We start from the raw sequence: 52562 nt of genomic DNA, 5'->3' as shown, positions 1-52562 counted from the left end.
GGCACCACGTCGATGCACCACAACAGCGCCATGCGGATCGGCCGCGACGACGCCTGCGCCGAGGGCGGCGGCGCGCAGCTCGTCTCGCTGGGCGGGATGAGCTTTGCCGGCAATCTGGAGATCTACGGCAGCCAGCTGCTCGCTGCGGGTGAGATCAAGTTCGCCGCCAACGCCGATGGCATCCAGGGCGCGTCGCTGGTTGCGGGCGGGATGATCGACGGCACGAGCAACATGTCGATGGGCTTCTGCGGCACCGGCATGGATGCGAACTATCAGGCGGATTACTTCAAGCTGGTGCAGTAGCCGGGAGGCGGACCCTCGACAGCCGGATGGTCGGCGGCCGCCTCGCGCGACGGGGCGGTGCTGACGGGAAAAGGGGGCAGACGGGCTGCCCCCTTTCCATTTCGCGATGCCTCAGGCCCGGGCGAAGGCCAGCAGGTCGGGGTTGAGCACCTCCGGATGGGTGGCGAAGAGGCCGTGGGAGAGGCCGGGATAGGTCTTCAGCGTGCCGTTCCGCAGCAGCTTGATCGCCAGATGGGCGGAGTTGGCGATGGGCACCAGCTGGTCATCCTCGCCGTGCAGCACCAGGACCGGGATGGTCAGCGCCTTCAGATCCTCGGTGAAATCGGTTTCCGAGAAGGCCTTGATGCAGTCGTAATGCGCCTTGGCGCCGCCTGCCATGCCCTGCCGCCACCAGTTCTGCACCAGCCCCTCGCTCACCTTGGCGCCCTCGCGGTTGAAGCCGTAGAACGGGCCGGAGGCGATATCGAGGAAGAACTGCGCCCGGTTGGCGATCAGCGAAGCGCGGAAGCCGTCGAAGACTTCGAGCGGGATGCCCTCGGGGTTGGCTTCGGTCTTCAGCATGATCGGCGGCACCGCGCCGATCAGCACGGCCTTGGCGATGCGGCCCGGCTCGGCCCGGGCGGCGTAGCGCGCCACCTCGCCCCCGCCGGTCGAGTGGCCGATGTGGATCGCGTTTTTCAGGTCCAGCGCCAGGGCCAGTTCGACCACGTCCTGCGCATAGGTGTCCATGTCGTTGCCGCTGTCGGTCTGGTCCGAGCGGCCATGGCCGCGGCGGTCATGGGCGATGACGCGGTAGCCCTGCTCGAGGAAGTAGAGCATCTGGGTGTCCCAGTCGTCGGCCGACAGCGGCCAGCCGTGGTGGAAGACGACGGGCTGCGCATCGCGCGGGCCCCAGTCCTTGTAGAAGAGGGTCGTGCCGTCCTGGGTCTTGATCGTGGCCATGATGAGGTCTCCTTGGGTTTGAGCGTGGGAAGGGCGGTGGAGGAGCAGGAGGGCAGCGGCTGCGGCGCCGGTGCCAAGCAGGCTGCGTCTCGTCAGATCGAAGGTCATGTCGCTGTCTCTCTTGCTGTTCGGTATGGACAAGCTAACCCCCGCGCGGCAGGAAGGGGCGTGGCGGAAATGACAATGAGCGGGGGTAAACGGACAATGGCACCGCAGGTGACGCTGGTGGCCGATATCGGCCTTCTGATCTACCCGGACTGCCAACTGGCGGCGATCTACGGGCTGACCGACCTGTTCCGCATCGCGGGGGATTGCGCGGGCGAGCCGGCGCGCGCCGTCCGCGTCTCGCATTGGCAGGCGGATGCCGGCGGAGTCCGCTGCGTCTGGGACAGCCATCCGGGCGCGGAGCATCGGCTCACCCATGTCATCGCCCCGCCGAGCATCATCATGCCTGAGCGCATGGCTCCGGCCCCTGCCGCCGCCCGCTGGCTGCGCGCGCAGCATGCCGGGGGGGCGACGCTCTGCTCGGTCTGTGCCGGGGCCTTCGTGCTGGCCGAGACCGGGCTGATCGACGGGCGCCGCGCCACGACGCATTGGGCGTTCGCCCGGCAACTGGCCGAGCGCTTTCCCAAGGTGCATCTGGCCGAGGAGCACATGGTGCTGGACGAGGGCGACATCATCACGGCGGGCGGCATCCTCGCCTGGGCCGATCTGGGGCTGACGCTGGTGGGGCGGCTGCTCGGCCCGGCGACGATGCTGGCCACGGCGCGCTTCCTGCTGATCGAGCCGCCGCGCGGCAGCCAGCGGCCCTTCGCGCAATTCGTGCCGCGCTTCGACCATGGCGACGAGGCGATCCGCCAGAGCCAGCACCATATCCATGCCCAGGCGGCGAGCCTGCAGGGCGTGGCCGATCTGGCGGCGCGGGCCGGGATGACCGGGCGCACCTATCTGCGCCGTTTCAGTGCCGCGACGGGTTTCACCCCGGTCGAATACCTTCAGCAGGTCCGCATCGCCAAGGCGCGCGAGGCGCTGGAGCGCTCGCTGGTGCCGGTGGACCGGATCGCATGGGATGTCGGCTATTCCGACCCGGCCGCGTTCCGCAAGCTGTTCCAGAAGCTGACCGGCCTGCCGCCCGCCGCCTATCGCCAGCAGTTCGGCATCGCTGCGGGGTAGGGGCGGGGGACTGGGCCAAGTCGGGGCTGGACTGGTATGGTAGTATGGTATATGCAGGGCGCGGGGAGGAGAGCGCATGCAAGAACGGATCGTCAAACCTGTCACGCTGCGGCCTCAGGGCCCCAGCATCGTCGACCAGCTCTATACCGCGCTCCGCTCCGCGATCATCGACAACGCGTTGAGCCCGGGCGAGCGCCTCTCCGAAGCCGAGACGGCGCAGAAATTCGGCACCAGCCGCCAGCCGGTGCGCGAGGCCTTCATCTCGCTGGCCCATGAGGGGCTGCTCGAGGTCCGACCGCAGCGCGGCACCTTCATCGCCAAGATCTCGCTTGCCGACGTGATGGACGCGCGGTTCGTGCGCGAGGCGATCGAGGCCGATATCGTGAAGCTCCTCGCCTCGGCGCCGGATCCCGCGCTGACGGCGGAGCTGAAGCGTCAGGTGACCGCCCAGCAGGATCTGGTCGGGCGGTCGGCGCGTGATTTCATGGATGCGGACGAGGTCTTTCACCGCACGCTGGCCGAGGCGGCCGGCAAGGGCAAGGCCTGGCGCATCGTGGTGGACATGAAGGGCCAGATGGACAGGGTGCGCTTCCTGTCCAGCATGCATTTCCCTGTCGACCGGCTGATCCAGCAGCATCTCGAGGTGATCGAGGGCATCGCTGCCGGGGATGCGGAGCGCGCCGAGCAGGCGATGCGGCTGCATCTGCAGGGCATCCTGACGGATCTTCCGGTCATCCGGCAGGAAAGACCCGAGTATTTTCTGTAACTCCCGGCGTTCGCGGGAAGACCTACCATCCTGGAGGAGGATTGACATGACATTTCAGAAACTGACCCGCATTGCGGCCACCTGTGCCGTCGCGGCGCTGATGGGCGGCACGGCCCTCGCGCAGGAGGTGACGCTGAAGCTCGGCCATCTCGCGAACGAAGAGAACATCTGGCACAAGGCCTCGCTGAAGTTCGCCGAAGAGGTGAACACGCTGACCGAGGGCCGCGTGGCCGTCGAGGTCTATCCCAACGAGTCGCTCGGCAAGGAGATCGACGTCATCAACGGCATGCAGCTGGGCACCGCCGACATGACGATCACCGGCGAGAGCCTGCAGAACTGGGCGCCGACCGCCGCGCTGCTGGCGCTGCCCTATGCCTACAAGTCGCTCGAGCACATGGACGAGGTCGCCTCGGGCGAGATCGGCAAGCAGATCGAGGAAGAGATCATCGCCAAGGCCGCGATCCGTCCGCTGACCTACTTTGCCCGTGGCCCGCGCAACCTTTCGGCCAGCCGCGAGATCACCAAGCCGGAAGATCTGAACGGCTTCCGCCTGCGCGTGCCGAACGTGCCGCTGTTCGTCGCCGCCTGGCAGGCGATCGGCGCCAACCCGACGCCGATGGCCTTTTCCGAGGTCTTCACCTCGCTGCAGAACGGCACGATCGACGGGCAGGAAAACCCGCTGGCGCTGTTCAAGTCGGGCGGCTTCTACGAGGTGCAGAAGGTCATCAACAAGACCGAGCACGTGCGCTCGTGGATCTACCTGACCATCTCGGAGATGAGCTGGGAGAAGCTGTCGGAAGCCGATCAGGCAGCGCTGATGGAAGCTGCCAAGCGCACGCAGGCCTATGAGCGCGAGCTGTTTACCGCCGACGAGACCGCGCTTGTCGCCGATCTCGAGGCGCAGGGCGTAAAGTTCGTCGAGGTCGATCAGGCCGCCTTCGCCGCCAAGGCGCGCGATGCGGTGATCGGGTCGGTGGCCGAGGACATCCGTCCGCTGGTCGAGACGATCTTCAACAACTGACACCAGAGCGCCGTGCCGGAACGGGTCCGGCACGGCAACCTGCGGAGATTTGCATGACACACGCATTCAAGGGGCTCGAGGGGCTGTGCCGCCTCCTGATCCTGGCAGCCTTCCTGTTGCTTTCGGCCTCGGTGCTGCTGCAGGTCTTCGCCCGGACCTTTCTGAGCACGGCGCCGGTCTGGACCGAGGAGCTGACCCGGTTCTGCCTGCTCTACATCGCGGCCTTCGGCGCGGGACTGGCGCTGCGCAGCGGCGACATGGTCAATGTCGACCTGATCTCGGAGAACCTACCGGGGCGTGGCCCTTGGGTGCTGCGGCTGATCTGCGCGATGCTGACGGTGATTTTCTCGGGGCTGTTGTTGTCGGCGGCCTGGGATTACATGCGCATCGGCGTGCGGCAGAGCGCGCCCTCGCTCGGCTGGCGGATGGATTTCATCCATGCCTCCATGCTCGTCCTTCTGCTGACCCTCGGTCTCTGGGCACTGATGCGTGTCTTCGAGATGCTGACGGGCCGCCATGACGGCCGGCCCATTCCCACCTCGGAGGAAAACTGATGGGTCTGACCCTGCTTCTCAGCGTCTTCGTCCTCGGGCTGGCGATCGGCCTGCCGGTGGCGGTGACGCTTGGCCTCTCGTCGATGGCCTATCTGATCTTCGCCGACATCCCGCTCGTCGTCATTCCGCAGAAGATGTATGCCGGGATGGACAGCTTCGTGCTGCTCTGCATTCCGGGCTTCATCCTTGCCGGCAACCTGATGAACTCGGGCGGCATCACCGAGCGGATCATCCGCTTTGCGAACGCTCTCGTCGGCTGGATGCGCGGCGGGCTGGCGCAGGCCAACATCGCCGCCTCGATGCTGTTCGGCGGCATCTCCGGCACGGCGGTGGCGGATGTGGCGTCGGTCGGCGGCATGATGATCCCCGGCATGAAGAAGGCGGGCTATCCCGGCGCCTTCTCGGCGGCGGTCACCGCGGCCTCCTCCACCGTGGGGCCAATGATCCCGCCCAGCGTGCCGATGATCATCGTGGGCTCGCTCTCGGGTCTCTCGGTGGGCAAGCTGTTCCTCGCGGGGGCGGTGCCCGGCCTGCTGATGGGCTTTGCGATGATGGTTACCACCTATTTCATCGCCAAGAAGCGCAGCTTCCCGCGCGAGAGCTGGAAGGGGGTCTCGGAGCTCTTCTCCTCCTTCACCGGGGCGATCTGGGCCATCGCGATGACGGTGCTGATCGTCGGCGGGCTCCTGATCGGCATCACCACCCCGACCGAGACCGCGGTGGTCGCCTGTCTCTATGCGGCGCTGGTCGGGCTCTTCGTCTATCGCGAGCTTCCCCTGGCGCGGGTGCCCAAGATCATCATCGACAGCGCGGTCAGCTCCTCGGGCATTCTGGTGCTGGTCGGCACCGCCAATGTCTTCGGCTGGATCCTCGTGTCTGAGCGCATCCCGCAGATGCTGGCCGATGCGGTGCTCTCGTTCACCGACAACAAGTTCGTGGTGATCCTGCTGATCAACGTCCTGCTGCTGTTCGTCGGCATGTTCATGGAGACGATCGCCGCGCTGATCATCCTCTTCGTGCCGCTGCAGGCGCTGGCCATGGCCGTGGGGATCGACCCGCTGCACTTCGCCTGTTTCGCGGTGCTGAACCTGATGATCGGCCTGACGACGCCGCCGGTCGGGGTCTGCCTGTTCGTCGCGGCCAATATCGCGCGGCTGCCGCTCTCGCCGGTGATCCGGGCGATCACGCCCTACATCATCACCAATCTCATCGTCCTTCTGATGGTCAGCTACGTGCCGCCTCTGGCGACCTGGCTGCCCAACACCCTGATGCCCTGAGGCCTGCATGACCAACCTGTCTGTCAACCGCGTCGTCTGCCTGCACGGGCAGGACGACCTGAGGATCGAAACCCGGGAGCTGGCCATGCCCGGCCCCGGCGAGGTGAGGGTGGCGGTGTTGGCAGGCGGCATCTGCGGCTCGGACCTGCACTACTGGCAGGAGGGCGGCATCGGCACCATCCGCGTGCGCGAGCCGATCATCCTCGGCCACGAGGCGGCGGGGCGGATCGAGGCGCTGGGCGAGGGCGTGGAAGGGCTGGACGTCGGGACGCTCGTCGCGATGAACCCTTCGCATCCCTGCGGCGTCTGCGAGTTCTGCTCCGCCGGGCTGCGCCACCATTGCAGCGCCATGCGCTTCAAGGGCTCGGCCATGTACCTGCCGCATGAGCAGGGCATGTTCCGCGACCTGATGGTGATCGGCGCGGGCCAGTGCTTCGCGCTGCCCGAGGGCATCACCCCGGGTGCCGCCGCCTGTGCCGAGCCGCTGGCGGTCTGCCTGCACGCCGCGAACCGGGGCGAGGCGGTCGCGGGCAGTCTTGCGGGCAAGACGGTGCTGGTGACCGGGGCGGGGCCGATCGGCGCGCTCTGCGTCGCCGTGGCGCGGCAGCGCGGGGCGGCGACGATCATCGTCACCGACATCCAGGATGCGACGCTTGCCGTGGCGCGGCAGATGGGCGCCGACCATGCGGTGAACACTGCCCGCGAACCGGAGGCCCTGGCGCCCTGGCAGGAGGGCAAGGGCCGCGTCGATCTGGTCTTCGAATGTTCGGCGGCGGCTCCGGCGATCCGCGATGCGGTGGCCTGTCTGCGTCCGCTGGGCACGCTGGTTCAGGTCGGCGTAGCCGGGCCCACGCCGATGCCGCTCAACCTGATGGTCGGCAAGGAGATCCAGTTCCTCGGCTCGCACCGTTTCGACGCCGAATTCGCCGATGCCGTGCGGCTGATCGGCGAGGGCGCCATCGACCCGCGCCCGATGATCACCGGCACCTATCCGATGACCGAAGCCCTCGAGGCGCTGCGCGCCGCCTCGGATCGGGGGCGTTCGGTCAAGGTCCAGCTCACCTTTGCCGACGCCTGAGCGCGGCACCCAAGACGGAAAGACGACAGCATGAGACAGACATGGCGCTGGTTCGGCCCGAAGGATCTCGTATCCATCGACGACATGATGCAGGCCGGGGTGGAGGGCGTGGTGAGCGCGCTGCACCACAGGCCGACGGGATCGGTCTGGTCCCCCGAGGAGATCGCCCAGCGGCAGGCCGAGCTTGCGGTGATGAAGGACGGCGCAACCTCCGGGCTGAAATGGGAGGTGGTCGAGAGCCTGCCGGTGTCCGAGGACATCAAGCGGCAGACCGGCGACTGGAAGACCCATATCGCCAACTGGAAGACCTCGATGCGCAACCTGCGCGCGGCGGGGATCGAGGTGATCTGCTACAATTTCATGCCGATCCTCGACTGGACGCGCACCGATCTGGCCTATCGGCTGGCCAATGGCGCGACCTGCATGCGCTTCGACGCGCTCAACTTCGCGGCCTTCGATCTGTTCCTGCTGCGCCGCAAGGGCGTCGAGGATGACTACACGCCCGAGCAGACCGAAGCCGCCAAGGCGCGCTTTGCCGAAATGAGCGACGAGCGCAAGGCCGAGCTTGCCGGCAACGTGGTCTTCGGTCTGCCGGGGGCTGCCGAACGCATGTCGATGGACGACGTGAAGACCCATCTCGCGCATTACGACAGCATCTCGCCCGACCGGCTGCGCGGCCATCTGGTCGATTTCCTTGCCGAGGTCAGCCCTCTGGCGCAGGAGATCGGCATGCGGCTCTGCTGCCATCCCGACGATCCGCCGTTCCCGCTGCTGGGCCTGCCGCGCATCATGTCGACCGAGGCCGACTACAGCGCGGTGATGCAGGCGGTTGATATCCCGGCCAACGGCATCACGCTCTGCACCGGATCGTTGGGCGCGCGGGCGGACAACGATCTGCCGGGGATGATGCGACGGCTGGGCGAGCGGGTGCATTTCCTGCACCTGCGCAACGTCGCGCTGGAAGAGCGCCATCTGGGCGGGTCGTTCCACGAGGCGGCGCATCTGGAGGGCAACACCGACATGGTGGCAATGATCGGCGCTATCCTTGCCGAGGAAGCCCGCCGCAAGGCAGAAGGGCGCGCCGATTGGCAGATCCCGATGCGCCCCGACCACGGGCAGGACATCCTCGACGACCTGACGCGCAAGGCGCAGCCGGGCTATCCGGCCATCGGGCGGCTGAAGGGGCTGGCGGAACTGCGCGGCATCATGACGGCGCTGTCGCATCCGACGGTGACGGTCGCGGGCTGATCCTGCCTGCAGGAACGTCGTCCGAGGGCCGCTCCCCGCCGGGGGCGGCCCTCTGCGCATCCTCGGGGCGCGGGTTGTTTGGGGGCCTCTGCCCGTGTTAGTCGGGGGTGGACTGACCCGATTGCAGAGACCTCCCATGCCCGATCCGTACCGCAGGCTGATTTTCCACATCGGGCATCACAAGACGGGCACGACGGCGATCCAGGATGCACTGGCCACCGGCCTGATCGAGGTGGACGGGCGCGCGCCGCTCTATCCCACGGCGCTGAACCACAATTACCTGACCCGCCACGTGAAGACCTATGGCGAGACGGGGGCGCTCCTGCCCGCCGACCGGCAGATGCCGAACCTCGAACAGATCGGCAAGGCGCTGGCCAAGGGCGACCACCGCCATGCGGTGATCTCGGGCGAGAGTTTTTCGGGCGTAGCCCCGGCGGTGACGGCCAAGGCGATGCAGGACTTCTTCCTGCCGCATGTCGAGGATCACGCAGTGATCTGCTATGTCCGACCCCATGCGGCGCGGACGCTGTCGGGTTTCGTCGAGCAAAGCAAGGTCGGTTACTTCGACGGCCCTTCGGTCGCGGCCTTCCACCGCGCGGGGCCCGCAGCCGGGCGCTTCCGCTTCACGCCGGGTCTCAGGGCCTGCGCCGAGAGTTTCGGCCCGCAGTTCGTGGCGCGGCCCTTCCACCGCGAGTTTCTGGTGAACGGCTCGGTCATCGACGATTTCGCCGCGCATGCCTTCCCGGAAGGCAGGATTCGCATCCATGAGCAGCAGTCGTCGAACGAGTCCAGCAGTCTGGAAGACCTCGTGCTGCTCCGCATGGTGCAGGCGCAGCTGAAGGACCGGCCCTCGGGCCTGCGGTTGCAGCTGGGCTGGGCGCTGGCGCTGGCGATGGACAGCGAGGAGCCGGGCGAGCGTGACGCGATGATGCGGGTGATCCACGGGCTGATCGCGCTCGCCCGCTCGCTGCGCGGGGGCGCGCGCACCAAGGTCGCGTTGGACCGGCAGACGGCGGAGGAGATCCGCGAGACCTATGTGAAGGACGCGCGTGTGCTGGACCGGACGGTCTTCGCCGCGACGCCGCTGATGCTGCGCGAGCTTGACCGGGCGGTGGATGCGGCGGTCGAGAGCCCGCAATCCTTCGAGCCGTCGGATCACTACTCCCCCGAGGCGCTGCGCCAGATCGGCGAGGCGATTGCCGAGCTGGGCGCGCTGCTCGGCCCGGAAGGCAAGGGCTGGACCCGGTATTTCCTGCGCCGCCGGATGGAGACGGTGGAGAGGCGACGCGAAGCCCGGCTGAAGGCAGGGCGCTGAGGCCTATTGCTCGCGGAAGGCGCGGTTCATGCTGTCGATGATCGGCCGGGCGAGATATTGCGCGAAGGTCCGCTCGGCGGTCTGGATCATGATCTCGGCGGGCATGCCGGGCGTGGGGGTGAAGCCTGGCACGCGCTGGAGCTCGGCGGCAGTGATCGTCACGCGCGCCACATAGACCTCGCGCATGGTGCCGTCGGAGGTATCGGCCACGCTGTCGGCCGAGACGTAATCGACCACGCCATCCAGCACGGGGGTGGTGCGCTGGTTCAGCGCGATCAGCCGCACCGTCGCCGGCTGGCCGGTCTTCACGCTGTCGATGTCCTTGCTCGGCACCAGCACCTCGATGATCAGCGGCGCGTCGGCGGGCAGGATTTCGGCGATGGGCTTGCCCGTCTCGATGACGCCGCCGGTGGTGTGGTAGTGCAGGCGGATCACCGTGCCGGTGACAGGGGCCAGCACATCGGTGCGCAGCAGCACGTTCTCGGCCTTGCGCGACTGTTCGCGGATGCTTTCCAGCTCGCCCTGGATCGCCTGCAGCTCGCTCAGCGCGGCGCGGCGGAACTCGTCCTCGATCTTGCCGATCTGGGTCTGGAACTTCGCCTTCATCTCGCGTGCCTCGTTGACCTCGGCCTCCAACCGGGCGGTCTGGCCCTTGGCCTCGAGCAGGGCGCGGCGCAGGGCCGAAATCTCGGTCTGGCGGATCAGCCCGGTTTCGAGCAGCGTGGATTTCGTCTCCAGCTCCTCGTCGAGCAGCACCGACTGGTCGCGCATCGCCCCGAGCTGCACCGAATAGCCCGCGCTGCGCATGTCGAGCGCGTCCATGCTGCGCTCGATCAGCGCGATCTCGTTGGCGAGCTGCGACTTGGTGGTGGCGAAGGCGAGCCGCTGGCTGTTGAGGATGGCGGCGATCTCCGGATCACCCTGCTGCGCCATCAGCCGCGATGGGAAGACCAGCGTGCCGAGCCCGCGATGCGCCGCCAGAAGCCGCGCCTCGGTCGCCTCCAGCCGGATGCGGCGCAGCAGCAACTCGCGCCGTGTGGCCTTGGCCAGCGTCTCGTCCAGATGCAGGATCACCTGACCCTCCTGCACCAGATCGCCCTCGTTGACGAAGATATGCTGGATGATCCCGCCCTCGAGATGCTGGACGATCTTGTTCTGCCCGGTGGCGACGAAACTGCCCTGCGCGATGACGGCGGCGGCAAGCGGTGCGAGGAAGGCCCAGAGGCCGAAGCTGCCCAGAGCCACGGTCATCAGCGAGAAACCGAAGATCGCGTGGCGGGTGATCGAGCGCGGTACCTCGGCATACCATTCGGCGGGGGGAAGCGCTGCATCAGACAATGGCGGGTCCTCTCGGCTGGCGGCTCACCTGAGCCTGTGGGCCTGTCGGGTTGAGCTGGGCAAGCACCTTCTCGCGCTCGCCGAAAAGGGCGATGGAGCCGTTGTTGAGCAGCATGATCTTGTCGACCACGCTGAGGAGGGCGGGCTTCTGGGTGATGACGACGACGGTGATGCCATTGGCGCGGGCCTGTTCCACCGCGCGGGCCAGCGCCTTGTCGCCCGCCGTGTCGAGGTTGGAGTTCGGCTCGTCCAGCACCACGAAGCGCGGATTGCCGAAGAAGGCACGCGCCAGCGCCACGCGCTGCTTCTGCCCGCCCGAGAGCGGCGAGCCATCCGCGGCCACCATGGTCTCGTAGCCCTGCGGCAGCAGCGCGATCATCTCGTGCACGTCGGCCAGCGCCGCGGCGCGGTGGATCTGCTCGTCGGTGGCATCGGCGCGCATCCGGGCGATGTTGTCCTTTATGGTGCCGGGGAACAGCTGCACGTCCTGCGGCAGGTAGCCGAGGTTCTCGCCCAGCTGGCGCGGATCCCAGTTGCGCAGGTCCATCAGGTCCAGCCGCACCGAGCCGGAGGTGGGCAGGATCGAGCCGACCAGCATCTTGCCCAGCGTGGTCTTGCCCGCGCCGGAATTGCCGATCACCGCCAGCGTGTCGCCCGGGTTCAGCGAGAAGCCGATGCCGTTCAGGATCACCTGCTTGGTGTTCGGCGGCACATAGAGCAGGCGCTCCACATCGAGCCGTCCCTGCGGGCGGGGCAGCCGCAGCCGCTCGAACTGCAGCCGCGAGGAGGTAAGGAGCCGGGTGATGCGCTGATGCGCGGCGCGGGTCAGGATCACCGCGTTCCAGCCCTCGATCGCACCCTCGATCGGGGCGAGGGCCCGCCCGGCGATGATCGAGGCCGCGATCACCATGCCGCCGGTGATCTCGCCGTCGATGGCGAGATAGGCGCCCCAGCCGAGCATCATGATCTGGGTGAGCAGCCGCACCGCGCGCGACAGCGAGGCGCTGATGATGTTGCGGTCCTGCGCCCGGACCTGCGCGATCAGCGAGGCGGCGGCGTCGCGGCCCCAGATGGTCACCGCCTCGGGGATCATCGCCATGGCGTTGATGATCTGGCTGTTCCGCGCCATCGACTCCAGATGCATGTTGGCCTTGGACTGGGCAAGGTTGGCCGCGGCGAAATGCTTTTCCGTCAACTTCTGGTTCGCCAGCGCGATCACCAGGAGCAGAAGCGCCGTCACCACCACGATCATGCCGAGATGCGGATGGACGAGGAAGATCGCCAGAATGAAGAGCGGCGCGAAGGGCACGTCGAGGAAGGAGATCAGCGTGCCCGAGACGAGAAAGCTGCGCAGCTGCTGCAGATCGCCCAGCGTCTGATACTCGCGCCCCGACCCGTTGAGCGAGGCATGGGCGGCCGAGCTCAGGACCGGCCCGCCGAGCCGTGCCGCCACCTCGACCGCAGTGCGCATCAGCATGAAGCGGCGCACGGCATCGAGCGCCGCCTGCAGCAGGATCGCGCCGACGATGACCACCGTCAGCATCACCAGCGTGTCGAGCGAGCGGCTGGTCAGCACCCGGTCGGAGATCTGGAACAGGTAGACCGGGATGGCGAGGATCAGGATGTTGGTGGCGCAGGTCAGCACCATCACATAGCCGAGATTTCGCCGCACCGCCGCCGTGCCCTGCTTCAGGCTTTCGCCGAAGTTCTCGGGACCGACGCGGCGGTGAAAACCCGGGCCCTTGCCGCCGTCGCCGCCGCCATCGCCGCCGGTCGGCGGCGGCGGATCGCGGCGCGGCATCGGCTCGCCCGCCTTGGCCTCGATGGTGACGGCACTCGGCCGCTCCACCGAAGTGTCGCGCAGCTCGGCGCGCGGCGGTTCGGTGGGCGCGGGTGCCTCGGCCCCGGGCGGGGTGTGGATCCGCGCTTCCGGCATGAGGTGCAGGGGCTGGCGGGCGGGGTCCGAGAAGGCCCCCATGGCAGCTTCAGGCGACAGCGCGGTATCGGGTTGGTCGGTCAGGTCCTTCACGGTCTTCTCTCCGCTGTCGGGGGGTCAGGCCAGCGCCGTCTGCATCACGTCGGCATAGCCGGGATGGTCGGGCAGGGCGGGGCTCGGCGCGAATTCGGGCTCGTCGAAGCTGTCGATCATCCCCTCGGCCAGAAAGGCCACCGCCTCGTTCACCATGGCGGACATGGCCACCCCGTCGGGCGGGGCGTCGAGATCGATCAGCCCGGCCTGGTGGATCAGCGCGTCGCTGTAGGCCTCGCCCATCGCCATCACCACGCTGTCGATGCCGTCATCGACCACCTGCGCCGAATTCAGCTGCGCATTGGCGCCGGTGGTGACGCTGACGAGGGCGCCCTCCAGCGCCGCTACGTCGTCGAGCGCCATATGCACCTGATCGGAATCGCCGATGACGTTCACCTGATCGATGACGTTCATCTTGATCAGGTCGCCGGTGATGTAGAGCACGTTGATCGTGTCGAGCCCGGCGAAATGGGGATCGGCGAGGATCTCCGGCGGCAGGCCGAAGCCTCCCGTCTCCAGCGCCTGCATCGTGGCCTGAAGCTCGTCGGTCATCTCCTCCACTTTGTCGATCCCGACGGTGGAGATTTCGGCCTTGTTGAGCTGGACATTCTCCTGCCCCTGCACGGTCCCCACCGGGGCGCCGGTGACCACATCGGCGTCGAGCAGCACGTTGGTCTGGGTGATCGTGTTCAGCGTCAGCATATCTCCACCGACCACGATCAGATCGTAGTGATAGCCGAGCTCGGTCAGCGAGGTCAGGTTGGAGACGACGTTCTCGCCCATGCCGATGTAGGTGGCGGCGCCGGTGAAGATCACCTCGGCGCAGTCCATGTCGGTCAGGAAGACATATTGCTGGATCCAGTTCACCGCCGTCAGATCGCCCTCGATGGTGACGACGTTCCAGCCCTCGGGCTGATCCTGCGACACGGGCGCGGCAGTCCCCGTCTGCGACGAGACGGTGCCGATCGAGGCGGCGTTCATCGCGACCGAGGGGGCCAGCGTGGCGCCGGGCAGGGCGGTGCTGACCATCACATTGGTCTGGCTGATCGACGACAGATCCATCACCGAGCCGCCGACCGCGATCACCGGCGCATCGACCCAGCGCAACGTGATCAGCGCTTCGTTGATCGCGAGATTGCCGCCGGTCACGACCTCATGGCCCGGGTCCACCCCGAAGGGATCGGGGGCATCGGGGCTGGGGTCGAGGCGTGGGTCGAGCGCCTCTTCCTCAGGGGCCTCCTCAGGTTTCAGCAGTGCCGGCAGCAGGTCGATGAACAGCGGCATGTCGGATGCCGCCTCGCCGTCGATCACCAGCGTCTCGGCCTCGGGGCCGTGCAGCACGGTCTCGGTGACACCCGGCGCTGCGGGGTGCTGGCCGGTGGCCAGCATCTCCCCGGCCATCGTTTCGGCCTGCGCCAGGGTGGGTGTGGCGGAGGGCAGCAGCGTCTCGCCCACGCCTGCGCCGAGCGCCGTCGCGGTGGCGACAAGCGTGGTCAGCTGCGCGAGCTGCAGCTCGGGCGCGATGAAGGCGTTCGGCGCGCCGAAGTCGAGCACGTCGCTGTCGGAGACCAACGCGATCTGCGTCGTCACCGTGAGAATGGAATTCGGCGGCGGGGGGATCATCAGTGTCACGCCGGAGCCGCCGACGGGAGCGTCGACAAGCGCGAGCTGATCCGGTGCCGGGCCTTCCTCGACGAGCGCGGGCTCGAGCGGCACGGGCTCCTCCGGTCCATGCTCGACGAGCGGCACCTCCTGCGGGGGCGTCGCATCGGCGGGGGCGACATAGGTAAGCCCCGGCTCGAAGCCCTTCATCTCGTAGGGCGGGGAGCGCGTGGGCTTGTGTTCGGTCTCGGGGGGAGGTTCGGCCTCGGCATTCTGCGCCACCTTGAAGGCTTCGTAATCCGTGCGCAGACGCAGGGCGTCGATATCGAGATGAAAGGAACCAATGAAATGTGCAATTTGCTCGGTCGAATGGTCGAGTGACATGGCCAGGCTGCCTTCTTCTATGCGTCCGACGGGATCGGACGAGGCCCGGTGCGGGGCCGGTTAATGACCGGCCCCGCTGGGTCGTGGTGCCTCAGCTCAGATCGTCGTCGCCCACCGCGGTGGAGGTGAGCGAGCCGCCGACAACCGTCATGTCCACGGTGTTGCCAAGGATGTTGGCCCCCATGACGATCGACTGGTTGAAGGCCGTGACATCGATCGCCGCCGAGGCCGAGGCGAGGGATTCGCCGGTGACATAACCGTCATCGCCGTTCCCCGATCCCCAGCTGCCGACATCGCCGCCCATGCCGCCGTCGCCGTTCATGGCCGAGCCGCCCGCGCCGCCCAGCACGTCGCCGACGCTGGCGTCGCCGCCGGCCGAGGCGCCGCCCGCCGCATAGCCCCCGGCGCCGCCGGTGCCCATTCCCGCGCCGCCCGCGCCGGTGCCGCCGACGCTGGCGTCGGTCGAGGCGCTGCCGCTGGAGGTGTTGGTGGCATCGTCATCCGACTGGCCGGTCCCGCCATAGCCAGCGATCGCTTCGGCCATGCTGTCTGCAGAGCCGTCGAGATCGGCATGCGAGAAGATTTCCGACAGCCCGCCGATGCCGCCTTCCGCGGCGGAGGTGCTGCTGCCCATGCCGGCGGAGTCGGCGCTGGAGGTTGCCTCGTTGCTGCCCGCGCCGCCGGTGGAGTCGCCTCCGGTGCCCGTGCCGGTGCCGGTGCCCGCGGAGTCGGACATGGCGCTGTTGCTGCCGCCCGCGCCGCCCGCCGAGTCTGCGCTGCCGGTGCCTTCGCCGCTGCCGTCGGCATCGCCCGACATCGCGTCGCCGCTGCCGCCGTCACCGCCTGTTCCGGTGCCCGTCCCGGTGCCGGTTCCGGTGCCGGTCGCATCGCCCGAGCCGGCGCCGCTGCCCGCGTCACCGCCCGTCGCTCCGGCCAGAGCCGCTGCGAGCAGACCGAGCGCACCGGCGCCCGCACCGGCAGAACCGCCCGTGGCATCGCTGTCGGCTTCGGATTCGGCGCCGCCGAGACCCAGACCGCCGCCGAGACCCGCCGCATCGCCACCCGAGCCGCCATCGCCTTCGGCATCAGTGTCGGCATCGCCCTCACCAAGGCCCACGCCGATCGCACCGGAGTCGCCGCCATTGGCATCCTCGGCGCTGGAACCCGCGCCGGAGAGCCCGGCCCCCAGACCCGCGCCCAGCGAGGCGCTGTCGCCGCCGTCGGCATCCTGATCGCCCGCTGCCGAGCCCGAGATGCCCGAGCCGAGGCCGAGGCCGAGCGAGGCTGCGTCGCCGCCGTTGCCGCCTTCGCCATCGGCATCCTGATCACTGTCGGCGGAGCCTTCGGCGGTGCTGTCGGAATCGGAGTCGCCACCGTCACCGCCGGTGCTGTTGCTCTGGGTCTCGGCGCTGCCGAGCCCGAGGCCGAGCGACAGGCCGCTCGCATCGGCATCGCCGCCGTTGCCGCCGTCGCCGTCCCCGTCGCCGCCGTCGCCGGACTCGCCGCCCGTCGCGCCCGACATGCCGCCGAGCGCCGTGCCGCCGATGGCCCCGCCGCCGCTGCTGCTGGCGTAGCTTCCGCCCGCCGCACCATCGGCCCCGGCGCTGATGCCCTCGGCGGCGCTTGCCGTGCCCCCATATGCATCGCCGCTTTGGGTGAAGGTGCCGTCATTGCTGACGGTCGGGTTCCACAGCGAGTCGGTGTCCTCAAGCGTGGCGTTCTGCCCGGTGACCAGCGCGGAGTCGTTGCCCGCGCCGAAGGTCGCGTTGTTCAGCACACCGTCGAGATCGAGGTCGTTGCCGCCGCCGTAGATGCTGCCCGCCTCGTAATACATGTCGCCGCCGGCGGCGACGATGTCGCCCACCTCGGATTCGTCAGTCATGTCGATGTCGACCAGATCGTCATCGCGCGGGATCCACTCGCCGCCGCCGAAGTCGATGTTCACCTGGTTGGAGTTGTCGTTGCTGTCGTCGCCGCCGTTGGTATTGGCATTGTCGACGCTCTGACCCTGGCCCTGGCTCTGGCCTTGCCCCTGATCCTGACCCTGGCCCTGATCTTGACCCTGGCCCTGACCTTGGCCCTGATCCTGACCTTGGCCCTGATCCTGCCCCTGACCCTGATCGTTCTGCACGTCGGTGGACTGTTCCTGATCCTGCTGCTGCAGGTCGATGTCGGCCTCCGCGATGGAGACTTCGGCGTCGAACTCGGCGGTCACGTCATCGACGGTGATGTCATCGAAAACGATGTTGCTGTTCTGGGCATTCGATCTTTTGTCTGACATGGAAAGTGCTCCTGTCATCCCGCGGGCCCGTCAGTCATTTCCAAGACGGCGCAAGAGGATGAGTGCTGGTTGCGGTTGATTGGTCACGTCTGGCCGGTCCCTGCGGGTCCGGCTCGGTCGTCACGACGGTCAGCCTGGAGGCAGCCTCCTTCCTGCTGCGATCGGCCTGCGCCCGGGCCAAAGCCCTGCGGGGCGTCCCAAAGGGCGCCATGGGTCCGATCACCCTGCAGCTCATTGATTTTGTTAAATGCAGATCCCGCTCTCTCCCGGGACGCTTCGACCATCGCACCGGGCTGGGTTTTGCGAAAGCTGGCCGAAGGAGCGACCCCGTCAGGGGCGGGATTTAGCAGAAGGATTGGCTGAACGCCGTGTCAGCCTGCGTCATCGCGCTGCGGGCGGCCCTGTCGCAGGGCGAATCGCGCGGGGGCCTAGACCGAAGGGTTTACGGACGGGGGCGCCAGCCCTGCCGCGGAGCGGTTTTGCTGCCCGAGAGAGCGGCCTTCGGCAGATGGAACGGGGGGCGCGGAGAGGACCGGCTACGCCGAAAGGAGTGCGACCGAAGACCGTGGACCTGTTTCGAGAATCGGCGGCCCGCGTTAGAATGCGTTGCATTAAAGACTAATTTTCAAGCCTGAACGCCCATTATGTAGACAGTTCCTTGAGGAGAGGGTGATGAGTAAAGGTTTTGACGACAATCGCTTTTCAGAGAAGTCGGACCACCGACGCAAACCCCCGGTCATCCTCTTCATCGGCAGCCCGCTCGTGTTCAGCGACTGGATCCTGCGGGTGGCGGTCTCCGAAGCGGGGGGCATCGATGTCCGGCACCATCCCGATGTCGCCTCCGCCGGTCTGGCGCAGCTTGCCGGGGAGGTGACGCTGCGGATGGTGGTGGTGGAGGAGGCGCAGGCCGACGAACTGGCCGAGCGGATGGAGCTGCTGCGCGGGCTCGACGCGGCGACCTACTGGGCTGTGGCCTATCACGACCGCGACCGGGCGCGGCGCATCCTCGCCCAGCGGCGCAACGGCGGGCCGCTGCGCGACGTGCGGCTGCTGCCGATGAACGTGCCCGTCGGCGTCTGGGCTTCGGTGTTTCGGCTGACGCTCTGGGGCGACTTCTTCGTGCCCTGCGAGTTGCTGCCGATGGGCGCGGAGGCGGCCGCCGACCCGGAGGAGCGGGACGCGAGCCTTTCGGTCAGCGCCGCCGGTCTGACCCGGCGCGAGACCGAGGTGCTCGACCTCGTGGCGCAGGGTGGGCAGAACAAGGTGATCGCCGATCGGCTCGGCCTGTCGGAACATACCGTCAAGCTGCATATCCACCGGATCATCAGTAAGGTCGGGGTGCGAAACCGCACCGCCGCGGCCAACTGGTACCTCTCGGGCCGCCGGGGTGTGCGGGAATGAACCGCGCCGCGTCCGAAAGCTTCGACGACGTGCTGCTGCTGCTCGGACGGCTCAACTATGTCTGGTCGAACACGGAAAGCCTGCTGATCCACCTGATCGCCGGGATCGTCGGCACCACCAAGGACACGGCTCTGGTCATCTACCTCACGCTCAACACCACAAGGGCGCGGGCGGATCTGGTGGAGCGGCTGGTGAAGATGGAGAGCCGCGACGCGGGCGAGCGGGATCAGGTGCTGGCCGCGGTGGGCCAGCTCACCCGGCTCTCGGCGCTGCGCAACCAGTACAATCACTGCATCTATGCCTTTGACCTCGAGGGCGGCACAGCTCGGACGATCCAGATGCGGATCTCGGACCGCAAGACCGACATCCGGTTGGGGCGGGTGAATTCGATCGACGGCGAGGCCGTCGACAGCATCCGCCGCTGCATCGAGGAGCTGGTGCACCTGAACCGCAGCTTCTGGGCGCTGATCGGCGAGCGGGGTTATCCGGTCTGAGGCTGGGGGATGGTCTGTCAGCGACCTGCCTGAAGGGCCCGGGCTTTCTGCGAAAGCCCGGGAAGGCGATCCTTCTGCGAAGGATCCGGGGCGTTTTCGCAGAAAACGCGGAGACCGGGATTTTCGCAGAAAATCCGCGGCGGCTGACGCTGCGACGTCGGGCCGACTGCGCGCGCGGGCGTGACAATCGTGTTGTGCCCATGCGCCGCGCCTTCTATTTCTGCCGCATGAGCAGCGCTTCCCCTCCCACCCGGCCCTTTCCCGCGACCGGCGGCGACTGCGCGGCGCTTCTCGACGCGCTCGACTGGTCGGACCATCCGCTGGGCGAGCCGCTGCACTGGCCGGTCGAGCTGAAGACGGCGGTCCGGATCTGCCTGACCTCGAAATTCGCCTCCATGGTCCACTGGGGCCCGGAACATTACACCTTCTACAACGATGCCTATGCGCTGCGACTGGGGCGCAAGCACCCCGGGCATCTCGGCCAGCCGGCCCATGACTGGTGGTTCGAGATGTGGGACCAGCTGGAGCCTTTCTTCCAGAAGGTGCTGGCGGGCGACAGCTACTATACGGAGAATGCGCGCTACACGCCGGACCGCTATGGCGTGGCGAAGGATGCCTATTTCACGCACAGCCACAGCCCGATCTGGGACGATGCGGGCATGGTGCGCGGCATCTATCTGACGGTGGTCGAGACCACGGCGCAGATCGAGGCCGAGGCGCGGGGCGAGCTGTTGATGGACGAACTCAAGCACCGGATGAAGAACACGCTGGCGGTGGTGCAGGCGATCGTCAACCAGTCGGTTCGGCGGGCCGATAGCAAGGAAGCGGTCGCGGCGATCATCGGAGCGCAGATCGCGGCGCTCGGGCGGGCGCATGATCTCCTGACCCGCTCCGTCCATGTCGAGGCGCCGCTCGAGGATGTCATCCGCAGTTCGCTGGGCAGCGGCGGTCCCTATGCCGACCGGCTCGACACCGAGGGACCGGAGGTGATCCTCAGCTCGCGGGCCAGCATCGCCCTGACGATGGTGCTGCACGAGCTGAACACCAATGCGATGAAATACGGCGCCTTCTCCAACGAGCATGGCCGGGTGCGGGTGGATTGGCGGATCGAAGGCGAGGCGCTGACGCTGACCTGGCGGGAGACGGGCGGGCCGGCCGTCACCCCGCCGTCGCGCGAGGGGTTCGGCACCAGGCTGATGAGCGCCCTTGCCGGGGATCTGGGCGGTGAGCCGGCGATCGAGTATCCGCCGGAGGGCGCCGTCTTCCGGCTGCGGTCGACGCTCGAGAGGATCCGCTCCAAGGGCAGCGCGCAAAGCCCGGCCGCCTGAGCGGCTGACGCCTTGCCGCACCCGTTCCGCTGCCCCGCGGTCAGGTGCTCCCGCGATCCTCGCTCGGCGCCACCGTCCCCGTAGGGCGTGGCCGCAGGGGGCGCGAGGAGGCGCCCTCGATCACGTCGGCGACCGGGCAGGAGAGCCGCCATTCCAGCCCCTCCGGCGCATAGGCGACGCTCACCTTGCCCCCGGTGCTGGCCTCCACCATGCCGGTGGTCACGGTGGAGCCGAAGCCGCGGCGCTCGGGCGGGGTGACGGGCGGACCCTCCCTTTCCAGCCAGGACATGGTGAAGCGCGGGGCAGGGGCCGCCTCGGGATCGACCGACCAGGCGATCGCGATGCGCCCGGTCTCGTTGGAAAGCGCGCCGTATTTCGCGGCATTGGTCGCCAGCTCGTGCAGCGCCATGCCGAGCGCCTGCGCCGCGTCCGGCGTCAGCGAGAGGGACGGGCCGGAGAGCGAGAAGCGCTTGCCACGCAGGTCGGTGAAATGCGCCAGCTGCGATTTCACGAGGTCGGTGATCGGAATGGTCTTCCAGCCGTTGCGGATCAACAGATCCTGCGCTGCTGCCAAGGCCTGCACCCGCTCGCCGAAGCGTCCGAGGAACCCTTCGGTGCCGGAGGCGGCAGTGCGGCGGGCGATGGCCAGCACCACGCTGAGCATGTTCTTGAACCGGTGGTTCACCTCGCCCATCAGCATCCGGTCGTGTTCCTGCTGGCGCTTGCGGGCGGTGATGTCGTTGAACAGGATGGCAACGTGATTGTCGTGCTGCGCTCCGATCGGGCAGGCGCGGACATCGAACCAGCGGCCCAGAAGCTCTGAGGCCTGCTCAAAGCGCACCGGCTCGCCGGTGCGCGCGACATGGCCGTAGATCTCGTACCAATGTTCCTCGAGATCCGGGGCGGCCTTGCGCAGCCAGCGCCCGAGGATCGATTCCGGGAAGCCGGTCTGCTCGTAGAAGGAGGGGTTCGCCTCCAGCACGCGGTAGTCGGTCAGCCCGTCCGCCGCCTCGAGCTTCACCTCGACCACGCAGAAGCCCTCGTCGATGGTGTCGAACAGCATGCGGTAGCGGGTCTCGCTGGCGCGCAGCCGCTCCTCAGCCTCCTTGCGGCGGGTGGTCTCCTGCACCACGGCGGCGATGCCGACGTTGCGGTTGCCGACGCGCACCGGAAAGAAATCCTCGACCCAGGTCCGCCGCCGCCCGGGCTGCGCCGGGGTCTCACCGCTGATCTCGACTCCGCGCCAGGATTCGCCAGTCTCGAGGATATGCTGCCAGCGCAGATAGACCTCGCCCAGCTCCGCCAGATCGGGCAACAGCTCGTCCGGGCGCTTGCCCAGCTGCGTCTCGGGCGAGAGCCCGTTGATCGCGGCCAGCTCGCGGTTGATGCGCAGGAAGCGGAAATCGCTGTCCCAGACGCCGAGCCCCACCGGCGCGTTGTCGAACAGCGCCTCGAGGAGCGCGTTGGCCTCGGCCAGCTCCTGCTCGACCCTTTTGCGTTCGGTTACGTCATGCGACATGCCGAGCAGGCGCAGCGGCGCGCCGTTCTCGTCGAACTCCACCTTGCCCCGCTCGTCGAGCCAGCGCTCCACCCCGTCCGGCGCGGTGAGCCGGTATTCGGACCGGTAGCCGCCATCGGCGGAGCGCAGTGCCGCATCGACCGCGGCGCGGAAGCCGTCGCGGTCTTCGGGATGGACGGCGCGGGCCAGCTTCTCGAAATTCGGCGGGTGACCGGTTTCCTGCGGAGCCTCCGGAGTGTCGCCGACGATGCGCCAGGTCCGGTCCTCGCGGATGTCCCAGCCGAAGGCGATGGTGGGGGCGGCCTGCAGCGAGAGGCGCAGCTGATCGTCCGCGGGCCCGCCGGGCTCGCCGTCGATGCGGAGATCCTCGGTCACGTCGATGTTGATGCCGTGGATGACCCGGACGTTGCCGTTCTCGTCGCGCTCGATCGCGCCCCGGTCGAGGATGACGCGCACCACCCCGTCGGGCCGCCGGATGCGGAAGGTGTGGCTGTAGCTCGTCGCGTCCGAGCCGAGGAAGGTCGAGGTGCGGGCCTCCACGCCGACCCGGTCGTCGGGATGGACAAGCTCCATGAACCCGGGTTCCGCGCCGGGCAACTGGCTGAGGCCGTAGATCCGGCCGAGCTCCGGCGACCAGCTGAGCCGGTCCGCCGCGGGCCACCATTCATAGGTGCCGACCAGCCATTCCTGCGCGAAGGCCAGCGGCAGCCGGGAGGTGATCTGGTTGTCGGACATGTCTCGCATCTCCCGGAGGGCGTGATCGTCACGGCAAGCGTCGCGCCTCCGCAAGAGCGTCCTCGCGGCGGGGCGAGGCTATTGTGGCATGCTCAGCCCGAGAGTCCAGAAGGTCGTTCCGGATGAACAAAACTGTCATCGTCGCCTCCAGGGTTGTGGGCAGCATGGCTTGGGATGAGGCCTGTACGAAGGCGGGCGGTGGCTGGCGCAGGGCGGGGCGGCAAGGTTTGGGACTTGGAACAGTCCGACGATGCAGCGCCACTGGATACCTGCGGGGGCAGGTGCGATGGATTTCCAGCATCCGGCACCAGGCACCCTGGCGCAGACTGATGCAAGGCCGATGTATCCGTGGCGCGCGTAGACAACCGAGTTTCCGAAGGCCCGTTTCGATTGCAATCGATTCGCCAAATGCAACCCAGGGTTGTCAACAAAAATCGTCACAAATCACATACGTTTTACTTGTTGCCGCCCTTGCCGGAGGATACTTCTCAATTATGTCTACCAAATAATCGAAAGAGGTGTGCCTAGCTTCTTTTCTTATCAATTCGCCTTACGTAGCAGCATCGAATTTTCAATTGTGTCTTTCCCGCGCCTCTTCAGCCGATGTGCCCGCTCTCCGGAGCGGCGTTGATCGGCGGGGCCTCCGGGTGGAGGGGAATAAGCCGTGACGATTATCGACGACAAATGGCTGGTGTCCGATTGGGATGCCGCACAGTCCCCTTTGCTGGGATGGAATCCTGACCACGTCCGCCAAAACCCGAACGGGTCCTTCGAGGTCATTCTCGACAAGGCCGCACCAGGCGATGACCGGCCCTTCGACGGGGGCGAGTTCCAGTCGATCGCTGCTGCGACGACAGGAACCTGGACCTGGATGGCGCAGGTGCCGGATATGGTCGACGGGTCGGTGTTCGGCATGTTCCTCTACCAGGACGACTATCGCACCCAGCCATGGCGGGAGTATGACATCGAATTCGTCGGGCGGAACACCAGCCGCTTCCAGATCGCCGTGCACTTCGAGGACGAGAACGGCCACGCCGGACTGAAGCAGCGCACGACGGTCGATCTGGGCTTCGACGCTTCCGAGGGCATGCATCTCTACGGGATCACCGTCACCAAGAAACATGCGGTTTTCACCGTCGACGGCATCGAGGTCGCGACGGTGGATGCCAAGGACATCGACCGCGGCGTCTGGGATCCGGGCCCGCTGAACAGCCTGACCGATCTCTGGATCGTGCCGACCCGGATGGAGAACTGGGCGGGTGCCTGGGATTATCCCGGGCGGCCTCTGGTGGCGCATCTCGATGCCGTCAGCCTGCCCTCCGACTCGGTCCGCATCGGCGGGCCGAAGGGGGACTCGCTGAAGGGCACTGCTGCCGACGACCAGCTCTACGGCAATGGCGGCAACGACCGGCTGAACGGGCGGGGCGGGGCCGACATCGCCTTCGGCGGAATGGGGCGCGACACCTATATCGTCAATGACGCCGGGGATCAGGTCCGCGAATATGCCGGTCAGGGCCGCGACCGGGTCAACGCCAACCTGAGCTGGAAGCTGGAGGCCAATGTCGAGGTGCTGGCCCTGCAGGGCGGCGCCGATCTCGACGGGACCGGCAACGGGCTGAAGAACGTGTTGCTCGGCAACAGCGGCGACAACGGGCTGAGCGGCGGCGGCCATCAGGATGCGCTGCGCGGCATGCGGGGCGACGACCGGCTGTTCGGCGGCGGCGGGGCAGACACGCTCGCCGGCGGCAAGGGGCATGACATGCTCAAGGGCGGTCGCGGCGACGACACCTTCATCTTCCGCTCCGGCGACGGCCACGACCGGATCACCGACTTCATCGCCGGAGGCAAGCTCGATCACATCGAGATCAAGGGCCACGACAGCTACGAGGCGATCCAGACCGGAGACGACACGCTGCTGGTGCTGTCGGCCAAGGACAGCATCCTGCTGATCGACGTGACCGTCTCCGAACTGACCCACTCGGACGTGCTGTTTGTCTGAGGCTCGCAGGGGCGCTTATGGCTCCTTCGTCAGGCTAGAGGGCAGGGCAGAGCTGCCCTGGGTGCCGCGTCGGAGAGGGGCGCAGCACAGGGCTGGGGCCATAGCGCCTCGCCCTAGGCGGATATGTGAATAGAAGGGCAGCCGGGTCGTGCTTTATCAGCGCCGCCCCGCCGTCTTGCCAAAGCGGCCCCCGGGTCAGGAGAGGCATCTTCTAGACCTCGCCATTCCGCTTAATTTGTCAGCGCAAGATGTTCGATCCGGCCACTTGGCCGCACGCGCTTGCCGCGGCGACTGTGTACACGGCGGCGACTGCGATAAATCGGTACATCCGCTGCCCTTTCAGGTAGCCGAGCCACTCGGCCGGAACTCGCTCGATAAGTTAGATTTCACATCGGAGCAACGTCGCCGCCCCCGTGACAAATCCAATAACAAGGTCTCAAAACGCAGAAAACCCGCCTAGGCGAGGTCTGCGTAGCAATCTGATCTTGTTAGGATTTTTGGCTCCGGCGGTAGGGATCGAACCTACGACCAATTGATTAACAGTCAACTGCTCTACCGCTGAGCTACGCCGGAACACGGGGGCTACATAGCAAGCTGTTTCGGGGGCGTCCAGAGCCGATGTGAAGAAAAATCCGAACTCTTTTGCGGGCTCAGGCGAGGGTGAAACGGGCGTTGGCCGAGAGCTGCGGATCGGCCCTTATCCTGTTGCGTTGGGCGAGGTCGACGAGATGCGCGAGCAGGTTGCGGCGGGCAGCGGGAAGAAGGGCGACCGGAGTGTCGGCGTAGACTTCCGCCGTCAGCGCGGAGAGTTCGGCCGTGCCGCGGGCCAGGGCCTCCAGAATCATCCGCTCACGATCCTGCCGGTGCGCCGCCAGCCAGGCGATACGGGCAGCAGGCTCGGTGACGGGGTCGCCGTGGCCGGGGTAGAGGCAGCGCCAGTCTTCCTGCGCCAGCCGGGCGAGGGAGGCGAGATAGGCGGTCATGTCGCCATCGGGCGGCGAGACCAGCGACGAGGCCCAGCCCATGACGTGATCGCCGGAAAAGCAGGCCTTCCCGAAGGCGAGGCACAGATGGTCGCCCAGATGGCCGGGCGTGTGCAGCGCGGTCAACGTCCAGTCCTGGCCGCTGACGCTTTCGCCGTCGGCAAGGCAGCGGTGCGGGGTGAAGCCCCGGTCGATACCCTCACCGCCGGTCTCGCCCGCTTCGGCCAGCGCCTGCATCGCGGGGCTCCGCGGCGCCGGACCGAAGGCCAGCACCTCGGCGCCCGTCGCCTCGGCCAGCGGGTGGGCGAGGGGGCTGTGGTCGAGATGCGCATGGGTCACGAGGATATGGCTGATGCACTCGCCCGGCTCCAGCGCCGCCAGCAGCGCCGCGCGATGAGTGGGAAGGTCGGGGCCCGGGTCGATCAGCGCGACGCGGCCCGTGCCGACGAGATAGCTGTTGGTGCCCCGGAAGGTCATGGGCGAGGGGTTAGGCGCGAGCACGCGCCGCACGCCGGGGGCAAGCCGCTCGCAGATACCGGGCCGGGGTTGGTCTTGCATCGCTCTTTCCTCGCCTCGCAGGGGCGGCTAGGCTTGCCGCATGATATCGCCGTTCAAGACACTCGTTCCCCGCAGTCTCTATGGCCGCGCCGCGCTGATCCTGATCGTGCCGATCGTCACGATCCAGCTTGTCATATCCGTGGCCTTCATCCAGCGCCATTTCGAGGGCGTCACCCGGCAGATGTCGCGCGGGCTGGAGATCGACCTCAGCCACCTTCTTAAGGAAGTGGCGCAGGCACCGACGCCCGAGACGGCGGTGGTGCGCGCGGCGGAGCTCGGGCAGGCGCTGCAGTTCGACGTGGCGATCCCGGCGGCCTGGACGGCGGAGGAGGACCGGCGCGATGTCTGGGATCTCTCGGGGGCCGAGGTGGCGCGGACGCTGCGCGAGGGGCTGCCCGCGCTGAAGGCGGTCGATCTGCAATCGAACAGCGACGAGGTGCGGCTGCTGTTCGACACGCAGCCGCGCCAGATATCCGTCGCGGTGGACCGGCGGCGGGTGACGGCCTCGAACCCGCACCAGCTCCTGGTGCTGATGATCGCCACCTCGATCCTGATGACGCTGATCGCCTACCTGTTCCTCTCGAACCAGTTGCGCCCGATCAAGCGCCTCGCCGATGCGGCGGAGGCCTTCGGCAAGGGGCGGCACATTCCCTACCGTCCGCGCGGCGCGCAGGAGGTGCGGGCAGCGGGCAGTGCCTTTCTCGACATGCGGGCGCGGATCGAGCGGCAGATCGAGCAGCGGACCCTGATGCTCTCGGGGGTCAGCCACGACCTGCGCACGCCGCTGACCCGGCTGAAGCTGGGCCTGTCGATGCTGGAGGAGCAGGGCGAAGCGGAGGATCTGCTGCGCGACGTCGCGGATATGGAGCGTCTGGTCGACGAGTTCCTCGCCTTCGCGCGCGGCGATGCGGTGGATGTGGCCGAGGACGTCGATCCGGTGGCGCTGGTGCAGCGCGTGGTCGAGAACGCGCAGCGCAGCGGGCAGGCGGTGAGCCTGCGGGCGACCGAGGGGCAGGGCGTCATGCGCATGCGCCCGGCCGCGGTGACCCGGGCGCTGGAGAACCTAATCGGCAACGCGGTGCGCTACGGCACCACTGCCGAGGTCAGCATCGCGGTGACCGAACGCGCCGCGCGGATCACGGTGGAGGATGACGGGCCGGGAATTCCCAAGAGCCAGCGCGACGAGGCGATCCATCCGTTCACCCGGCTCGACCGCTCGCGCAACCAGAACAGGGGCGGCGGCGTCGGGCTCGGGCTCTCGATCGCGATGGACATTGCGCGCAGCCATGGTGGCGCCCTCAGGCTGGGTGACAGCGAGACGATGGGCGGGCTGAAAGCCGAGCTGATCCTCGCCCGCTGAGGTTGGCGGCACGGTCAGGGCGGACACGGGCAGGGCAGGCACGGGCAGGGCGACCCGTGCCTCGGGTCTCGCTCAGCGGCGCGGCGCGGCCAGAACCAGCACCCAGTAGGGGCGGTCGCCGTTGGGCTGGGTCAGGCCGACGCCCATCTCGGTCGCCGAGGCCTGCAGGATATTGGCGCGGTGATAGGTGGAATTCATCCAGAAGTTCACCACCCGGTCTGAAGAGTCGAAGCCGCGCGCGGTGTTCTCGGCCCCGAGGCGGAAGCGATAGCCGCCGCGCCGCAGCCGCTGCGACAGGTCGGACCCGTCGGAGCCGACATGGGTGTAGCGCCGCTGGGCCGCCATGTCGCAGGCATGGGCCTGTGCCACCTTGTCGAGCCTGCCCGACAGCCGGACCGGCGACAGCCCCTTGGCGCGCCGCTGCGCGTTCACATGCGCAAGCACCTGCCGCGCGGCGGAAGTGGCCTGCGCCGCCGATGTGCAGCCGCTCGGGCGATAGGCGACCCGCTCGGTATCCGCCGAGGCGGGATTCAACGGGAAGAGGAGTGCAGCCATCAAGGCTGCGGCGAGGCTTGCGCGGGTCATGGCAGTGCTCCGTGGCAAAGTCAGGTCGTCGGACAGGCGTCCTCGATGGCAGCCGATTGTGCCAAGACAGTGGCACAAGCGCGGCAAGCCAAGGACTTGGGCGGAATGATGGGGAAAAGGGTCATCAAGAGCCGACCCGTCGAAATACACGGGATGCGGCGGTGAGCTTTCTGGGAAAGGGCATAGCCGACGAAAACGGCCTTGCCAAGTCATTCAACCTAAAGGCGAGCGCCCATCGGCGAAATGATGCTGCCCCCGGCGGCGCGGGCGTCTTCGGCATCATGGGTGACGAGGATCACCGGGAGGCCACGGTCGCGGGCGCGGTCCAGCACGAAGCTGCGGATCTGCGCCCGCAGGTCGGCATCGAGCCGCGAGAATGGCTCGTCGAGCAGCAGGGCGCAGGGCTCGGCCAGCAGGGTGCGGAACAGCGCGACGCGGGCGCGCTGCCCACCCGAGAGCGTTGCCGGATCGCGATCGGCAAAGCCGGGCAGCCCCGCCTGCTCCAGCGCCGCTTCGATCCGGTCGCCCCGGGCGCGGCCCCGGACCTCGGGCGGCAGCGCGAAGGCGAGGTTGCCGCCGACCGACAGATGCGGAAACAGCACGTCATCTTGAAACAGGAGCCCGATCCGCCGCGCCCGCGTCGGCAGATGCGTCACCTCCACCCCGTCGAGCCAGAGCCGCCCCTCCAGCCGGAAACGCGGATCGAGCGTGCCGATGATCGCCGCCAGCGCGGTCGACTTGCCCGAGCCCGAGGGCCCCATCACCGTCAGCACCTCGCCCGGCGCCACGAGCACGTCGAGCGCCACCAGCGTCTCGCCGTCGCGCGTCACCTTCAGACTGTCGAGCCTCAGACCCTTCATGCTACCCTCATCCCGCGGCGGTGACGGAAGGCCAGCGCCGGTAGGCCGAGGGCGGCGGCGAAGGCGAGGGCGGGCAGGGCCATCTGCAGGATGGCATAGGTGCCGATGATCCGCCGGTTGCCGCCCGACGACAGCGCCACCGCCTCGGTGGTCAGCGTCACCACCCGGCCGCCGCCGATCAGGAGCGTCGGCAGATATTGCCCGACGCTCACCGCCAGCCCGACCGCCGCCGCCGTCAGCACGGGGCGCAGGAGCATCGGCAGCCGCAGCCGCCAGAAGATGCGGTTCTCGTCCGCCCCCAACGCCGCCCCGGCAACGCCGATCCGCGCATCCCAGGCCCGGAAGGGCGGGGCCAACGAGAGAAAGACATAGGGCAGCACGAAGACCACATGCGCCGCAGCGACCGCCAGCGGCGTGCCCTCGGCCCCGCTGATCAGCGCCAGCGCCTGAAGCCCGGGCAGGAAGGCGATCTGCGGCACGATCAACGGCAGGTAAAGCAGCCACAAGGCCCGCGTCGTCGGGCGGAAGCCATGCCGCGCCTCGGCCTCGAGACAGGCAAGCGTCAGCAGGAGCGCGACCGCAACGGCCCCCAGCGCCAGCACCAGCGTCATGGCGGAGGCCTCGGCCAGCCCCGGTGCGGCCCGCGCCCATGTCTTCAGCGTCAGCGTCCCGGGCAAGGGATCGGGAAACTGCCACAGCCCCGCCACCGACCAGACCCCGAGCCCCGCCAGCCCCAGCCCGACCGCCGCCACGGCCAGCAGAGCGAAGCCGCCCGCCAGCGGCCGCAGCGGCGCGTCGAGCCAGCCGCCGCGCCGCCCGGTCAGCGCCAGCCGCGCCAGAAGCCGCTTCGCCGCCATCTCGATCCCGCGCCAGCCCAGAAGCGCGCCGACCACCAGCGCCAGCTGCAGCAGCGCCGCCGCCGCCGCCCGGTCACGCTCGGCCAGCGCCGGGTCCATCATCCAGAGCGCGATCTGCACCGCCAGCGTCGGCGGCCGCGTCGGGCCGAGGATCATCGCCATCTCGACCGCCGTCATCGAATAGGCGAGCACCGCGTAGACCGGCAGCCGGATCTGACGGTAAAGCGCCGGCAGAACCGCGTGCACGAATCCCAGCCCCCGGCCATAGCCGAGGCTCGCCGCCACCATCATCCGGCGCGGCGCATCGGTCTGGGGCAGGGCGGCCAGCATCATCAGCAGAAGGAAGGGCACCTCCTTCACCACCAGCCCCGCCGTCAGCGCCAGCCCCGCCGGATCGTTCAGCGTCAGCAGATCGGGCGGCGCGGTCCAGCCCGCGAAGGGCGCGACCAGACGGGCAGGCCAGCCCGAGGGCGACAGAAGGAAGGCGAGCCCCAGCGCCACCGCCGCATGCGGCACCGACAGGAGCGGCGAGAGCAGCCGCAGCAGCAGCGCGAAAGCCGCGGTGCCCTGCAGCAGCGCCACGATCATCAGCGTGACTGCCAGCGCCAGCCCGGTCGCGGCAAGACCCGTCGTCAGCGACAGCCACGCGGCGTCGGGCAGTCCCGGCCAGTCGGCCAGTGCCCGAAACGCCGCCAGATCCGCCCCGCCCCGCATCAGCCCGAAAGCCGGAGCCAGCGTGCCCGCGAGCCCCGCCAGCACCGGCGTCACCATCAGGAGCAGCGTCAGCCGGGGGGCCAGCCGCAGCCAGCCGCCCCGGCGCTTCGTCACTGTGCCACCCCGTAGCGCCGCATCCAGTCTTCCGAGATCGCCTCCATCCAGCTGGCATGCGGCTCCAGCAGGGCCTTGCCGAGTTCAGCCGGCGGCAGCGTCGCCACGCCGAGATCCAGCGCCTCGAACCGAGCGCGGTCGGTCTCGGGCAGGGCCGCCACATCGAGCACGGTCTGGAAGCCAAGCACCGCCGGGTCCTGCGCGCGCGCCTGCACCTCGGGATCGAGCAGCAGGTTCGCCACCACCTTCGCCCCGGCCTCATGCGCCGCGTTGAACGGGATGGCGACGAAGCTCGCATTGCCGATGGTGCCTTCCTCCAGCACGAAGGTCCGCACCGTATCGGCCAGCTCTCCCGCCGCGATCACCGCCGAGGCGCGACCCGGGTTGAAGGCGAAGGAGATCTGCGTCTCGCCATCCGCCAGGAGCTGTCCCAGCGCCGGCTCGTTTTGCGGATAGGCCCGCCCCTCGCGCCACAGATGCGGCGTCGCCGCATCGAGCCAGGCCCAGAGCGGGGCCGTCACCGCCGCGTAGCTGGCCGGATCGACCGGCTCCTGCAGCAGGGTCGGATCCTCGATCACGCCGTAGAGGATCTGCTTGAGGAAGGTGGTGCCCAGGTAGTCCGGCGGCTGCGGATAGGTGAAGCGGCCCGGGTTGGACACGACCCAGTCGAGCAGCGCCTGCGTGCTCCGCGGCGGCTCGGCCAGCGTGGCGCTGTCATATTCGAAGACCAGCTGCGCCATGGCCCAGGGGCTTTCAAGCCCACCGGTCGGTTCGGTGAAATCGGTCACCACCGCGGGCTTGCCTGCGACATCGACCAGGGACCAGTTCGGCAGGCTCTCGGCGAAGGGCTGCGACAGCAGGCCCTGCCGCTTCATTGCCGCGAAATTCTCGCCGTTGATCCAGATGAGATCGACCGCCCCGCCGCTGTCGCGCCCCGCCTCCTTCTCGCCCAGCACCCGCGCCACGGCTTCGGTGGTATCGGCGAGCTTCACCTGCTCCAGCGTCACCCCGTGCCGCTCCATCGCCTCGGTCCCGACCCAGGCGATGAAGTCGTTGATCTTCGGGTCGCCGCCCCAGGCGTGCCAATAGACGGTCTGGCCTTCCGCCGCATCGAGCACCGCCTGCCACGCCGGATCGGGCGCCGCGGTCTGGGCACCGGCGGCACCGCCGAGACAGAACGCGGCGAGGGTTGCGAGAAGCCGTGTCTTCATCTGGTCCTCCTGATCGCGGCCCGAGCGACCGCCGCCCAAGGCTTAAGCGGCGGCGGCGGGGGGCGGCAACGGCAAAACGTCCGGCTGACCCATTGGTGAGGCGCTGAAACGATCGGCGGATCCCCTTGCAGCCCGCCCGACTTTGCGCGAGGTCTGGCCGAGGAGGCGCCCATGCTCGACGGATTGGCACGACGGCTGATCGACCCGGGACTGAACCGGGCCGGGGTCTGGCTCGCGGCGCGCGGCGCGCGGGCCGATGCGATCACGCTGGCCGGGCTGGCGCTGGGGCTGGCCTCCGCCGCCCTCGTCGCCCTCGGTGCGCCGGGCTGGCTCGCACTGCTGCCGCTCCTGGCCTCGCGCCTGGCCGACGGGCTCGACGGCGCGGTGGCGCGGGCGCGCGGCAAGACCGATTTCGGCGGCTATCTCGACATCACCTGCGACTTCCTGTTCTACGGCGCCATCCCGCTCGCCTTCGTGCTGCGCGACCCGGCCAATGGCGCGGCAGGCGCCTTCCTGCTCACCACCTTCTATGTCAATGGCGCGAGCTTCCTCGGCTACGCGATCCTCGCCGAGAAGCGCGGGTTGACCACGACCGCGCGCGGCGAGAAATCGCTCTACTTCACCGCGGGCCTGCTCGAGGGCAGCGAGACCATCGGCCTCTTCGTGCTGATGTGCCTCTTCCCGGGCGCCTTCGGCTGGTTCGCATGGATTTTCGGCATTTTATGCCTCCTCACCGCCACCAGCCGCATCCTGCTCGCCCGCCGGGTCTTCGGCTGAGGCGGAGCCGTTCGCGGGGGCATCTAACCCCCGCAAACGGCATTGCCATGGAGAGCCGCAAGCGGCGCCGCCTCTGGCCTTCTCCTTGCAGAAATCCGTCCCGTGGAGCGTCCGGCGCGCCCCCGACAGCTCCTTTCACCCGGAAAGCCGCCGCCCGGGAATTCGCGACCGGCCCGTCCCGGGCCACGGCAGGGCCGCTGGCGGGGGCTCGATGCCCCCGGCGGCGGCACCTCCGGGCGGGGGGCGAATTGGCGGGCTGCCCTTGCAGGGGGCGGGCCGGGCCACTAAGACTCGGGTAATTCCTCGGCGATTATCCTTTTTCCCGTCACAACAGGCAGGCGCACATGAGAGACCCCATCGATACCTATATGAACACGCTTGTGCCTATGGTGGTCGAACAGACCAGCCGGGGCGAACGCGCCTATGACATCTACAGCCGGATGCTGAAGGAGCGGATCATCTTCCTCTCCGGTCCGGTGCATGACGGGATGTCCTCGCTGATCTGCGCGCAGCTGCTGTTCCTCGAGGCGGAGAACCCGAGCAAAGAGATCTCGATGTACATCAACTCGCCCGGCGGCGTGGTGACCAGCGGGCTGTCGATCTACGACACGATGCAATACATCAAGCCCAAGATCTCGACTCTGGTGATCGGGCAGGCCGCTTCGATGGGCAGTTTGCTGCTGACGGCGGGCCATCCGGGCATGCGCTACTCGCTGCCCAACAGCCGCGTCATGGTCCACCAGCCCTCGGGTGGCTATCAGGGCCAGGCGACGGACATCATGATCCACGCCCGCGAGACCGAGAAGCTCAAGCGCCGCCTGAACGAGATCTACGTGCGCCACACCGGCCAAGACCTTGAAACCGTTGAAGCCGCGCTCGAGCGTGACAACTTCATGTCGGCCGAGGATGCCAAGGCCTGGGGCCTGATCGACGAGATCCTGGAAAACCGCGGCAAGCTCGACGACACGCCAAAGTGACGAACCCGCCTCCGCCGGTCGGGTCCGGCGGGGGCGATTTGACATTGTGAAGGCGCGGGCCTTGGCCTAGACTTTCGCAGACAGGCCGGACCGCAAGGCCGGCACACTGCAGAGGATTACGATGGCGAACAATTCTGGCAGCGACAGCAAGAACACCCTCTACTGCTCTTTCTGCGGCAAGAGCCAGCACGAGGTGCGCAAGCTGATTGCAGGGCCGACCGTCTTCATCTGTGACGAATGCGTCGAACTCTGCATGGACATCATCCGCGAGGAGACCAAGACCACCGGTCTGAAATCCTCGGATGGCGTGCCGACCCCGCGCGAGATCTGCAAGGTTCTGGACGATTACGTCATCGGCCAGATCCATGCCAAGCGCGTGCTCTCGGTCGCGGTGCACAACCACTACAAGCGGCTCAACCATTCGTCGAAGACCGACATCGAGCTGTCGAAGTCGAACATCCTGCTGATCGGCCCCACCGGCTGCGGCAAGACGCTTCTGGCGCAGACGCTGGCGCGCATCCTGGATGTGCCCTTCACCATGGCCGATGCCACCACGCTGACCGAGGCCGGCTATGTCGGCGAGGATGTCGAGAACATCATCCTCAAGCTGCTGCAGGCCTCGGAATACAACGTGGAGCGGGCGCAGCGCGGCATCGTCTACATCGACGAGGTCGACAAGATCACCCGCAAGTCCGACAACCCCTCGATCACCCGCGATGTCTCGGGCGAGGGCGTGCAGCAGGCGCTGCTGAAGATCATGGAGGGCACCGTGGCCTCCGTGCCGCCGCAGGGCGGGCGCAAGCATCCGCAGCAGGAGTTCCTGCAGGTCGACACGACGAACATCCTCTTCATCTGCGGCGGTGCCTTCGCCGGGCTGGAGAAGATCATCGCGCAGCGCAACAAGGGTTCCGCCATCGGCTTCGGCGCTGAGGTGAAGGGGCCGGAGGATCGCGGCGTGGGCGAGCTCTTCAAGGAACTGGAACCGGAAGACCTGCTGAAGTTCGGCCTGATCCCGGAATTCGTCGGCCGTCTGCCGGTGATCGCCACGCTGACCGATCTCGACGAGGCGGCGCTGGTCACCATCCTGACCGAGCCGAAGAACGCGCTGGTGAAGCAGTACCAGCGCCTGTTCGAGATCGAGGGCGTGAAGCTCACCTTCACCGCCGACGCTCTGGTCGCCATCGCCAAGCGGGCGATCAAGCGCAAGACCGGCGCGCGCGGCCTGCGCTCGATCATGGAGGATATCTTGCTGGATACCATGTTCGAACTGCCGGGGCTCGACGGGGTGGAAGAGGTCGTGGTGAACGAGGAGGCCGTGAACAACGGCGCCAAGCCGCTGCTGATCTACACCGACGTGAAGAAGAAGGAGCCGGCCAGCGCCAGCTGAGCCTGCACCGTTTCGGAACAGGGCGGGCCTCCACGGGCCCGCCTTTTTCTTTGCCGCGCTTGGCGCTGGACGTCCGCTGCGGCTTGGGCCATATCAGGGCAAACCATTCGGAGGCTGTCGATGTCCTTTCTCAAGCGTGCGGTCACATGGTGGCATGGCCAGACCCTCGGCACCCAGCTGTTCACCTGGCGCAAGGGAACGAAGGTCGGCGAGGATGAGCAGGGCAACCTGTTCTACCAGAATGCCGACGGCAAGAAGCGCTGGGTGATCTACAACGGCGATCTCGAGGCGAGCCGGATCGGCCCCGACTGGCACGGCTGGCTGCACCACACCTGGGACGAGCCGCCGAACAAGGTGCCGCTGACCCACCGCGTCTGGGAAAAGCCGCATCTGGAAAACCTGACCGGGACGGCGCAGGCCTATGTGCCTGCCGGGTCGCTGCGCCGGGGCGAGCCCGTCGCCCGGCGCGATTACGAGGCGTGGCAGCCCGAATAATGGCCGAGAGCACCACAGAAATCGTTGCGGGCGGTGCCGTGCTGGCGGCCGCTGTTGCCTTCCTCGTCTATGTCGGCCAGAGCGCGGGCTTCGGCGGCAATGCCTCCACCTATGACCTCAAGGCCAGCTTCCGCTCGGTCGAGGGGATCAGCGTCGGCACCGATGTGCGGCTGGCGGGCGTCAAGGTCGGCAGCGTCACCCAGCTCACGCTGAACCCCACCACCTATTTCGCCGATGCCACGGTCGCCGTGCAGAAGGACGTGGCGCTGCCGGTCGATTCGGCGATCCTCGTCTCTTCCGAAGGCCTGCTCGGCGGCAATTACGTCGAACTGATCCCCGGCGGCGCGCTGGAAAATCTCGAGCCCGGCGGCGAGATCGAGGATACGCAGGGCGCGATCAGTCTGATCTCGCTCCTGATGAAATTCGTCGGCGGTGCCGCGGGTGATGCCATCTCCGCCAATGACGCGGCGGCCGAAGGCACGCCATGATCCGGCGCCTCGCTCCCTTCGCCTGCGCTCTGGCGCTGCTCGCGGCGCCTGCCGCGGCGCAGGACGTGCCGGTGTCGGAGGCGCCGGGAGCGCTTTTGCGCTGGCTCGACAAGGTCTCGGGCGAGACGGCGGATGTGGAGCTGTCGCGCGGCCAGTCGGCGGTCAGCGGCTATATCACCATCCAGCTCGACTCCTGCCGCTTCCCCACCGGCGATCCGGCCTCCAATGCCTTCGCCCATCTGACGATCCGCGACACCCGCGTTGATGCGCCGGTCTTCTCCGGCTGGATGATCGCCTCCAGCCCCGCGCTCTCGGCGCTGGACCATCCGCGCTACGACGTCTGGGTGCTGCGCTGTATCACCCCGGGCGCGTCGGGGCAGTAGCCCGCGGGCGCAAAGCTGGCCCTGCCGCTGAGGGCCTTGCCCAGAAGGGCGTGGTACGCGTTGCGGTCGATCTCGATCCCGCCCAGCGAAGCCAGATGCTCGGTCAGGAACTGAGTGTCAAACAGCGTGAAGCCGCCCGCCCGCAGCCGGTCCACCAGAAAGGCCAGCGCCGCCTTCGACGCATCGGTGCGGCGCGAGAACATGCTTTCGCCGAAGAAGGCCCGTCCCAGCGTCACGCCATAGACCCCGCCCACCAGCGCCTCGCCCTCCCAGACCTCGAGCGAATGGGCATGGCCCATCCGGTGCAGCGCGGCGTAAAGCTCGAAGATCGTCCGGTTGATCCAGGTCTCCTCGCGGTCTGCACAGGCCGTGACCACCGCCTCGAAGGCGGTATCCACCCGCACCTGCCACGGCGCGCGGCGCAGGGTGCGGGCAAGACTGCGGGAGAGGTGGAACCCGTCGAGGGGCAGGATGCCGCGCAGCGGCGGATCGACCCAGCCGACCTCGGGATCGTCGCGCGAGCTCGCCATCGGGAAGATCCCCGCCGCATAGGCCCGCAGCAGAAGCTCCGGCGTGAGGGGCGGCAGCCGCGTCATGGCGCGGGGCGGCCCGAAGGCCGCCCGCACGGGTCCGTGCTCAGGCTCAGCCGAACTGCGCGGCCAGCCATTTTTCCAGCCAGTGGATATTGTATTCGCCGTTCTGGATATCCGGCTCGGCCAGCAGCGCGTGGAACAGCGGCACCGTGGTGTCGATCCCGTCCACGATTAGCTCGCCCAAGGCGCGGTTCAGTCGGGCCAGCGCCTCCGGCCGGTCGCGGCCATGCACGATCAGCTTGCCGATCAGGCTGTCGTAATAGGGCGGGATCGAATAGCCGCCGTAGAGCGCCGAATCCATCCGCACGCCCAGACCGCCGGGCGCATGGAACACCCGCACTTTGCCGGGGCAGGGCGAGAAGTTCGGCAGCTTTTCCGCGTTGATCCGCACCTCGATGGCGTGGCCGTTGATTTCCAGCTCTTCCTGGACGAAGGACATCTCCATCCCCGCCGCAACCCGGATCTGCTCGCGCACGAGATCGACGCCGAAGATCGCCTCGGTCACCGGATGCTCGACCTGAAGCCGGGTGTTCATCTCGATGAAGAAGAACTCGCCATCCTCGTAGAGGAACTCGATGGTCCCCGCGCCGATGTAGTTGATCCGCGCGACGGCATCGGCACAGACCTTGCCGATCCTGTTGCGCAGCGCATCGGTGATGACCGGGCCCGGCGCTTCCTCGAACACCTTCTGGTGCCGGCGCTGCAAGGAGCAGTCGCGCTCGCCCAGATGCACGGCTCGGCCCTTGCCGTCGCCGAAGACCTGGATCTCGATGTGGCGCGGCTTCTGCAGGTATTTCTCGATGTAGACTTCGTCATTGCCGAAGGCGGCCTTCGCCTCCGACCGCGCGGTGCGGAAGGCGACCTCGAGCTCGGTCGGGTTCTGCGCCACCTTCATGCCGCGCCCGCCGCCGCCGGCGGTCGCCTTGATGATCACCGGAAAGCCGATCGACCGGGCGATGCCGATCGCCGTCTCGAAATCCGGCACGCCGCCTTCGGAGCCCGGAACGCAGGGCACGCCGAGCGCCTTCATCGTCTCCTTGGCGGTGATCTTGTCGCCCATGATGCGGATATGCTCCGCCGTCGGGCCGATGAACTCGATCCCATGGTCCTGCAGCGCCTGCGCGAAGGCGGCGTTCTCCGACAGGAAGCCGTAGCCCGGATGCACCGCTTCGGCGCCGGTGATCTCGCAGGCCGAGATGATTGCGGCCTTGCTCAGGTAGCTGTCGGTGGAGGAGGCCGGGCCGATGCACACGGACTCGTCGGCCATGCGCACATGCATCGCATCGGCATCGGCGGTGGAGTGGACGGCGACCGATTTGATCCCCATCTCCTGGCAGGCGCGGATCACGCGCAGGGCGATCTCGCCCCGGTTGGCGATCAGGATCTTTTCGAACATCCCGGCCTCACTCGATGATCATCAGGGGCGCACCGTATTCGACGGCATTGCCGTCGGCGACGAGGATGCGCTTCACGGTCCCGGCGCGCGGCGCGGGAATGTGGTTCATCGTCTTCATCGCCTCGATGATCATCAGGGTCTGACCCTCGGTCACCACGCTGCCGACGCTGACGAAGGGCGACGCACCCGGCTCGGCGGCCAGATAGGCGGTGCCGACCATGGGCGAGGTCACCGCACCCGGATGCTGGGCGGGGTCTTCGTTGCTGGCGGCAGCCGGAGCGGCAGAGGCGGCGACCGGGGCGGCCTGCGCCATCATCGGAGCGGCGGCGACCGAGGTGGTCACGATATTGGCCTGCTTCACCACGCGCACGTCGAGGCTGTCGTCTTCGCCGTATTCGCGCTTCACGGACAGTTCGGTGAGCTCGTTCTTGTTCAGCAGCTCGGCAAGCGCCTGGATGAAGGCGACGTCCGCCTCTGTGGAATGTTTGCTCATGGCTGTCCTCGGTTGGCTGTTCTGCCTGATTGGCGGTCTTGCGCGCCGGTGGCGCACAGGTTGCGTGCGCTTATACGACAGCGTTCCTTGGGTGAAAAGCGCCAGTTCGTCGCGAAGCGGCAGGAGCCTGCCGCATTTTCGGGCAGCGGTGGGACGGGAAGGGGGCGAAAGCCGGCCGTCCAGAATTTACCATTTGATAAAAAATAGGAGCCGTGCCAGCGTTTTCCAAAGCAACAGCCCAAGGGGAGGGGAAGACCTTGTCCAACAGCCAGCTGACGCCCGGTGTCGTTCCGGGACGCCTGCCCGCCGAAGCCTATACCGTCAATTTCAGCGATATCGAGGCGCCGCTCGACAGGCACGAGGCACATGTGGCGGCGGATCGCTGCTACTTCTGCCACGACGCGCCCTGCATGACGGCCTGTCCCACCAGCATCGACATCCCGCTCTTCATCCGCCAGATCGCGACCGGCACGCCGGAAGCGGCTGCGAAAACGATTTTCAGCCAGAACATCCTCGGCGGCATGTGCGCCCGCGTCTGCCCGACCGAGCAGCTCTGCGAGGAGGTCTGCGTGCGCGAGGTGGCCGAGGGCAAGCCGGTGGAGATCGGCCGGCTGCAGCGCTACGCCACCGACACGCTGATGGCCAAGGGCAAGCACCCCTTCACCCGCGCCGCCGCCACCGGCAAGCGGATCGCGGTGATCGGCGCCGGGCCCGCGGGCCTCTCGGCGGCACACCGGCTCGCCATGCTCGGGCACGAGGCGGTGATCTTCGACGCCCGCCCCAAGCCCGGCGGGCTGAACGAATTCGGCATCGCCAGCTACAAGACCCCCGGCGATTTCGCCCAGGCCGAGGTGGAGTGGCTGATGCGGATCGGTGGCATCTCGCTGCGCACCGGCGAGGCCTTGGGCCGCGGACTCACGCTCGAGGCGCTGCGGGCCGAGTATGACGCGGTCTTCCTCGGCATGGGCCTCTCGGGCGTCAACGCACTCCGGGCCGAGGGCGAGGAGCGCGAGAATGTCCATGCCGCGGTCGATTTCATCGCCACGCTGCGGCAGGCGCCCGACAAATCCACCCTGCCCATCGGCCGCGACGTGGTGGTGATCGGCGGCGGCATGACGGCGGTCGATGCCGCGGTGCAGTCGAAGCTGCTGGGGGCGGAAAACGTGACCATCGTCTACCGCCGCGGGCAGGAGAAGATGAGCGCCTCGACGGTGGAGCAGGAGCACGCGACCTCGGTCGGCGTGCGGATCATCTGCAACGCGGCCCCCGTGGCGGTGCATGGCAACGGCGCCGTGCGCGAGGTGGAATTCGCCTATACCGAGGATACGCCCACGGGGCTCACGCTCGGCAAGGAGACCTTCCGCCTGAAGGCCGATCAGCTTTTCAAGGCCATCGGCCAGACCCTCTCGGGCCAGCCGGAGGGGCTGACGCTCGAGGGCGGCAAGATCGCCGTGACCGGGGCAGGGCGCACCAGTCTAGAAGGCGTCTGGGCCGGTGGAGACTGCGCCTCGGGCGGCGAGGATCTGACCGTGACCGCCGTGGCCGAGGGGCGCGATGCGGCGATGGACATCCACGCCAAGCTGATGTCCTGGGCATGAGCGGCGCGGCTTGCCCCTCCGACGGCTTTTGGCTAGGGAGGGCGCGTATCTGGCCGAGGGATAGTCATGGACGCCGCAATAGTCTCCATTCTGGCGTTCATCAGCGCGCATCGCGACTGGTCTCTCTGGATCGCCCTGCTCTTTGCCGCTGCCGAGACGACGGCCTTCCTGTCGATCGTCATCCCCTCCACCGCGATCCTGATCGGGGTGGGCGCGCTGGTCTCGACCGGCGGGCTCGACTTCATGCCGATCTGGATCGGCGCCTCGATCGGGGCGGTGATCGGCTCGTTCTTCTCCTACTGGCTGGGCTGGCGCTTCGGGCCGCGTGTGCTCGAGATGCGGATGATGCAGGGCCAGCGCCCGCTGATCCAGCGCGGCACGGATGCCTTCGCCAAATGGGGCGCCTTCGCCGTCATCATCGGGCATTTCTTCGGCCCGCTGCGCGCCGTGGTCTTCGTTCTGGCGGGCATGTCGCGCGTGCCGCTCTGGCAGTTCGTCCCGGTGAACATCGCGGGCTGCCTGCTCTGGGCCTATGCCACGCCGAAGTCCGGCGAGATCGGCGGAGACATTCTCGGCGCGCTCTGGCGGCTGATCACCGGCTGATCCACCCCCTTTCCTGTTTCTCCGCCAACGGCGGCCCGCGCGGGCCCGCCGTCAGCCTGCATTGAGGAGGATACCCATGGCCAATCTGGCATCCGATTTCATCGGCATCAAATCCCCGAACCCGTTCTGGTTGGCCTCGGCGCCGCCGACCGACAAGGAATACAACGTCCGCCGCGCCTTCGAGGCCGGCTGGGGCGGCGTGGTCTGGAAGACGCTGGGCTCCGAGGGCCCGCCCGTGGTCAACGTCAACGGCCCGCGCTACGGCGCCGTCTGGGGCGCCGACCGCCGCCTTCTGGGGCTGAACAACATCGAGCTGATCACCGACCGCCCGCTGGAGATCAACCTGCGCGAGATCAAGTCGGTGAAGCGCGACTACAAGGACCGCGCGCTGGTGATCTCGCTGATGGTGCCCTGCGACGAGGAGAGCTGGAAGGACATCCTGCACCGGATCGAGGACACCGAGGCCGACGGCGTAGAGCTGAACTTCGGCTGCCCGCATGGCATGGCCGAGCGCGGCATGGGTTCGGCGGTCGGGCAGGTGCCGGAATACATCGAGATGGTGACCCGCTGGGTCAAGCAGCACAGCCGCATGCCCTGCATCGTCAAGCTCACGCCCAACATCTCCGACATCCGCAAACCCGCCGAGGCGGCCAAGCGCGGCGGGGCGGATGCGGTCAGCCTGATCAACACTGTCAACTCGATCACCAGCGTCAACCTCGACAGCTTCAGCCCCGAGCCGATGATCGACGGCAAGGGCACCCATGGCGGCTACTGCGGCCCCGCGGTGAAACCGATCGCGCTGAACATGGTGGCCGAGATCGCCCGCAACCCCGAGACCCGCGGCCTGCCGATCTCCGGCATCGGCGGCGTCACCACCTGGCGCGACGCGGCAGAGTTCATGCTGCTCGGCGCAGGCAACGTGCAGGTCTGCACCGCGGCCATGACCTATGGCTTCAAGATCGTGCAGGAGATGATCTCGGGCCTGTCGGAATACATCGACGAGAAGGGCTTCAGCTCCACCGCCGATCTGGTGGGCCGGGCCGTGCCGAACGTCACCGACTGGCAGTATCTGAACCTGAACTACGTCACCAAGGCGCGGATCGACCAGGATCTCTGCATCAGCTGCGGCCGCTGCTTCGCCGCCTGCGAGGACACCAGCCACCAGGCCATCGCCATGTCGCCCGGGCGGGTGTTCACGGTGAAGGACGACGAATGCGTCGCCTGCAACCTCTGCGTCAACGTCTGCCCGGTCGAGAACTGCATCACCATGACCGAACTGCCCAAGGGAACGGTCGACGAGAGGACCGGGCAGGTGGTCGGCGAATACGCCAACTGGACAAAGCACCCGAACAATCCCTCGGTTCAAGCCGCGGAATAGCCGCAGCTTTCCCACCGGGACAGGGCCGCCGGCGCATCACGTCGGCGGCCCTTTGATTTTTGTTTCCATTTCGGATACGATCCCGCCAGCGCAGGCAATTATTGCCGATTCTCGCGCCGCATTTCAGAACGACCGACCTTCTATCGAAAATCCCTTTCATCGACGTCATGGAGACAGTCATGTCCGGTCCATTGGAATCCCGTCACGGCCATACCCCCCGCGAAGTCTCTCCCGCCGCCCTTCGTGCCCTGAACGGGCATGGCGATCCCGGCAAGTTCGGGCGCATGTTCCCCTTCCTCGATCCGCTGGTGGTGGGGGACGACGCGCTGCTCGATCTGGCGCGCACCATGAAGGATCCCAATCCCGGCTCGCCCGAGGGCAACAACCCCAAGATCCCGGCCGGCTTCACCTATCTCGGCCAGTTCGTCGATCACGACATCACGCTCGATCTCACCCCGCAAGAGGTGCAGGAGGCCGATCCGCTGGCGACGCGCAACTTCCGCACGCCGGGGCTCGATCTCGACGCGCTCTATGGCGCGGGGCCGGCGCTGGCGCCCTATCTCTACCAGCGCGATCCGGCGACCGGGAAGGTGACGCCGAAGCTCCTCGTCGGCAAGGCGACCGCTTCGCCCGATGCGGCGGGCGGTACGGTGCCGGATCTGCCGAACGACCTGCCGCGCAACTCGGTCGGGCGCGCCACCATCGGCGACGAGCGCAACGACGAGAACCTGCTGGTCGCCCAGACCCATCTGATGTTCCTCAAGTTCCACAACAAGGTGATCGACTGGCTCGAGGCCAACCGCCCCGGTCTTTCCGGCTCGGCGCTCTTCGACGAGGCGCGGCGGATGGTGACCTGGCATTACCAGTGGATCGTGCTCTTCGATTTCGTCGACCGCCTCACCGAGCCCGGCCTCGTGCGGCGCATCAAGGCCGAGGGGCGGCGCTTCTACCGCTTCCGCACCACGCCCTACATCCCGGTGGAGTTCTCCGCCGCCGCCTACCGGCTCGGACATTCCATGGTGCGCGAGGGCTACAACCACAACCGCGTCTTCAACTTCGGCACCCCGGCGCTCGCCCCGGCGACGCTCGCGCTTCTGTTCTTCTTCACCGGCAAATCCGGCGGCATCATGGGCGACATGGCGGCGACGGCGCCCACCGGCTCGTTCCCTCCGCTCGGGGCGCAGGCGGCGCTGCCCTCGAACTGGGTCGCGGATTTCCGCAGGCTCTACGACTTCGGCACCAACCCCGCCGGCATCACCGTCAACGCCTCGCGCAAGCTCGACCCGTTCCTCGTCCCGGCGCTGCACACCCTGCCGGGCGCGGGGTCCGAGAAATCGGGCAACCTCGCCTTCCTCAACCTGCGCCGTGGCGTGCTTCTGGGTCTTCCCTCGGGGCAGGATGTGGCGCGGGCCATGGGCATCCAGCCGCTCGACGCCGATGACATCGCGGCGGCGGGGCCGGACGGGGCGGCAGCGGCGGCGCATGGGCTGCACATCAGGACGCCGCTCTGGTATTACATCCTGAAGGAAGCGCAGATGCTGCATGACGGGCTGCGGCTCGGCCCGGTCGGCTCCACCATCGTGGCCGAGACCTTCCTCGGCCTCGTGCATGGCGACCACAAGTCCTTCATGTGGCTGCGCAGCAACTGGGTGCCGGAACTGCCCCGCGCCGACCCCGCCACCTTCACCATGGTCGATCTGCTGACCTTCGTCGACGAGATCAACCCCGTCGGCTAGACCGCCAGCAGCCTCTGGAACAGCGTCTCCAGATAGAGCCCGGCCTCCGGATAGGGGTCGGGCTCGGTTTCGCCCAGCACGGCGTGCACCTGCACGTCGAAATCGGCATAATGCTGCGTCAGTGCCCAGATCGAGAAGATCAGATGCACCGGATGCACCCGGGCGATCCGCCCCTGATCCATCCAGAGCCGCAGCACCGCCGCCTTCTCCTCCACCAGCGCCTTCAGCTCGCCCTCGATCGCCTCGCGCATCCGCGGCGCGCCCTGCAGGATCTCGTTGGCAAAGAGCCGGCTTTCGCGCGGAAAGTCCCGGCTCAGCTCCAGCTTGCGCCGGACATAGGCGATGATCTCGCGCATCGGCTCGCCCTCGGGGTCCATCCGGTGCAACGGGTCGAGCCAAGTGTGCATCAGCCCCGACAGGAGCGTGACATGGATCGCCTCTTTCGAGGGGAAATAATACAGCAGGTTAGGCTTCGACAGCCCCGCCACCTCAGCGATCTGGTCCAGCGTCGCGCCACGGAAGCCGTGCTGCGAGAACACCTCCAGCGCCGCCTCGAGGATCGCCTCGCTGTTCTTCTGCTGGATGCGGGTGCGGCGCGGCTGGGTCATCGGGGCTGGGTCATGCGGCGGATCTCCGGGGGCGCGCGGGGCACGGGAATGCTAGCGTGATCCTGACCGGATGGTCAAACCCTTACGAAGCCGCTTGCAGCCCCCGAGCCCTGCGGCAAGGATCGGGGCAAGGGAGGACAGCATGACCCACAGCATCATCATCACCGGCGGCGGCAGCGGCATCGGCCGCCAGACGGCGCGGCGCTTCATCGCCGAGGGCTGGCAGGTCGGCCTGATCGGCCGCCGCGCCGAGGCGCTGGAGGAGACGGCGGCGGGCAGCGACGCGCTGATCCTGCCCTGCGATGTCGGCGACCCGGCGGCGGTGGAGGCAGTCTTCGCCGAGGCCCACGCGGCCTGGGGGCGGCTCGACGTGCTCTTCAACAACGCCGGGCGCTCACTCGCCTCGGCCCCGATCGACGAGATCGCGGTGGAGGAGTTCCTCGCGTTGACAGCTGTCAACGTCACCGGGATGTTCCTCTGCGCCCGCGCCGCCTTCGGCCTGATGCGCCGGCAGGTGCCGCAGGGCGGGCGGATCATCAACAACGGCTCGGTCTCGGCCCATGTGCCACGGCTGGGCTCGGCGCCCTACACCATGTCTAAGCACGCGGTCACCGGGCTCACCCGCAGCCTCTCGCTCGACGGGCGCGCCTTCAACATCGCCTGCGGCCAGATCGACATCGGCAACGCCGCCTCCGGCATGGTCGAGCAGATGCCGAAGGGCGTGCCGCAGGCCGACGGCTCGATCCGCCCGGAGCCGGTGATGGCGAGCGAGCATGTGGCCGAGGCGGTGCTCAGCATGGCGCGGCTGCCGCCGGAGGCGAATGTGCAGTTCATGACGCTGATGGCCACCGCCATGCCCTTCATCGGGCGCGGCTAGGGCTCGTCGTCGGTCTGGCAGAACATCTCGTACATGAGTGCGACCGCGCGGCCGACCTTGGGATCGGCGATCGAATACCAGATCGTCTTTCCCTCGCGCCGGGCGCTCACCATGCCGTCGAGCCTGAGCCGCGCAAGCTGCTGGCTGACCGCCGCCTGCCGGGTCTGCAAGAGCTGCTCCAGCTCCGTCACCGATTTCTCTCCTTCGGTGAGGTGGCACAGGATCATCAGCCGCCCCTCGTGCGACAGCGCCTTGAGAAAGGCCGCCGCCGCCTCGGCGCGCTCGACCATGCGCTGCGAACTGGCCGCAGCGTCCTTCGGATCGGGAGAGGGGAGCAGGCTGTCTCTCATCGCTGCCACCATAGCATGCCGCCTTGCCCGCCGCGAGATCCCATGCCGCCCGCCTCAGAGCCCCGGGGCGAAACGCCCGAACTGCCCTTGGGCAAAGAGCAGCGGCTCGCCCGCGCGCATCGTCACCCGGTGCACCCTGCCCACGACGATGGCATGATCGCCCCCGTCATGGATCGCATGGTGGCTGCATTCGAAACAGGCCAGCGTCCCCGGCAGCAGCGGCACACCCTCGGCGGTATAGCCGGTCTCCAGCCCCTCGAACCCCGCGCCGCCGCGGGTGAAGCGGGCGCAGAGATCGGCCTGACCGGCATGCAGCACATGGATGGCGAAATGCCGGGCCTCGGAGAAGCGGTCGAAGCGGCTCGACGAGCGCGCCGGCGACCACAGCACCAGCGCCGGGTCGAGCGAGACCGCGGCAAAGCTGTTGGCGGTGATCCCCATCGGCCCGTCCCCGGTGAAAATGGTGACGACCGTGACCCCGGTGGCGAAACGCCCCAGCGCGTCGCGCAGCGCGCGGCTGTTCTGCGGCTCGGGGGCGAAGATCGCCTCGTTCGTCATGCTGCACTCCTGTCGGCTCACCTTTGCCGCTCCTCTCTCTTCACGGGCCGGGGCGGCGGTTTCAAGCGCAAAGCGGCGGCTCTGGCGGCGAATGCGCCGCAGCGGGCGGAATTCCGGCCGCCGTCACCCCGGCAGGTGCTTTGCAGCCCCGTCCAACCGCGCTAGCAAGGACGCTCATCTGCCGGAGACCCCCATGCTCTACGCCTACCGCAAATCCGGCGACCGCCTGATCCGCCAGAGCCAGATCGACCCGCTGGTCGATGCGCTCTGGATCGACCTCTACCGCCCGCAGCCCGCGCAGGTCGCCGCCGTCGCCGCCTTGGGCATCGAGGTGCCGACGCTGGCCGACATGGAGGAGATCGAGGTCTCCAACCGGCTCTACCGCGAGAACGGTTTCGATTACATGACCGTGGTGCTGCCCGGGCAGGATCTGGAAAAGCAGCAGATCTCCGGCCCCGTCACCTTCATCCTGACGCCAGAGCGGCTGGTGACGGTGCGCCACCACGCGCCGCGCCCGTTCGAGACCTATCCCGAACGCGCCGACAAGACCGGCCCCGGCTGCGCCACGGCCGATCAGGTCTTCCTCGGCCTGATCGAGGAGGTCACCGGGCGGCTGGCCGATCTTCTCGAAGGCGCGGGCCGCAGTCTCGACGAGGTGTCGCGCGGCATCTTCCGCAGCCAGGGCCAGAACATCCCGCCAATGCAGCTGCAGGCCTCGCTGGAGCGCGTCGGGCGGCAGGGGGAGCTTCTGGGCTACATCCAGCTGACGCTGCTTACCTTGGAACGCGCGCTCAGCTTCTACGGCCAGACCGAGCGGGCCGGGACGGGGCTGCGCCCGGTGGTCAAGAGCCTGACGCGCGACATCGCGGCGCTCGAGGTGCATGCTGATTTCCTGTCGCAGCGCGTGGCGCTGGTCACCGACACCACGCTCGGCATGATCAACCTGACGCAGAACGCCACCGTGCGAATCGTTTCGGTGGTGGCGGTGCTGTTCCTGCCGCCGACGCTGGTCGCCAGCATCTACGGCATGAACTTCGCCCATATGCCCGAGCTGTCGCAGAGCTGGGGCTATCCGGCGGCGCTGGCGCTGATGGTCGCCTCGGGCGGGGCGACCTATTTCTGGTTCAAGTGGAAGAACTGGCTCTAGGCCCGGTCAGCGGCACCCGCTCCAACAGGCGGAAGCGGCCATCGGTCGCCTCGCCGAAGAGGCAGAGATCGGCGATCCGGAACGGCTCGGGCAGCAAGGGCGCCAGCACCGGCGCCAGTGCAGCCTCCACCTGCGCCGCCTCTTCCTCGGGCAGATCGCCGGTCAGCGTCAGATGGAAGCGGAACTCGTCCATCACATAGGGGTAGCCCCAGCTGGCCAGATGCTCGCGCTGGCGCGGGCTCAGCCGGTCGGGGCGGCGGCGGGCGATCTCGGTCGCGTCGGGCGGCGCGCGGTAGCCGTCGAGCGCCCGCACCACCTCGGCGGCCATCGCGGCCAGCCCGCTCTGGTCGCCCTCGGGCAGCAGCGCCACGAAGCCGTCGATCCGCTCCAGCCGCAGGCCGGGCAGCGTCACCGGCGCGAGATAGGGGCAGAGCGCCACGAAGGCCGCGTGCAGGTCGCTGACATCGGCGCCCTCGGCCAGCCGGAACGGCGGCTTCACCGTGCCGTGGAAGCCGTATTTGCGCGGCGCCTGGGTCAGCAGCCCCGGATCGCGCGGCAGGCCCGCCACCGGCGGATGCGGCACCGCGGCGCCCGTCTCGGCATCCCAGCCGAGCCATGCCGCCGCGAATTCCGCCAGCGGCCCCGGCTCGGGTGCGTAATAGATCGCGTATCGCGAGAATCCCTGCATCAGCCGCCCCTGCGTGACCGTATCGCCCGAGACATGCCATCTTTGCCGCGCGAGGGAAAGCCTTGCCACCCGCGGCTCCCAGGCCCTGTGGCCCTGTCATGGCGGCGTCACGCTTCGTCGCGACAGATCGGTGGCGCGCCCGGGCTAGACGCCGGTGCGCTTTGCCGCCAGCCTGACGCCGAAACGCCAGCCAAGGATCGCCAGATGAAAACCCTCTCCGCCTTCACCGCTCCCGGTCGCTTCTGGCGCGGCAACCTGCACACCCATTCCACCCGCTCCGACGGGGTGCTGGACCCCGAGGAGGTCTGCCGCCGCTACCGGGCTGAGGGCTACGATTTCCTCGCCCTGACCGACCATTTCATCGGCCGCTACGGCTATCCGATCGTCGATACCGCGGCCTATCGCTCGGCCTCCTTCACCACGATCCTCGGGGCCGAGCTCCACTCCGGCCCGATGGCCAATGGCGAGCTCTGGCACATCCTCGCCGTCGGCCTGCCACCCGATTTCGCCGCCCCCGCCGCCCCCGACTTCCAGGCCACGCCGACGCAGGAGACCGGCCCCGAGATCGCCGCCCGCGCCGTTGCCGCCGGGGCCTTCGTCGCCATCGCCCATCCGCAATGGTCCGGCCTGACCCTGGCCGACGCCCGCAGCATCGAAGCGGCCCATGCGGTGGAAATCTACAACCACGGCTGCGCCACGGGCTGCGAACGCCCCGACGGCAGCGCCCTCGCCGACCTCCTGCTCAGCGAGGGCCGCGACCTCACGCTGATCGCCACCGACGACGCGCATTTCCACGACCCCGACCATTTCGGCGGCTGGGTCATGGTGAAGTCCGAGGCGAACGACCCCGAGGCGCTGCTCGCCGCCCTGAAACGCGGCGACTTCTATTCGAGCCAGGGCCCCGAGATCCGCGACATCCGCGTGACCGAGGGTTTCGTCGACGTCGACTGCTCCGCCGTCACCGCCGTGACAGTCCAGGGAGTCGGCACCGCCTCGACCGCCGTCCACGGTCACTCGATGACCACCGCCCGCGTCCCGCTCACCCGCTTCGCCGCGTCAAGCTTCCTGCGCGTCACGATCCGCGACGCCGCCGGCCGCCGCGCCTGGAGCAACCCGATCCGCCTTTGACCCGGCATTTTCTGTTGAGAAATATCCTCGGGGGGTGAGGGCGCAGCCCGAGGGGGGCAGACAGCCCCCCTGCGACGCTTCCCGGCACGCGCTCCCGCCACCGCCAGCGCAACACCAAAATCCTTGCTCAAGGATTTTGGTCCCGGCCCTCAGGCCTTGCCCTCCAGCCCCGCCGCCGCGGCCCCCGTGGCGCCTGGGATGCGCATCTCGAAGACTTCGGTGACCGAGGTGTAGTCATAGTAGCCGAGCCGGGCCAGCGGCCGGATCCTCGGGATGTCGAGCTTGCCATCCGGCGTCAGCACCTCGTCCTTCACATGGATGCGCACCACCTCGCCATAGACCACCTCGACCCAGCCATGCGCCGAATTGCCCCGGAGCCGGTGGGTGGAGAGGTAGCGGCATTCGAAATGGGCCGGGCTCTCGGCCACCCGCGGCCCCGGCGCGTCGATGCAGGGCGCGCGGGTGACGCCGGCCTTCTCGAATTCGTCGACGCCGTCCGGCCATTCCATCGCGCTGAGGTTCACCGCCTCGCGCAGCTCATAGGTCGCCATGTTCCAGACGAACCAGCCGGTCTCCTCGGAATTGACCACCGTGTGTTTGCGGCGGCCGTCGGAATACTGGTTGGCGGCGAACATCACCATCGGCGGGTCGAAGGTCAGGTTCTGCCACTGGCTGTAGGGGGCAAGATTGGCGATGCCATCTTTCGAGACGGTGGAGAGCCAGCCGATCGGGCGGGGCACGGTGCAGGACTTGAAGGGAGAGAAGGGCAGCGGGCAGGGGTCGATGCCGGGGGCGTAATGCATGGTCGGTCTCCTGTGTCGGGCGCCGGGGGGCTGTCTGCCCCCCGGACCCCCCGAGGATATTTGGACAGGGAAGAAGCTCAGTTGCCGAGGATGCCGGGCAGGCGGAGGTTGTGTTCGCGGGCGCAGGCCAGGGCTTCCTCGTAGCCCGCGTCGGCGTGGCGCATGACGCCGGTGGCGGGGTCGTTCCAGAGCACGTTGGTGAGGCGACGGGCGGCGTCGTCGCTGCCATCGGCGCAGATCACCATGCCGGAATGCTGCGAGAAGCCCATGCCGACGCCGCCGCCGTGGTGCAGGCTGACCCAGGTGGCGCCCGAGGCGCAATTCAGCAGCGCGTTCAGCAGCGGCCAGTCCGAGACCGCGTCGGAGCCGTCGCGCATCGCCTCGGTCTCGCGGTTGGGCGAGGCGACGGAGCCCGAGTCGAGGTGATCGCGACCAATCACCACCGGGGCCTTCAGCTCGCCCGAGCGGACCATCTCGTTGAAGGCGAGCCCCGCCCTGTGCCGGTCGCCGAGGCCGATCCAGCAGATCCGCGCCGGCAGTCCCTGGAAGGCGATCCGCTCGCGGGCCATGTCGAGCCACTGGTGCAGGTGGGCGTTCTCGGGGAACAGCTCCTTCATCTTGGCGTCGGTCTTGTAGATGTCTTCCGGATCGCCCGAGAGTGCCGCCCAGCGGAACGGGCCGATGCCGCGGCAGAAGAGCGGGCGGATATAGGCGGGGACGAAGCCGGGGAAGGCGAAGGCGGTCTCCAGCCCCTCCTCCAGCGCCACCTGCCGGATGTTGTTGCCATAGTCGAGCGTCGGCACGCCGGCATTCCAGAAGCCGACCATCGCCGCCACATGGGTCTTCATCGAGGCGCGGGCGGCGCGTTCGACCGCCTTCGGATCGGTCTCGCGCGCGGCCTTGGCCTCGGCCACCGTCCAGCCCTGCGGCAGGTAGCCGTTCAAGGGGTCATGTGCCGAGGTCTGGTCGGTGACGATGTCGGGGCGCGGGCCGCCGGCCTGCATCCGGGCCAGAAGCTCGGGGAAGATGTCGGCGGCATTGCCGAGCAGCCCCACCGATTTCGCCTCGCCCTTCGCCGTCCAATCCGCGATCAGCCCGAGCGCCTCGTCGAGACTCGCAGCCTTGGCGTCGAGGTAGCGGGTGCGGATGCGGAAATCGATCCGGGTCTCGTCGCATTCGACGGCGAGGCAGCAGGCCCCGGCCATCACCGCGGCGAGGGGCTGGGCGCCGCCCATGCCGCCGAGCCCGCCGGTCAGCACCCAGCGCCCGGTGAGGTCGCCGCCGTAATGCTGGCGGCCCGCCTCGGCGAAGGTCTCGTAGGTGCCCTGCACGATGCCTTGCGTGCCGATGTAGATCCAGGAGCCCGCAGTCATCTGGCCGTACATCGCCAGGCCCTTCTTATCGAGCTCGTTGAAATGGTCCCAGGTCGCCCAATGCGGCACGAGGTTGGAATTGGCGATCAGCACGCGCGGCGCGTCCTTGTGGGTGCGGAAGACCCCCACCGGCTTGCCCGATTGCACCAGCAGGGTCTCGTCCTCCTCCAGCGTCTTCAGGGTGGCGACGATGCGGTCGAAATCCTCCCAGGTGCGGGCGGCGCGGCCGATGCCGCCATAGACCACCAGCTCATGCGGGTTCTCGGCCACGTCTGGATGCAGGTTGTTCATCAGCATCCGCATCGGCGCTTCGGTTAGCCAGCTCCTGGCGCTGATCTCGGTGCCGGTCGGGGGGTAGATGTCGCGGAGGTTGTGACGTTTGTTCATGGGGGGCTCCAGCGGTGTCAGACGTGCGCAGGCAGGTTGAGGGCGGGCAGGTCGAGGCCGGTGGCCGCGGTCAGCGCTCCCGAGGCGATGAGCGCGGCGGCGGCCTTGAGGTCGGGGGCGAGGTAGCGGTCGTCGCCCAGTGTCGCCACCTCCTGCCGCAGCCGGGCGACGGCGCCCTGCAGTGGCAGCGAGGTGGCGAGCGGGGCGCGGAAGTCGATGCCCTGCGCGGCGCAGATCGCCTCGACGCCGAGGATGACGTTCAGGTTCTCGACCATCCGCCCGAGCCGCCGCGCGCCATGGGCGGCCATGC

47 protein-coding genes, 1 tRNA gene and 1 pseudogene (1 of these 49 running past the window's edge) are annotated in these 52562 nt (G+C 68.1%); 27 read left to right on the top strand and 22 right to left on the bottom strand.

Annotated elements, in window-relative coordinates:
- A pseudogene (locus AC3A5Z_RS12170) lies at nt 1–303 on the top strand (hypothetical protein); the annotation flags it as partial.
- Between the two features lie 111 nt (nt 304–414).
- On the opposite strand, the gene AC3A5Z_RS12165 reads toward AC3A5Z_RS12170, so the two are convergent.
- Nucleotides 415–1245 (bottom strand): alpha/beta fold hydrolase, encoded by an 831-nt coding sequence (locus tag AC3A5Z_RS12165; RefSeq protein ID WP_487519591.1) that lies wholly within the window; start codon nt 1243–1245, stop codon nt 415–417.
- Between the two features lie 183 nt (nt 1246–1428).
- Between AC3A5Z_RS12165 and AC3A5Z_RS12160 the strand changes: the two genes are divergently transcribed.
- The 8 genes from AC3A5Z_RS12160 (at nt 1429) to AC3A5Z_RS12125 (ending at nt 9677) form a co-directional block, all read left to right on the top strand.
- Nucleotides 1429–2418, top strand: a complete 990-nt coding sequence (locus AC3A5Z_RS12160) for a GlxA family transcriptional regulator (RefSeq protein ID WP_487519590.1) — start codon at nt 1429–1431, stop codon at nt 2416–2418.
- A 76-nt stretch (nt 2419–2494) separates the two neighbouring features.
- Entirely contained in the window at nt 2495–3184 is a 690-nt protein-coding gene (locus AC3A5Z_RS12155; RefSeq protein WP_487519589.1) for a GntR family transcriptional regulator, read from the top strand.
- Between the two features lie 46 nt (nt 3185–3230).
- A complete protein-coding gene (locus AC3A5Z_RS12150) occupies nt 3231–4205 on the top strand; it encodes a TRAP transporter substrate-binding protein (protein ID WP_487519588.1) in 975 nt (324 codons plus the stop codon).
- Nucleotides 4206–4258: 53 nt separating this feature from the next.
- On the top strand, nt 4259–4759 hold the full coding sequence (locus AC3A5Z_RS12145) for a TRAP transporter small permease (protein ID WP_487519587.1): 501 nt from the start codon (nt 4259–4261) through the stop codon (nt 4757–4759).
- Nucleotides 4759–6036: a TRAP transporter large permease gene (locus tag AC3A5Z_RS12140; RefSeq protein WP_487519586.1), complete on the top strand. Its 1278-nt coding sequence runs from the start codon at nt 4759–4761 to the stop codon at nt 6034–6036. The genes AC3A5Z_RS12145 and AC3A5Z_RS12140 overlap by 1 nt, the downstream gene beginning before the upstream one ends.
- Before the next feature lie 7 nt (nt 6037–6043).
- Nucleotides 6044–7114 carry an L-idonate 5-dehydrogenase gene (locus tag AC3A5Z_RS12135; RefSeq protein ID WP_487519585.1) on the top strand — a complete coding sequence of 357 codons (1071 nt, stop codon included), beginning with the start codon at nt 6044–6046 and terminating at the stop codon, nt 7112–7114.
- 30 nt (nt 7115–7144) lie between these two features.
- Nucleotides 7145–8362, top strand: coding sequence for a mannonate dehydratase (uxuA, locus tag AC3A5Z_RS12130; protein ID WP_487519584.1), 1218 nt, complete (start codon nt 7145–7147; stop codon nt 8360–8362).
- 136 nt (nt 8363–8498) lie between these two features.
- Nucleotides 8499–9677 carry a hypothetical protein gene (locus tag AC3A5Z_RS12125; protein WP_487519583.1) on the top strand — a complete coding sequence of 393 codons (1179 nt, stop codon included), beginning with the start codon at nt 8499–8501 and terminating at the stop codon, nt 9675–9677.
- 3 nt (nt 9678–9680) lie between these two features.
- On the opposite strand, the gene AC3A5Z_RS12120 is transcribed toward AC3A5Z_RS12125, so the two are convergent.
- From AC3A5Z_RS12120 to AC3A5Z_RS12105, 4 genes are all read right to left on the bottom strand, one after another.
- A complete protein-coding gene (locus tag AC3A5Z_RS12120) occupies nt 9681–11015 on the bottom strand; it encodes an HlyD family type I secretion periplasmic adaptor subunit (protein ID WP_487519582.1) in 1335 nt (444 codons plus the stop codon).
- Nucleotides 11008–12993 (bottom strand): type I secretion system permease/ATPase, encoded by a 1986-nt coding sequence (locus AC3A5Z_RS12115; RefSeq protein WP_487519613.1) that lies wholly within the window; start codon nt 12991–12993, stop codon nt 11008–11010. The genes AC3A5Z_RS12120 and AC3A5Z_RS12115 overlap by 8 nt, the downstream gene beginning before the upstream one ends.
- A gap of 75 nt (nt 12994–13068) precedes the next feature.
- Nucleotides 13069–15030, bottom strand: coding sequence for a hypothetical protein (locus AC3A5Z_RS12110; protein ID WP_487519581.1), 1962 nt, complete (start codon nt 15028–15030; stop codon nt 13069–13071).
- Between the two features lie 91 nt (nt 15031–15121).
- The gene (locus AC3A5Z_RS12105) at nt 15122–17311 is read right to left on the bottom strand and encodes a hypothetical protein (protein WP_487519580.1); all 2190 of its coding nucleotides are present in this window, start codon (nt 17309–17311) and stop codon (nt 15122–15124) included.
- Nucleotides 17312–17983: 672 nt separating this feature from the next.
- Here AC3A5Z_RS12105 and AC3A5Z_RS12100 point away from each other — a divergent pair.
- From AC3A5Z_RS12100 to AC3A5Z_RS12090, 3 genes are all read left to right on the top strand, one after another.
- On the top strand, nt 17984–18712 hold the full coding sequence (locus AC3A5Z_RS12100) for a helix-turn-helix transcriptional regulator (RefSeq protein WP_487519579.1): 729 nt from the start codon (nt 17984–17986) through the stop codon (nt 18710–18712).
- The gene (locus tag AC3A5Z_RS12095) at nt 18709–19206 is read left to right on the top strand and encodes a hypothetical protein (RefSeq protein ID WP_487519578.1); all 498 of its coding nucleotides are present in this window, start codon (nt 18709–18711) and stop codon (nt 19204–19206) included. The genes AC3A5Z_RS12100 and AC3A5Z_RS12095 overlap by 4 nt, the downstream gene beginning before the upstream one ends.
- A gap of 200 nt (nt 19207–19406) precedes the next feature.
- Complete coding sequence (locus AC3A5Z_RS12090; protein ID WP_487519577.1) at nt 19407–20534, top strand: sensor histidine kinase; 1128 nt, start codon at nt 19407–19409, stop codon at nt 20532–20534.
- Nucleotides 20535–20574: 40 nt separating this feature from the next.
- On the opposite strand, the gene AC3A5Z_RS12085 is transcribed toward AC3A5Z_RS12090, so the two are convergent.
- A complete protein-coding gene (locus AC3A5Z_RS12085; RefSeq protein WP_487519576.1) occupies nt 20575–22788 on the bottom strand; it encodes a PAS domain-containing sensor histidine kinase in 2214 nt (737 codons plus the stop codon).
- 664 nt (nt 22789–23452) lie between these two features.
- Between AC3A5Z_RS12085 and AC3A5Z_RS12080 the strand changes: the two genes are divergently transcribed.
- Nucleotides 23453–24787 carry a family 16 glycosylhydrolase gene (locus tag AC3A5Z_RS12080; RefSeq protein WP_487519575.1) on the top strand — a complete coding sequence of 445 codons (1335 nt, stop codon included), beginning with the start codon at nt 23453–23455 and terminating at the stop codon, nt 24785–24787.
- A 498-nt stretch (nt 24788–25285) separates the two neighbouring features.
- On the opposite strand, the gene AC3A5Z_RS12075 is transcribed toward AC3A5Z_RS12080, so the two are convergent.
- Together AC3A5Z_RS12075 and AC3A5Z_RS12070 are read right to left on the bottom strand one after the other, a co-directional pair.
- Nucleotides 25286–25360: transfer RNA gene (locus tag AC3A5Z_RS12075), tRNA-Asn, on the bottom strand.
- Nucleotides 25361–25437: 77 nt separating this feature from the next.
- Nucleotides 25438–26328, bottom strand: a complete 891-nt coding sequence (locus AC3A5Z_RS12070; protein ID WP_487519574.1) for an MBL fold metallo-hydrolase — start codon at nt 26326–26328, stop codon at nt 25438–25440.
- A gap of 40 nt (nt 26329–26368) precedes the next feature.
- On the opposite strand from AC3A5Z_RS12070, the gene AC3A5Z_RS12065 reads away from it, so the two are divergent.
- Complete coding sequence (locus AC3A5Z_RS12065; protein WP_487519573.1) at nt 26369–27688, top strand: ATP-binding protein; 1320 nt, start codon at nt 26369–26371, stop codon at nt 27686–27688.
- A gap of 72 nt (nt 27689–27760) precedes the next feature.
- Here AC3A5Z_RS12065 and AC3A5Z_RS12060 read toward each other — a convergent pair whose 3' ends face one another.
- The 4 genes from AC3A5Z_RS12060 to AC3A5Z_RS12045 form a co-directional block, all read right to left on the bottom strand.
- Nucleotides 27761–28273: a CAP domain-containing protein gene (locus AC3A5Z_RS12060; RefSeq protein ID WP_487519572.1), complete on the bottom strand. Its 513-nt coding sequence runs from the start codon at nt 28271–28273 to the stop codon at nt 27761–27763.
- A 218-nt stretch (nt 28274–28491) separates the two neighbouring features.
- Nucleotides 28492–29133: an ATP-binding cassette domain-containing protein gene (locus tag AC3A5Z_RS12055; RefSeq protein WP_487519571.1), complete on the bottom strand. Its 642-nt coding sequence runs from the start codon at nt 29131–29133 to the stop codon at nt 28492–28494.
- Nucleotides 29130–30818, bottom strand: coding sequence for an ABC transporter permease (locus AC3A5Z_RS12050; protein ID WP_487519570.1), 1689 nt, complete (start codon nt 30816–30818; stop codon nt 29130–29132). The genes AC3A5Z_RS12055 and AC3A5Z_RS12050 overlap by 4 nt, the downstream gene beginning before the upstream one ends.
- On the bottom strand, nt 30815–32029 hold the full coding sequence (locus AC3A5Z_RS12045) for an ABC transporter substrate-binding protein (RefSeq protein WP_487519569.1): 1215 nt from the start codon (nt 32027–32029) through the stop codon (nt 30815–30817). Before AC3A5Z_RS12045 ends, AC3A5Z_RS12050 begins: the two co-directional genes overlap by 4 nt.
- A 171-nt stretch (nt 32030–32200) precedes the next feature.
- On the opposite strand from AC3A5Z_RS12045, the gene AC3A5Z_RS12040 reads away from it, so the two are divergent.
- The 6 genes from AC3A5Z_RS12040 to AC3A5Z_RS12015 all read left to right on the top strand — a co-directional run bounded on the left by AC3A5Z_RS12040 (nt 32201) and on the right by AC3A5Z_RS12015 (nt 36536).
- Complete coding sequence (locus tag AC3A5Z_RS12040) at nt 32201–32806, top strand: CDP-alcohol phosphatidyltransferase family protein (RefSeq protein WP_487519568.1); 606 nt, start codon at nt 32201–32203, stop codon at nt 32804–32806.
- A gap of 344 nt (nt 32807–33150) precedes the next feature.
- On the top strand, nt 33151–33783 hold the full coding sequence (locus AC3A5Z_RS12035; protein ID WP_487519567.1) for an ATP-dependent Clp protease proteolytic subunit: 633 nt from the start codon (nt 33151–33153) through the stop codon (nt 33781–33783).
- A 121-nt stretch (nt 33784–33904) separates the two neighbouring features.
- Nucleotides 33905–35170: an ATP-dependent Clp protease ATP-binding subunit ClpX gene (gene clpX / locus AC3A5Z_RS12030; protein ID WP_487519566.1), complete on the top strand. Its 1266-nt coding sequence runs from the start codon at nt 33905–33907 to the stop codon at nt 35168–35170.
- Between the two features lie 120 nt (nt 35171–35290).
- The gene (locus AC3A5Z_RS12025) at nt 35291–35665 is read left to right on the top strand and encodes an NADH:ubiquinone oxidoreductase subunit NDUFA12 (protein WP_487519565.1); all 375 of its coding nucleotides are present in this window, start codon (nt 35291–35293) and stop codon (nt 35663–35665) included.
- Complete coding sequence (gene mlaD / locus AC3A5Z_RS12020) at nt 35665–36153, top strand: outer membrane lipid asymmetry maintenance protein MlaD (RefSeq protein WP_487519564.1); 489 nt, start codon at nt 35665–35667, stop codon at nt 36151–36153. The genes AC3A5Z_RS12025 and mlaD overlap by 1 nt, the downstream gene beginning before the upstream one ends.
- Complete coding sequence (locus AC3A5Z_RS12015; protein WP_487519563.1) at nt 36150–36536, top strand: DUF2155 domain-containing protein; 387 nt, start codon at nt 36150–36152, stop codon at nt 36534–36536. Before mlaD ends, AC3A5Z_RS12015 begins: the two co-directional genes overlap by 4 nt.
- Here AC3A5Z_RS12015 and aat read toward each other — a convergent pair.
- The 3 genes from aat to accB are packed head-to-tail and all read right to left on the bottom strand — an operon-like array spanning nt 36485 to nt 39018.
- Nucleotides 36485–37132, bottom strand: a complete 648-nt coding sequence (gene aat, locus AC3A5Z_RS12010; RefSeq protein WP_487519612.1) for a leucyl/phenylalanyl-tRNA--protein transferase — start codon at nt 37130–37132, stop codon at nt 36485–36487. The two genes, AC3A5Z_RS12015 and aat, sit on opposite strands and share 52 nt — an antisense overlap.
- Before the next feature lie 46 nt (nt 37133–37178).
- Nucleotides 37179–38525 (bottom strand): acetyl-CoA carboxylase biotin carboxylase subunit, encoded by a 1347-nt coding sequence (gene accC / locus AC3A5Z_RS12005; RefSeq protein WP_487519562.1) that lies wholly within the window; start codon nt 38523–38525, stop codon nt 37179–37181.
- 7 nt (nt 38526–38532) lie between these two features.
- Nucleotides 38533–39018: an acetyl-CoA carboxylase biotin carboxyl carrier protein gene (gene accB, locus AC3A5Z_RS12000; RefSeq protein ID WP_487519561.1), complete on the bottom strand. Its 486-nt coding sequence runs from the start codon at nt 39016–39018 to the stop codon at nt 38533–38535.
- Nucleotides 39019–39275: 257 nt separating this feature from the next.
- On the opposite strand from accB, the gene AC3A5Z_RS11995 reads away from it, so the two are divergent.
- The 4 genes from AC3A5Z_RS11995 to AC3A5Z_RS11980 all read left to right on the top strand — a co-directional run bounded on the left by AC3A5Z_RS11995 (nt 39276) and on the right by AC3A5Z_RS11980 (nt 44333).
- Nucleotides 39276–40616: an NAD(P)-dependent oxidoreductase gene (locus tag AC3A5Z_RS11995; protein ID WP_487519560.1), complete on the top strand. Its 1341-nt coding sequence runs from the start codon at nt 39276–39278 to the stop codon at nt 40614–40616.
- A 66-nt stretch (nt 40617–40682) separates the two neighbouring features.
- Nucleotides 40683–41219, top strand: coding sequence for a DedA family protein (locus AC3A5Z_RS11990; protein ID WP_487519559.1), 537 nt, complete (start codon nt 40683–40685; stop codon nt 41217–41219).
- 76 nt (nt 41220–41295) lie between these two features.
- On the top strand, nt 41296–42597 hold the full coding sequence (gene preA / locus AC3A5Z_RS11985) for an NAD-dependent dihydropyrimidine dehydrogenase subunit PreA (RefSeq protein ID WP_487519558.1): 1302 nt from the start codon (nt 41296–41298) through the stop codon (nt 42595–42597).
- Between the two features lie 179 nt (nt 42598–42776).
- A complete protein-coding gene (locus tag AC3A5Z_RS11980; RefSeq protein WP_487519557.1) occupies nt 42777–44333 on the top strand; it encodes a peroxidase family protein in 1557 nt (518 codons plus the stop codon).
- Here AC3A5Z_RS11980 and AC3A5Z_RS11975 read toward each other — a convergent pair.
- Nucleotides 44330–44941, bottom strand: coding sequence for a TetR family transcriptional regulator C-terminal domain-containing protein (locus AC3A5Z_RS11975; protein ID WP_487519556.1), 612 nt, complete (start codon nt 44939–44941; stop codon nt 44330–44332). The two genes, AC3A5Z_RS11980 and AC3A5Z_RS11975, sit on opposite strands and share 4 nt — an antisense overlap.
- A 142-nt stretch (nt 44942–45083) precedes the next feature.
- Here AC3A5Z_RS11975 and AC3A5Z_RS11970 point away from each other — a divergent pair, with 142 nt between their 5' ends.
- A complete protein-coding gene (locus AC3A5Z_RS11970; RefSeq protein ID WP_487519555.1) occupies nt 45084–45818 on the top strand; it encodes an SDR family oxidoreductase in 735 nt (244 codons plus the stop codon).
- Here AC3A5Z_RS11970 and AC3A5Z_RS11965 read toward each other — a convergent pair.
- Together AC3A5Z_RS11965 and AC3A5Z_RS11960 are read right to left on the bottom strand one after the other, a co-directional pair.
- Nucleotides 45815–46168, bottom strand: a complete 354-nt coding sequence (locus AC3A5Z_RS11965) for an ArsR/SmtB family transcription factor (RefSeq protein ID WP_487519554.1) — start codon at nt 46166–46168, stop codon at nt 45815–45817. The two genes, AC3A5Z_RS11970 and AC3A5Z_RS11965, sit on opposite strands and share 4 nt — an antisense overlap.
- 54 nt (nt 46169–46222) lie before the next feature.
- On the bottom strand, nt 46223–46726 hold the full coding sequence (locus AC3A5Z_RS11960) for a flavin reductase family protein (protein WP_487519553.1): 504 nt from the start codon (nt 46724–46726) through the stop codon (nt 46223–46225).
- A gap of 193 nt (nt 46727–46919) precedes the next feature.
- Between AC3A5Z_RS11960 and AC3A5Z_RS11955 the strand changes: the two genes are divergently transcribed.
- A complete protein-coding gene (locus AC3A5Z_RS11955; RefSeq protein ID WP_487519552.1) occupies nt 46920–47873 on the top strand; it encodes a magnesium transporter CorA family protein in 954 nt (317 codons plus the stop codon).
- On the opposite strand, the gene AC3A5Z_RS11950 is transcribed toward AC3A5Z_RS11955, so the two are convergent.
- On the bottom strand, nt 47851–48561 hold the full coding sequence (locus AC3A5Z_RS11950; protein WP_487519611.1) for a DUF1045 domain-containing protein: 711 nt from the start codon (nt 48559–48561) through the stop codon (nt 47851–47853). The genes AC3A5Z_RS11955 and AC3A5Z_RS11950 overlap by 23 nt on opposite strands.
- A 204-nt stretch (nt 48562–48765) precedes the next feature.
- On the opposite strand from AC3A5Z_RS11950, the gene AC3A5Z_RS11945 reads away from it, so the two are divergent.
- Nucleotides 48766–49689 carry a PHP domain-containing protein gene (locus AC3A5Z_RS11945; RefSeq protein WP_487519551.1) on the top strand — a complete coding sequence of 308 codons (924 nt, stop codon included), beginning with the start codon at nt 48766–48768 and terminating at the stop codon, nt 49687–49689.
- A 149-nt stretch (nt 49690–49838) separates the two neighbouring features.
- Here the strand turns inward: AC3A5Z_RS11945 and AC3A5Z_RS11940 are convergent, their stop codons facing one another.
- The 3 genes from AC3A5Z_RS11940 to hutH all read right to left on the bottom strand — a co-directional run.
- Nucleotides 49839–50492: a flavin reductase family protein gene (locus AC3A5Z_RS11940; RefSeq protein ID WP_487519550.1), complete on the bottom strand. Its 654-nt coding sequence runs from the start codon at nt 50490–50492 to the stop codon at nt 49839–49841.
- A 77-nt stretch (nt 50493–50569) separates the two neighbouring features.
- Nucleotides 50570–52252, bottom strand: a complete 1683-nt coding sequence (gene hutU / locus AC3A5Z_RS11935; protein WP_487519549.1) for a urocanate hydratase — start codon at nt 52250–52252, stop codon at nt 50570–50572.
- Nucleotides 52253–52269: 17 nt separating this feature from the next.
- Nucleotides 52270–52562, bottom strand: partial view of a histidine ammonia-lyase gene (gene hutH, locus AC3A5Z_RS11930; RefSeq protein ID WP_487519548.1) — the 3' portion only. The gene runs 1252 nt beyond the window's last position; only the last 293 of its 1545 coding nucleotides appear in the window; the start codon falls outside the window, past its right edge — the gene reads right to left on this strand; its stop codon occupies nt 52270–52272.

It is taken from the genome of Cereibacter sp. Soil_C_27, assembly GCF_057657095.1.
The sequence above is the reverse complement of the archived record's forward strand: the minus strand, read 5'-3'. Positions and strand labels throughout refer to the sequence as shown.

What these genes read in the sequence shown, in the direction of transcription:
- AC3A5Z_RS11970 (WP_487519555.1), top strand. Translation starts at nt 45,084, where the DNA reads ATGACCCACAGCATCATCATCACCGGCGGCGGCAGCGGCATCGGCCGC.
- AC3A5Z_RS12025 (WP_487519565.1), top strand. Translation starts at nt 35,291, where the DNA reads ATGTCCTTTCTCAAGCGTGCGGTCACATGGTGGCATGGCCAGACCCTC.
- AC3A5Z_RS12155 (WP_487519589.1), top strand. Translation starts at nt 2,495, where the DNA reads ATGCAAGAACGGATCGTCAAACCTGTCACGCTGCGGCCTCAGGGCCCC.
- AC3A5Z_RS11955 (WP_487519552.1), top strand. Translation starts at nt 46,920, where the DNA reads ATGCTCTACGCCTACCGCAAATCCGGCGACCGCCTGATCCGCCAGAGC.
- AC3A5Z_RS12115 (WP_487519613.1), bottom strand. Translation starts at nt 12,993, where the DNA reads ATGGGGGCCTTCTCGGACCCCGCCCGCCAGCCCCTGCACCTCATGCCG.
- AC3A5Z_RS12070 (WP_487519574.1), bottom strand. Translation starts at nt 26,328, where the DNA reads ATGCAAGACCAACCCCGGCCCGGTATCTGCGAGCGGCTTGCCCCCGGC.
- AC3A5Z_RS12140 (WP_487519586.1), top strand. Translation starts at nt 4,759, where the DNA reads ATGGGTCTGACCCTGCTTCTCAGCGTCTTCGTCCTCGGGCTGGCGATC.
- AC3A5Z_RS11980 (WP_487519557.1), top strand. Translation starts at nt 42,777, where the DNA reads ATGTCCGGTCCATTGGAATCCCGTCACGGCCATACCCCCCGCGAAGTC.
- AC3A5Z_RS12090 (WP_487519577.1), top strand. Translation starts at nt 19,407, where the DNA reads ATGCGCCGCGCCTTCTATTTCTGCCGCATGAGCAGCGCTTCCCCTCCC.
- AC3A5Z_RS11960 (WP_487519553.1), bottom strand. Translation starts at nt 46,726, where the DNA reads ATGACGAACGAGGCGATCTTCGCCCCCGAGCCGCAGAACAGCCGCGCG.
- AC3A5Z_RS12055 (WP_487519571.1), bottom strand. Translation starts at nt 29,133, where the DNA reads ATGAAGGGTCTGAGGCTCGACAGTCTGAAGGTGACGCGCGACGGCGAG.
- AC3A5Z_RS12145 (WP_487519587.1), top strand. Translation starts at nt 4,259, where the DNA reads ATGACACACGCATTCAAGGGGCTCGAGGGGCTGTGCCGCCTCCTGATC.
- clpX (WP_487519566.1), top strand. Translation starts at nt 33,905, where the DNA reads ATGGCGAACAATTCTGGCAGCGACAGCAAGAACACCCTCTACTGCTCT.
- AC3A5Z_RS12165 (WP_487519591.1), bottom strand. Translation starts at nt 1,245, where the DNA reads ATGGCCACGATCAAGACCCAGGACGGCACGACCCTCTTCTACAAGGAC.
- AC3A5Z_RS11950 (WP_487519611.1), bottom strand. Translation starts at nt 48,561, where the DNA reads ATGCAGGGATTCTCGCGATACGCGATCTATTACGCACCCGAGCCGGGG.
- accC (WP_487519562.1), bottom strand. Translation starts at nt 38,525, where the DNA reads ATGTTCGAAAAGATCCTGATCGCCAACCGGGGCGAGATCGCCCTGCGC.
- mlaD (WP_487519564.1), top strand. Translation starts at nt 35,665, where the DNA reads ATGGCCGAGAGCACCACAGAAATCGTTGCGGGCGGTGCCGTGCTGGCG.
- preA (WP_487519558.1), top strand. Translation starts at nt 41,296, where the DNA reads ATGGCCAATCTGGCATCCGATTTCATCGGCATCAAATCCCCGAACCCG.
- AC3A5Z_RS11975 (WP_487519556.1), bottom strand. Translation starts at nt 44,941, where the DNA reads ATGACCCAGCCGCGCCGCACCCGCATCCAGCAGAAGAACAGCGAGGCG.
- accB (WP_487519561.1), bottom strand. Translation starts at nt 39,018, where the DNA reads ATGAGCAAACATTCCACAGAGGCGGACGTCGCCTTCATCCAGGCGCTT.
- AC3A5Z_RS12065 (WP_487519573.1), top strand. Translation starts at nt 26,369, where the DNA reads ATGATATCGCCGTTCAAGACACTCGTTCCCCGCAGTCTCTATGGCCGC.
- AC3A5Z_RS11965 (WP_487519554.1), bottom strand. Translation starts at nt 46,168, where the DNA reads ATGAGAGACAGCCTGCTCCCCTCTCCCGATCCGAAGGACGCTGCGGCC.
- AC3A5Z_RS12135 (WP_487519585.1), top strand. Translation starts at nt 6,044, where the DNA reads ATGACCAACCTGTCTGTCAACCGCGTCGTCTGCCTGCACGGGCAGGAC.
- AC3A5Z_RS12150 (WP_487519588.1), top strand. Translation starts at nt 3,231, where the DNA reads ATGACATTTCAGAAACTGACCCGCATTGCGGCCACCTGTGCCGTCGCG.
- AC3A5Z_RS12035 (WP_487519567.1), top strand. Translation starts at nt 33,151, where the DNA reads ATGAGAGACCCCATCGATACCTATATGAACACGCTTGTGCCTATGGTG.
- uxuA (WP_487519584.1), top strand. Translation starts at nt 7,145, where the DNA reads ATGAGACAGACATGGCGCTGGTTCGGCCCGAAGGATCTCGTATCCATC.
- AC3A5Z_RS12085 (WP_487519576.1), bottom strand. Translation starts at nt 22,788, where the DNA reads ATGTCCGACAACCAGATCACCTCCCGGCTGCCGCTGGCCTTCGCGCAG.
- hutU (WP_487519549.1), bottom strand. Translation starts at nt 52,252, where the DNA reads ATGAACAAACGTCACAACCTCCGCGACATCTACCCCCCGACCGGCACC.
- AC3A5Z_RS12110 (WP_487519581.1), bottom strand. Translation starts at nt 15,030, where the DNA reads ATGTCACTCGACCATTCGACCGAGCAAATTGCACATTTCATTGGTTCC.
- AC3A5Z_RS11990 (WP_487519559.1), top strand. Translation starts at nt 40,683, where the DNA reads ATGGACGCCGCAATAGTCTCCATTCTGGCGTTCATCAGCGCGCATCGC.
- AC3A5Z_RS11945 (WP_487519551.1), top strand. Translation starts at nt 48,766, where the DNA reads ATGAAAACCCTCTCCGCCTTCACCGCTCCCGGTCGCTTCTGGCGCGGC.
- AC3A5Z_RS12095 (WP_487519578.1), top strand. Translation starts at nt 18,709, where the DNA reads ATGAACCGCGCCGCGTCCGAAAGCTTCGACGACGTGCTGCTGCTGCTC.
- AC3A5Z_RS12125 (WP_487519583.1), top strand. Translation starts at nt 8,499, where the DNA reads ATGCCCGATCCGTACCGCAGGCTGATTTTCCACATCGGGCATCACAAG.
- AC3A5Z_RS12015 (WP_487519563.1), top strand. Translation starts at nt 36,150, where the DNA reads ATGATCCGGCGCCTCGCTCCCTTCGCCTGCGCTCTGGCGCTGCTCGCG.
- AC3A5Z_RS12040 (WP_487519568.1), top strand. Translation starts at nt 32,201, where the DNA reads ATGCTCGACGGATTGGCACGACGGCTGATCGACCCGGGACTGAACCGG.
- AC3A5Z_RS12105 (WP_487519580.1), bottom strand. Translation starts at nt 17,311, where the DNA reads ATGTCAGACAAAAGATCGAATGCCCAGAACAGCAACATCGTTTTCGAT.
- AC3A5Z_RS11940 (WP_487519550.1), bottom strand. Translation starts at nt 50,492, where the DNA reads ATGCATTACGCCCCCGGCATCGACCCCTGCCCGCTGCCCTTCTCTCCC.
- AC3A5Z_RS12045 (WP_487519569.1), bottom strand. Translation starts at nt 32,029, where the DNA reads ATGAAGACACGGCTTCTCGCAACCCTCGCCGCGTTCTGTCTCGGCGGT.
- aat (WP_487519612.1), bottom strand. Translation starts at nt 37,132, where the DNA reads ATGACGCGGCTGCCGCCCCTCACGCCGGAGCTTCTGCTGCGGGCCTAT.
- AC3A5Z_RS12060 (WP_487519572.1), bottom strand. Translation starts at nt 28,273, where the DNA reads ATGACCCGCGCAAGCCTCGCCGCAGCCTTGATGGCTGCACTCCTCTTC.
- AC3A5Z_RS12100 (WP_487519579.1), top strand. Translation starts at nt 17,984, where the DNA reads ATGAGTAAAGGTTTTGACGACAATCGCTTTTCAGAGAAGTCGGACCAC.
- AC3A5Z_RS12160 (WP_487519590.1), top strand. Translation starts at nt 1,429, where the DNA reads ATGAGCGGGGGTAAACGGACAATGGCACCGCAGGTGACGCTGGTGGCC.